The 57671-nt window shown below is 44.7% G+C and carries 61 protein-coding genes and 2 tRNA genes (1 of these 63 running past the window's edge); 17 read left to right on the forward strand and 46 right to left on the reverse strand.

Annotated features, from left to right (window positions below; genetic code table 11):
- Nucleotides 1-489, reverse strand: a 489-nt coding sequence (locus N2317_00005; GenBank protein ID MCX7815881.1) for a hypothetical protein, incomplete at its 3' end; no start/stop codon positions are given.
- Nucleotides 490-710: 221 nt separating this feature from the next.
- Here N2317_00005 and N2317_00010 point away from each other — a divergent pair.
- Entirely contained in the window at nt 711-878 is a 168-nt protein-coding gene (locus N2317_00010) for a hypothetical protein (GenBank protein MCX7815882.1), read from the forward strand.
- On the opposite strand, the gene N2317_00015 is transcribed toward N2317_00010, so the two are convergent.
- Nucleotides 857-933, reverse strand: a tRNA-Pro gene (locus N2317_00015). The genes N2317_00010 and N2317_00015 overlap by 22 nt on opposite strands.
- Nucleotides 934-1027: 94 nt before the next feature.
- On the opposite strand from N2317_00015, the gene N2317_00020 reads away from it, so the two are divergent.
- Nucleotides 1028-1669: a lytic transglycosylase domain-containing protein gene (locus N2317_00020; GenBank protein MCX7815883.1), complete on the forward strand. Its 642-nt coding sequence runs from the start codon at nt 1028-1030 to the stop codon at nt 1667-1669.
- Nucleotides 1670-1672: 3 nt separating this feature from the next.
- Here N2317_00020 and N2317_00025 read toward each other — a convergent pair whose 3' ends face one another.
- The 4 genes from N2317_00025 to guaA all read right to left on the reverse strand — a co-directional run bounded on the left by N2317_00025 (nt 1673) and on the right by guaA (nt 5709).
- Nucleotides 1673-2545 (reverse strand): amidohydrolase family protein, encoded by an 873-nt coding sequence (locus N2317_00025; GenBank protein ID MCX7815884.1) that lies wholly within the window; start codon nt 2543-2545, stop codon nt 1673-1675.
- Nucleotides 2542-3744, reverse strand: coding sequence for a DNA/RNA nuclease SfsA (sfsA, locus tag N2317_00030; protein MCX7815885.1), 1203 nt, complete (start codon nt 3742-3744; stop codon nt 2542-2544). Before sfsA ends, N2317_00025 begins: the two co-directional genes overlap by 4 nt.
- Before the next feature lie 13 nt (nt 3745-3757).
- Nucleotides 3758-4114: a hypothetical protein gene (locus tag N2317_00035; GenBank protein ID MCX7815886.1), complete on the reverse strand. Its 357-nt coding sequence runs from the start codon at nt 4112-4114 to the stop codon at nt 3758-3760.
- 65 nt (nt 4115-4179) lie between these two features.
- The gene (guaA, locus tag N2317_00040) at nt 4180-5709 is read right to left on the reverse strand and encodes a glutamine-hydrolyzing GMP synthase (GenBank protein MCX7815887.1); all 1530 of its coding nucleotides are present in this window, start codon (nt 5707-5709) and stop codon (nt 4180-4182) included.
- A gap of 104 nt (nt 5710-5813) precedes the next feature.
- Between guaA and N2317_00045 the strand changes: the two genes are divergently transcribed.
- The 3 genes from N2317_00045 to N2317_00055 are packed head-to-tail and all read left to right on the forward strand — an operon-like array spanning nt 5814 to nt 8695.
- Nucleotides 5814-6962, forward strand: a complete 1149-nt coding sequence (locus tag N2317_00045) for a hypothetical protein (protein ID MCX7815888.1) — start codon at nt 5814-5816, stop codon at nt 6960-6962.
- 2 nt (nt 6963-6964) lie between these two features.
- Nucleotides 6965-8152 (forward strand): CsgG/HfaB family protein, encoded by a 1188-nt coding sequence (locus tag N2317_00050; GenBank protein ID MCX7815889.1) that lies wholly within the window; start codon nt 6965-6967, stop codon nt 8150-8152.
- A gap of 18 nt (nt 8153-8170) precedes the next feature.
- Nucleotides 8171-8695: an NYN domain-containing protein gene (locus N2317_00055; protein ID MCX7815890.1), complete on the forward strand. Its 525-nt coding sequence runs from the start codon at nt 8171-8173 to the stop codon at nt 8693-8695.
- Here N2317_00055 and N2317_00060 read toward each other — a convergent pair.
- The 7 genes from N2317_00060 to N2317_00090 all read right to left on the reverse strand — a co-directional run bounded on the left by N2317_00060 (nt 8678) and on the right by N2317_00090 (nt 14278).
- Complete coding sequence (locus tag N2317_00060; GenBank protein ID MCX7815891.1) at nt 8678-10069, reverse strand: hypothetical protein; 1392 nt, start codon at nt 10067-10069, stop codon at nt 8678-8680. The genes N2317_00055 and N2317_00060 overlap by 18 nt on opposite strands.
- Nucleotides 10070-10080: 11 nt before the next feature.
- Entirely contained in the window at nt 10081-10731 is a 651-nt protein-coding gene (locus N2317_00065; protein MCX7815892.1) for a TIGR00730 family Rossman fold protein, read from the reverse strand.
- A gap of 57 nt (nt 10732-10788) precedes the next feature.
- Nucleotides 10789-10980, reverse strand: coding sequence for a 30S ribosomal protein S21 (gene rpsU / locus N2317_00070; protein MCX7815893.1), 192 nt, complete (start codon nt 10978-10980; stop codon nt 10789-10791).
- 113 nt (nt 10981-11093) lie between these two features.
- The gene (hisC, locus tag N2317_00075; GenBank protein ID MCX7815894.1) at nt 11094-12158 is read right to left on the reverse strand and encodes a histidinol-phosphate transaminase; all 1065 of its coding nucleotides are present in this window, start codon (nt 12156-12158) and stop codon (nt 11094-11096) included.
- A 68-nt stretch (nt 12159-12226) separates the two neighbouring features.
- Entirely contained in the window at nt 12227-12625 is a 399-nt protein-coding gene (gene gcvH, locus N2317_00080; GenBank protein ID MCX7815895.1) for a glycine cleavage system protein GcvH, read from the reverse strand.
- A gap of 19 nt (nt 12626-12644) precedes the next feature.
- Nucleotides 12645-13742, reverse strand: coding sequence for a Xaa-Pro peptidase family protein (locus N2317_00085; protein MCX7815896.1), 1098 nt, complete (start codon nt 13740-13742; stop codon nt 12645-12647).
- The gene (locus N2317_00090; protein ID MCX7815897.1) at nt 13706-14278 is read right to left on the reverse strand and encodes a hypothetical protein; all 573 of its coding nucleotides are present in this window, start codon (nt 14276-14278) and stop codon (nt 13706-13708) included. Before N2317_00090 ends, N2317_00085 begins: the two co-directional genes overlap by 37 nt.
- 233 nt (nt 14279-14511) lie before the next feature.
- On the opposite strand from N2317_00090, the gene N2317_00095 reads away from it, so the two are divergent.
- Genes N2317_00095 through N2317_00115 form a run of 5 tightly spaced genes read left to right on the forward strand, consistent with a single transcriptional unit; the run spans nt 14512 to nt 19827 of the window.
- Nucleotides 14512-14976: a GspH/FimT family pseudopilin gene (locus N2317_00095; protein ID MCX7815898.1), complete on the forward strand. Its 465-nt coding sequence runs from the start codon at nt 14512-14514 to the stop codon at nt 14974-14976.
- Nucleotides 14954-15400 (forward strand): prepilin-type N-terminal cleavage/methylation domain-containing protein, encoded by a 447-nt coding sequence (locus N2317_00100; GenBank protein MCX7815899.1) that lies wholly within the window; start codon nt 14954-14956, stop codon nt 15398-15400. Before N2317_00095 ends, N2317_00100 begins: the two co-directional genes overlap by 23 nt.
- Nucleotides 15401-15414: 14 nt before the next feature.
- Nucleotides 15415-16101: a prepilin-type N-terminal cleavage/methylation domain-containing protein gene (locus N2317_00105; GenBank protein ID MCX7815900.1), complete on the forward strand. Its 687-nt coding sequence runs from the start codon at nt 15415-15417 to the stop codon at nt 16099-16101.
- Nucleotides 16085-16555, forward strand: a complete 471-nt coding sequence (locus N2317_00110) for a hypothetical protein (GenBank protein ID MCX7815901.1) — start codon at nt 16085-16087, stop codon at nt 16553-16555. The genes N2317_00105 and N2317_00110 overlap by 17 nt, the downstream gene beginning before the upstream one ends.
- Before the next feature lie 2 nt (nt 16556-16557).
- The gene (locus N2317_00115) at nt 16558-19827 is read left to right on the forward strand and encodes a PilC/PilY family type IV pilus protein (GenBank protein MCX7815902.1); all 3270 of its coding nucleotides are present in this window, start codon (nt 16558-16560) and stop codon (nt 19825-19827) included.
- Nucleotides 19828-19836: 9 nt separating this feature from the next.
- Here N2317_00115 and N2317_00120 read toward each other — a convergent pair whose 3' ends face one another.
- From N2317_00120 to N2317_00255, 28 genes are all read right to left on the reverse strand, one after another.
- Entirely contained in the window at nt 19837-21516 is a 1680-nt protein-coding gene (locus N2317_00120; protein MCX7815903.1) for a hypothetical protein, read from the reverse strand.
- Complete coding sequence (locus N2317_00125; protein ID MCX7815904.1) at nt 21513-21983, reverse strand: pilus assembly protein PilP; 471 nt, start codon at nt 21981-21983, stop codon at nt 21513-21515. The genes N2317_00120 and N2317_00125 overlap by 4 nt, the downstream gene beginning before the upstream one ends.
- A gap of 57 nt (nt 21984-22040) precedes the next feature.
- Entirely contained in the window at nt 22041-22760 is a 720-nt protein-coding gene (locus N2317_00130) for a type 4a pilus biogenesis protein PilO (protein ID MCX7815905.1), read from the reverse strand.
- Nucleotides 22761-22765: 5 nt separating this feature from the next.
- Complete coding sequence (locus N2317_00135) at nt 22766-23314, reverse strand: PilN domain-containing protein (GenBank protein ID MCX7815906.1); 549 nt, start codon at nt 23312-23314, stop codon at nt 22766-22768.
- Nucleotides 23302-24498 carry a pilus assembly protein PilM gene (locus N2317_00140; GenBank protein MCX7815907.1) on the reverse strand — a complete coding sequence of 399 codons (1197 nt, stop codon included), beginning with the start codon at nt 24496-24498 and terminating at the stop codon, nt 23302-23304. Before N2317_00140 ends, N2317_00135 begins: the two co-directional genes overlap by 13 nt.
- A gap of 13 nt (nt 24499-24511) precedes the next feature.
- Nucleotides 24512-24778, reverse strand: coding sequence for a septum formation initiator family protein (locus N2317_00145; protein ID MCX7815908.1), 267 nt, complete (start codon nt 24776-24778; stop codon nt 24512-24514).
- 69 nt (nt 24779-24847) lie between these two features.
- Nucleotides 24848-26029: a homocysteine biosynthesis protein gene (locus N2317_00150; protein ID MCX7815909.1), complete on the reverse strand. Its 1182-nt coding sequence runs from the start codon at nt 26027-26029 to the stop codon at nt 24848-24850.
- Complete coding sequence (gene dut, locus N2317_00155) at nt 26026-26484, reverse strand: dUTP diphosphatase (GenBank protein ID MCX7815910.1); 459 nt, start codon at nt 26482-26484, stop codon at nt 26026-26028. The genes N2317_00150 and dut overlap by 4 nt, the downstream gene beginning before the upstream one ends.
- A 14-nt stretch (nt 26485-26498) precedes the next feature.
- Nucleotides 26499-27761, reverse strand: a complete 1263-nt coding sequence (locus N2317_00160; GenBank protein MCX7815911.1) for an insulinase family protein — start codon at nt 27759-27761, stop codon at nt 26499-26501.
- Entirely contained in the window at nt 27745-29868 is a 2124-nt protein-coding gene (locus tag N2317_00165) for a polyribonucleotide nucleotidyltransferase (GenBank protein ID MCX7815912.1), read from the reverse strand. The genes N2317_00160 and N2317_00165 overlap by 17 nt, the downstream gene beginning before the upstream one ends.
- Before the next feature lie 28 nt (nt 29869-29896).
- A complete protein-coding gene (rpsO, locus tag N2317_00170) occupies nt 29897-30163 on the reverse strand; it encodes a 30S ribosomal protein S15 (protein ID MCX7815913.1) in 267 nt (88 codons plus the stop codon).
- 44 nt (nt 30164-30207) lie between these two features.
- Nucleotides 30208-31119: a tRNA pseudouridine(55) synthase TruB gene (gene truB / locus N2317_00175; GenBank protein MCX7815914.1), complete on the reverse strand. Its 912-nt coding sequence runs from the start codon at nt 31117-31119 to the stop codon at nt 30208-30210.
- Nucleotides 31119-32078, reverse strand: a complete 960-nt coding sequence (locus N2317_00180; protein ID MCX7815915.1) for a bifunctional oligoribonuclease/PAP phosphatase NrnA — start codon at nt 32076-32078, stop codon at nt 31119-31121. The genes truB and N2317_00180 overlap by 1 nt, the downstream gene beginning before the upstream one ends.
- A complete protein-coding gene (gene rbfA / locus N2317_00185; GenBank protein ID MCX7815916.1) occupies nt 32059-32427 on the reverse strand; it encodes a 30S ribosome-binding factor RbfA in 369 nt (122 codons plus the stop codon). Before rbfA ends, N2317_00180 begins: the two co-directional genes overlap by 20 nt.
- A 21-nt stretch (nt 32428-32448) precedes the next feature.
- Nucleotides 32449-32799 carry a DUF503 domain-containing protein gene (locus N2317_00190; GenBank protein MCX7815917.1) on the reverse strand — a complete coding sequence of 117 codons (351 nt, stop codon included), beginning with the start codon at nt 32797-32799 and terminating at the stop codon, nt 32449-32451.
- A 35-nt stretch (nt 32800-32834) separates the two neighbouring features.
- The gene (gene infB / locus N2317_00195; GenBank protein MCX7815918.1) at nt 32835-35546 is read right to left on the reverse strand and encodes a translation initiation factor IF-2; all 2712 of its coding nucleotides are present in this window, start codon (nt 35544-35546) and stop codon (nt 32835-32837) included.
- Between the two features lie 31 nt (nt 35547-35577).
- Complete coding sequence (nusA, locus tag N2317_00200) at nt 35578-36849, reverse strand: transcription termination factor NusA (GenBank protein ID MCX7815919.1); 1272 nt, start codon at nt 36847-36849, stop codon at nt 35578-35580.
- Nucleotides 36850-36885: 36 nt separating this feature from the next.
- Nucleotides 36886-37356, reverse strand: coding sequence for a ribosome maturation factor RimP (locus tag N2317_00205; protein ID MCX7815920.1), 471 nt, complete (start codon nt 37354-37356; stop codon nt 36886-36888).
- Between the two features lie 138 nt (nt 37357-37494).
- Nucleotides 37495-37566: transfer RNA gene (locus tag N2317_00210), tRNA-Gly, on the reverse strand.
- Between the two features lie 30 nt (nt 37567-37596).
- Nucleotides 37597-38895 (reverse strand): histidinol dehydrogenase, encoded by a 1299-nt coding sequence (gene hisD / locus N2317_00215; protein MCX7815921.1) that lies wholly within the window; start codon nt 38893-38895, stop codon nt 37597-37599.
- A gap of 3 nt (nt 38896-38898) precedes the next feature.
- On the reverse strand, nt 38899-40149 hold the full coding sequence (gene murA / locus N2317_00220) for a UDP-N-acetylglucosamine 1-carboxyvinyltransferase (protein MCX7815922.1): 1251 nt from the start codon (nt 40147-40149) through the stop codon (nt 38899-38901).
- 2 nt (nt 40150-40151) lie between these two features.
- Nucleotides 40152-41012 (reverse strand): peptide chain release factor N(5)-glutamine methyltransferase, encoded by an 861-nt coding sequence (prmC, locus tag N2317_00225; GenBank protein ID MCX7815923.1) that lies wholly within the window; start codon nt 41010-41012, stop codon nt 40152-40154.
- Nucleotides 41013-41050: 38 nt separating this feature from the next.
- A complete protein-coding gene (gene prfA / locus N2317_00230) occupies nt 41051-42121 on the reverse strand; it encodes a peptide chain release factor 1 (GenBank protein ID MCX7815924.1) in 1071 nt (356 codons plus the stop codon).
- A gap of 32 nt (nt 42122-42153) precedes the next feature.
- Entirely contained in the window at nt 42154-42363 is a 210-nt protein-coding gene (gene rpmE / locus N2317_00235; GenBank protein ID MCX7815925.1) for a 50S ribosomal protein L31, read from the reverse strand.
- Nucleotides 42364-42456: 93 nt separating this feature from the next.
- Nucleotides 42457-43704 (reverse strand): transcription termination factor Rho, encoded by a 1248-nt coding sequence (gene rho / locus N2317_00240; protein ID MCX7815926.1) that lies wholly within the window; start codon nt 43702-43704, stop codon nt 42457-42459.
- Nucleotides 43705-43948: 244 nt separating this feature from the next.
- Entirely contained in the window at nt 43949-44767 is an 819-nt protein-coding gene (pgeF, locus tag N2317_00245) for a peptidoglycan editing factor PgeF (GenBank protein MCX7815927.1), read from the reverse strand.
- Nucleotides 44757-45746 carry an RluA family pseudouridine synthase gene (locus tag N2317_00250; protein MCX7815928.1) on the reverse strand — a complete coding sequence of 330 codons (990 nt, stop codon included), beginning with the start codon at nt 45744-45746 and terminating at the stop codon, nt 44757-44759. The genes pgeF and N2317_00250 overlap by 11 nt, the downstream gene beginning before the upstream one ends.
- Complete coding sequence (locus N2317_00255; GenBank protein MCX7815929.1) at nt 45743-46987, reverse strand: coproporphyrinogen III oxidase family protein; 1245 nt, start codon at nt 46985-46987, stop codon at nt 45743-45745. Before N2317_00255 ends, N2317_00250 begins: the two co-directional genes overlap by 4 nt.
- 97 nt (nt 46988-47084) lie before the next feature.
- Between N2317_00255 and def the strand changes: the two genes are divergently transcribed.
- Both def and N2317_00265 read left to right on the forward strand, forming a co-directional pair.
- Nucleotides 47085-47690, forward strand: a complete 606-nt coding sequence (gene def / locus N2317_00260; GenBank protein MCX7815930.1) for a peptide deformylase — start codon at nt 47085-47087, stop codon at nt 47688-47690.
- A 75-nt stretch (nt 47691-47765) separates the two neighbouring features.
- The gene (locus N2317_00265) at nt 47766-48803 is read left to right on the forward strand and encodes a hypothetical protein (GenBank protein MCX7815931.1); all 1038 of its coding nucleotides are present in this window, start codon (nt 47766-47768) and stop codon (nt 48801-48803) included.
- A gap of 2 nt (nt 48804-48805) precedes the next feature.
- On the opposite strand, the gene N2317_00270 is transcribed toward N2317_00265, so the two are convergent.
- The gene (locus N2317_00270; protein ID MCX7815932.1) at nt 48806-49522 is read right to left on the reverse strand and encodes a queuosine precursor transporter; all 717 of its coding nucleotides are present in this window, start codon (nt 49520-49522) and stop codon (nt 48806-48808) included.
- Between the two features lie 368 nt (nt 49523-49890).
- Between N2317_00270 and N2317_00275 the strand changes: the two genes are divergently transcribed.
- On the forward strand, nt 49891-50166 hold the full coding sequence (locus N2317_00275) for a hypothetical protein (protein ID MCX7815933.1): 276 nt from the start codon (nt 49891-49893) through the stop codon (nt 50164-50166).
- 90 nt (nt 50167-50256) lie between these two features.
- Complete coding sequence (locus N2317_00280) at nt 50257-51687, forward strand: ATP-binding protein (GenBank protein ID MCX7815934.1); 1431 nt, start codon at nt 50257-50259, stop codon at nt 51685-51687.
- A gap of 3 nt (nt 51688-51690) precedes the next feature.
- Here N2317_00280 and N2317_00285 read toward each other — a convergent pair whose 3' ends face one another.
- Genes N2317_00285 through clpS form a run of 4 tightly spaced genes read right to left on the reverse strand, consistent with a single transcriptional unit; the run spans nt 51691 to nt 56307 of the window.
- Nucleotides 51691-53037: a sigma-54 dependent transcriptional regulator gene (locus tag N2317_00285; protein ID MCX7815935.1), complete on the reverse strand. Its 1347-nt coding sequence runs from the start codon at nt 53035-53037 to the stop codon at nt 51691-51693.
- A gap of 4 nt (nt 53038-53041) precedes the next feature.
- Complete coding sequence (gene aat / locus N2317_00290; GenBank protein MCX7815936.1) at nt 53042-53713, reverse strand: leucyl/phenylalanyl-tRNA--protein transferase; 672 nt, start codon at nt 53711-53713, stop codon at nt 53042-53044.
- A gap of 13 nt (nt 53714-53726) precedes the next feature.
- The gene (clpA, locus tag N2317_00295; protein MCX7815937.1) at nt 53727-55967 is read right to left on the reverse strand and encodes an ATP-dependent Clp protease ATP-binding subunit ClpA; all 2241 of its coding nucleotides are present in this window, start codon (nt 55965-55967) and stop codon (nt 53727-53729) included.
- Nucleotides 55968-55986: 19 nt separating this feature from the next.
- Nucleotides 55987-56307 (reverse strand): ATP-dependent Clp protease adapter ClpS, encoded by a 321-nt coding sequence (gene clpS / locus N2317_00300; GenBank protein MCX7815938.1) that lies wholly within the window; start codon nt 56305-56307, stop codon nt 55987-55989.
- 146 nt (nt 56308-56453) lie between these two features.
- On the opposite strand from clpS, the gene N2317_00305 reads away from it, so the two are divergent.
- The 3 genes in view from N2317_00305 to N2317_00315 are tightly spaced (at most 11 nt apart) and all read left to right on the forward strand, a layout consistent with a single transcriptional unit that may run on beyond the window.
- Nucleotides 56454-57038 carry a flavodoxin family protein gene (locus tag N2317_00305; GenBank protein ID MCX7815939.1) on the forward strand — a complete coding sequence of 195 codons (585 nt, stop codon included), beginning with the start codon at nt 56454-56456 and terminating at the stop codon, nt 57036-57038.
- A complete protein-coding gene (locus N2317_00310; protein ID MCX7815940.1) occupies nt 57035-57454 on the forward strand; it encodes a secondary thiamine-phosphate synthase enzyme YjbQ in 420 nt (139 codons plus the stop codon). The genes N2317_00305 and N2317_00310 overlap by 4 nt, the downstream gene beginning before the upstream one ends.
- Before the next feature lie 11 nt (nt 57455-57465).
- Nucleotides 57466-57671 carry the 5' end (the start) of a hypothetical protein gene (locus N2317_00315; protein MCX7815941.1) on the forward strand. The gene runs 334 nt beyond the window's last position, so 206 of the gene's 540 nt are visible here — the first part of the coding sequence; it begins with the start codon at nt 57466-57468; the stop codon falls past the right edge of the window.

The following is a 57671-nucleotide window of genomic DNA, read 5'->3' on the forward strand; positions in this document are numbered from 1 at the left end:
CTTTAGATGACCGGGACACACGATGAGAATCCTCTTTACAAGGTGACGAAGCTTCAATTCTTTGATGATGAGCCCCGCCATGATTGTCTTACCCGCACCGGGATCATCAGCGATAAGAAAACGAATGCGAGGAAGACGCAATACATACCCATACACAGCCTCAATCTGATGAGGCAATGGATCCACCTTGGAAATATTCATGGCTAGCAAAGGATCGTACAGTGATGCGAAACGGTAGCGCAGGGTTTCCAGAGCGAGGAATACCTTTGCCGGTTCTTCCTTAAACAAACTTTCAGTCTGCAGAATGGTCACCTTCTGAAACTCTTCGAGAGGGATGATCTGATCAATATGAGCCCGATTTTTCCCTGCAGTGACGCCTATGATGCGCACGTACTCATCCAGACGTTCTATATACGTGATCTCAACGGGTTCCGGCCATTGGGGTCCCTTTATTATCGAACCGGGTTTCAAATCCATTTTCCTGTCCAAAGACCATTCCCTCAATAAACACAAAACCCCGTTACTCGTTTAGAGAAACGGGGTCCCTGGCTCCATGATTCTCCTTCTTTGTTCGTCGTAAGGATCAAACAATAAAATGACCGACTGCAAATTTTTTAAAATTTTTTAATGTTACGATGTACAAGTGTCAAGATAAAAGAAGGGACTTACATGGTCTAACTCCTCCTGACCAAAGCCTAATTCAGGCGCACATGAAGCCCAATGTTCAACCTGATAAAACAAACGGTGTTTTCGTGCCCTTAGGATATAAGATCGGAAAAAGCGGGACTATAGCGGAACAGGATGGAGAGACAATTAAAAAGGGCTGTGATGGAAACCCACAACCCCTTGATTTCACTGGTCGGGGCGAGAGGATTTGAACCTCCGACCCTCTGAACCCCATTCAGATACGCTACCAGGCTGCGCCACGCCCCGACGCTCTATTTTTTACCACCAAGTGATACGTATGTCAATACCCGCAAAAACTTATGCAAATTTCACTTGCGGTAGAAAGTAAAGCAATTTATATATGGAGCATTTGCAATTCCAGACCACACGGCGGTTTGTATTGAAGCAGATGAACCACAGGTACTCGCTGAGCTTCATTATTCTTATCCTAACAACCTTTACCCACAACCATTCCGTCATGGCAGATATCTACCGGTACGTAGATCAAAACGGCGTTGTTCATCTAACTAACGTCCCTACTGATCCTCGAATTAAATACACCCTCGTATACAGGGAAAAAAGGGTTCTTTTCGGGATCAAATCCAAAGATTTGGCCAAGTATGACCACATAATCAACAAAACGGCGGAAAAGTACAACGTAGACCCGGCCTTAATAAAAGCCATCATCAAGGCAGAATCTAATTTCCAGCCCACGGCAATCTCTCCGAAAGGTGCCCGTGGGCTGATGCAACTCATGCCCACCACAGCCTCCAACTTCCAGGTCAACGATGTGTTTCACCCGGAGAGCAACATAGAAGGGGGAACAAGGTACCTCAGGTACCTGATAAAACTCTTTCGCGGAGATCTCACCCTCGCTTTGGCAGCTTATAACGCAGGAGAAAACGCCGTGATAAGACACAACGGTATCCCCCCTTACAGAGAAACCCAAGATTATGTTCGACGCGTCCTCAATTTTCACAGAACGTACCGTTTCGGGAAGTAAAATCTAAACCTTAAGTTCCATTACCCGCAGGGCATTCTCGTAGTAAACCTTCTTCAACACATCGGGCCTATACTCCCCTGCCTCCCAATCACTGAAGAGGCGGTCGTACATAAACCAGGGATGGTCAGAACCAAACATGAAACGATCCTGAAGTCTCCCGTTAATTTCCCGATTTATCTCCGGTGGGAAGTAACGGGGTGACCATCCGTGAAGCTCATTAAACACATTCGCCTTGTGTATCATCACGGCGATCATCTCATTGTGAAACGGCCAAGCACAATGGGCAGCAATAATACGCAATTCTGGAAATAAGGCAGCAACCTGATCAACGTACGGAATGGGGTTTTCGTACTCGAGCAGAACACCGCCTCCTCCCGGTTTTCCTTGTCCCACAGCCGTCATACCCACGGATAGTTTCACAGTAGCCCTGTACTCCACACAGACTTGATAAAGTGGCCAGTACAACTTGTCGTTTACCGGTATGCCCGTAAGAATTGCCCCTGTGTAAATGCCCAGCATGCCGACCTCATTGATACACCTCTCCAGCTCCCGGGCACCCTGATAACCCAATTGGGGATCAATATCCCCCCAACAACCGAGAATAACATCGGGATACTTCTCCCTGAGGTGTCCCATGTAGTTGTGCATTTCCCTGATAAGACCCATATCCCTTGTTTTTCTGGCCCATCCCATAGGGCTCATCATAATTGCTTTGACCTCTGCCTTTCTGAGACCCTCTATGAGTTTCTCTTCCTCCATAAAGACAGATTCCCTCTTAAAAACTTTACGGGCCATCTCCTCAATCTCGTCAGGATTGGGGAAAAACTTCCTTGCTTCCTTCGTAAATGTTTGTACCTGCAAATCGATCGCTTTCATACTCTAACACCCCGCAAATTTACGTTTTTCAAAAGTTCCACTAATCTACCCATGCGGTAGAACAGCAAAAGGTGGATAAACTCCCTATTGATCAAGGGATTTTCTGGGAAATAAAAAAGGTGACTGGAACATGAACAATCGGAGGACCCGAAGCCAGAAATAGCACTTGCAGCAATACTTCCCAAATTACGGGCAATTTCACATTCCAGGTCCGATTCCGTCCGCACCGGGAGAAGAGAAGAAATCCGCCCCACAAGTCTTAGATAATCGATGTGCCAGTGAACACGTCCACCTCCTCGGAGATGCCTCCTTAAACGTTGTGAAAGAAATCTCTTCGCAGACCCCACATAAACATAGTAACCACGCTTCAATGCCAACCAGCCCAATGCACCCACTTCCACATTCGTATCTCTCTCCACCTTGATAACCACAAGATAGGCTCCACAGTCATGAAATTCACTCTCCAGAACAGACCATGGAATTTCTGCTATCCCCACGTGAGATTCGAGGCTCATATCCTCACGCCAATTCAAGGTTAAAGCCCTGTAGAAGATCTTGTCCTTAAACTTCAGAAAAAGTTCGGCAAATGCCGGGTCAGTGTGATAATCAGGTAAAAAGAAACGGACATGAGGTGAATGAATCAGGAAAAGAACGCCACACGTATACCCCCAAGATACGTATCCTGCCAGTTCTTCTAGATGCCTTTGCCCCCTTAAGGTAACAGCGTCAGGGAACATCGCAACGGGAGGATCGAACAAAGTACAAGACTTGACTTCCAAAAGAACCTCCCCGCGAGGGGATGAAAGTAGAAAATCAAACCTCCTTCTTCCAAACGTGTACTCCCGTGCCACAATTCTCGTATTTTCAAAATCGGGAATCATACCTCTCTGGATCAAAAAATGAGCAACATCATTCGTCTTTACCGTGTGCAGAAGAACATTAACGCCATTTCTCTTAACTGCTACAGCCACAAATCCTGTTTTCACATTTTGCGAAGCATTACTTACGAGCTTCAATTCGCTCCCGGGGATCAAAAGCTCGAGGAGGCGCCCAGGATTTGGTAAATGTGCCCTAACAGTTTTCCCTTCCCACTCACATTCCACGAGAAACCGATTCAGTCGGCGCAAAAAACGGGCATTGAGGAGATCCTTGAAGAGAGGCTCTTGAAAAAGATCGATGCCTTCGCTGCTTATAACCAAAAAATCAACCCACTTACGGCTGGCGGAGGGTCTTATCCTTACCAGAGGGCAATGGCAAGAGACTCAAAAAAGACTTAAACACAAATTCCAGATGGGAAAATAGGGCCTTCTGCATCTCACCGACAAACCGATGATAGACATCCCCTTCCATGACACCCACGAATTTCTCGTCTTTGAATTTTCCGTTCTGGAAACTCTTTTCCTCTATATTTATATGGGTTTTTCCGTCTCTGAGAGATACCTCTCTCTTACTGTACCAGAAACTGATAAACGGATTGAAACTCAGAAAATTTGCCGGCGCAAAAAGGTCACCCTCTTCCATCCCAGCTGGAAAAACTTTTTTCTTTTCCACAGGTTCCCTCGTGGACATAAAACCTCCTTGAATTCTATATCTTTACAACAAGTTTGAAAAATTTGCAAACCACCACAAATATTTCATTCCCACTCAATAGTACTCGGTGGTTTGGAACTCAGATCGTAAACCACCCTATTCACACCTGGAACTTCATTTATTATTCTGTTCGCAATACTCCCCAGCACCTCATAGGGTAATCTCGCCCAATCAGCAGTCATAGCATCTTCACTCGTCACTGCCCTGATGGCAATTATATTTTCATACGTTCGTCTATCACCCATAATTCCCACAGTTTTAACCGGAAGCAGCACCGCAAAGGATTGCCATAAGTTCCTGTACAATCCCGCCCTCTTTATCTCGTCCAAAAGTATTCTATCAGCCTTCCGGAGCACAGAAAGGCGCCTTTCCGTAACTTCCCCTATAATGCGAACGGCAAGACCAGGACCCGGAAACGGTTGGCGCCATATCATGTCCTCTGGTAAACCTAACTCCAAACCTAGCTGTCTAACTTCGTCTTTAAAGAGAAATCTAAGAGGCTCGATCAATCTGAGTTTCATCTTTTTGGGAAGTCCACCCACATTGTGATGAGACTTTATAACGGCACTGGGTCCCCCAAAGGCTGATCTTGACTCTATAACATCGGGATAAAGTGTACCCTGCGCGAGAAAGGCGATCCCCTTCACCTTTCTCGCCTCTTCCTCGAATATTTCCACGAACGTACTCCCAATTATCTTCCTCTTCCTTTCAGGGTCCTTAACTCCCCGGAGTCTTTTTAGAAAGACTCTACCCTTCTTTAGAAAACGTACCTTTATGTGGAGATTCCGTTGATAAATCTCCCGTATTCTCTTCATTTCCCCTTCACGCATGAGACCATTATCGATAAACACAGGTATCAGTCTATCACCAATGGCCCTGTGTATTATCACGGCAGCAACAGTCGAATCTACCCCACCACTGATACCCATGATAACCTTTCGATCTCCCACCTGTTCGCGTATATCCTTCACAGTTTGGTCAACAAATGATTTTAGCGACCATTCTCTACGGCAACCGCAAACAGAAAAAAGAAAATTCTCAATCATTTTTTTCCCATAAGCGGTATGGGCCACCTCAGGATGGAACTGCAATCCATAGAGACGCCTTTTAACGTCCGCGGCAGCCGCTATCTCTGTATTCTCTGTGGATGCGGAAATCTCAAAACCTTCTGGCAATTCTACAATCGTATCACCGTGACTCATCCAGCACTGACTTTCAGAAGGCACACCTTCGAATACACCAGCCCCATTTTTAACCCTGAGCAAGGCAAAACCATACTCTCGCTTCTTCGCTGGCACAACCTTACCCCCCAGTGAAGCAACCATGAACTGAAATCCGTAGCAGATACCCAAAACAGGTATTCCGAGTTCAAAAATCTTGGGATGAACACTCGGGCTTGAGTCTTCATAAACACTGGCCGGCCCACCAGAGAGTATAATGCCCTCCGGATTCGTCTCTTCTATCTTGCTGAGGGCAATATCAGGGGGCTCCACTGTGGAAAACACTCCCAATTCTCTCACTCTCCGCGCGATAAGTTGGTTGTACTGCGAACCGAAATCGACGATGATAATCAAAGAAAAACCTCCAGTTTACCCTTTGTTACATTACCAGAATTTAGCTTTACAAAGTCTACTAAATAACATATGTAGAGTCAAAATCATTTTTAGATGGTCTTTCCATGAAGAATCGATTTATTTTATCTATCATATTGATCGCATTCTTTTTAACCCCCTCAACAGCATTACCCCAGCTCCAGTGCGTGGATGCCAAAGGGGAAGCAACCATTAAAGACAATGATACTCCCTCCGCACGCTTAGAAGCAATTGCCCGGGCAAAATGGGACGCCATTGAGAAAACCGTTGGGGTAGACGTTAGTGCGGGAAGTTTTGTGTCGAACTTTACCCTTATTGAAGATGTGATGAAAACCCAGGTTGGGGGTGCTATTAAAAACTTCAGTGTAAAAGGGGAAAGTATCAAGGATGGAATTATAACGGTAAACATAACAGCCTGCGTTGAACCCAAAAAGGCAAAAGATGCAATTACCACTGACTTATCATTGAACAGTGGTGTTGCCGTTTTCATTCCCGCCAGAAAACCTTCTAAGGAAGGCATAAGTGATGAATACGAAGAAACTAACATTCTAACGGAATCCCTCATAGAAAAACTCACAGAACAACATTACAGAGTTATCGATGTAGCACCCACTCATGCGGCGGATGCGAGAGAAATTGAGAATGCGGTGCGCACGGGGAGAACACTTTCAGTGCGCAGTCTCATGTACAAATTCCTGTCGAACATTTTAATTATCGGAAAGACGGACTATACCGTCTCCACAAAGAAGGGAGAAGACATAGGTTATGGACTTTCCATGCCTTTTAATAACGTCACAGTCCGCCTAACCTATAGAATTGTGGCCCGGAACAACAAAACGGGTAACACAGAAATTCTAACAGCAGGCACTGAGCAGGGAAAAGGTTTGCATGCCAACCTCGAAGATGCCGCTGCCATAGCTCTTAGGGATGTGGCCGAAAAGGTAACACCAAAAATCCTCGATAAAATTGCCTCTTACCTACAGGAGAATACCAAAAGGATCAGGGTTAAAGTTGAAGGTGTAAAGGACCTTGATACAAATATGGAAGTAAAATCATTACTCCAGAATGTCGTTTGGGTTTCGGAAGTGGAAGAAACAGCCATGGGAGAGTATATCGTATCATACCCTGAAAAAACTATTTACCTCGCGAACAGTTTACAGCAGCAGGGAGACTTTAGTGTAACCCACTTCACACCCTATGCCCTGACATTGAAATACAAAAAAGGGGGAAACTGAACATGAAGGAAAAAACTTTCGTTGGCATCCTTGCCCTTTTGTTTTTGGCAGGCTGTGCCACTGCACCGAAGGTGGATCTAACTACCTTTGTTACGGATCCCACACCTAAGGTGAATATTCCATCAATATGCAAACCCCTATATGATACACCTTTGCCTCTCGTAGCCGTGGTAAACTTTACCAATAACACCACCTTTGATTACGCTAGTGTGGTTCAAAGTCAAATGCAAGGAACAAGGGACAGAACCGCTGTCGGTGGTGCTGCTGTAGGTGTGGTACCCGGGGCAGCTGGTGTCGTTTGGGGGAAAAAGGAAAAGGAGAACTACCAGGCGAGTGCTGAAACCATATCCCGGCAAGTAAACGCCAAACTGTCAGAAAGCATCGAAGATGGGGTCATGGATGAGATTGTCAATATGGGTGGTGCCAAGGTGTTCACCCGTAAGGAAATGGAGAAGATATTCTCAGAACATAAATTTCAACAGTCAGGATTGGTGGATGATTCTACGATAATTCGCCTGGGAAAACTGAAAGGCGTAAAATACATCATTACTGGCTCAGTCAATAACGTGGATATCAAATGGGTTACTCATGAATCCGCCCGACGTGGTCTTACGAAAGGAACGGGCAGTGTGGTGGTGGATCTTTTGGGCACAGCAGCTGCAGCTGCACTTGAAACCCAGGAAGGTTGGAACTTGGGCACTGAAATTACTGTAAGGATCCTCGATGTCGAAAGTGGTGAAGTGGTATTCTCCAAAAAGTTGGCAGGCAGGTACGTCATAGGGAAAACACCTACCCTTACTTTTGACGCCATCATCGGGGCCATAAAAAAGGCCGCGGGCAACAGCCTACAGAACGCCCGTCCAGAGCTTTCAAAGTACTTCCCCTTAAAGGGCTATATAACTTTGGTTAAAAGAAGCGCCGATGGGAAAGAAAAGGCAGTGAGGGTTAACATAGGCGAAAAGGCAGGACTGAAACCCGGACATGAGCTATACGTTTACAACTTCGAAGAAGTTGTAGACCCAATGTCAGGTAAAAAAGAATGCGACGTTCAGAGATTACCACTAGTCCTCCAGGTATCAGCCGATCAGTTGCAGCAGAATGCGGCATGGGCCCTCGTTAAGGCGGAAAAACCAGAACTACTAAATCTTGTGAAAGTTGGACAGCTCGTAGAAAGAAAACCTATTCGCTAGTCAAGAGTCTTTCGTCTAATGCGGATTATCATAGACGGCTACAATATGATCCGTCAGTCGATGGATCTTGCTCGTTACGAGCGATCCTCCCTCGAAGCGGGAAGAAAAGCCCTCATCAGACTTCTCAGCAACTACAGAACAGTACGTCCCCATAGGATAACCGTTGTATTTGACGGATGGGGAGGAGGAGAACCTGAGGAAATGAGAGATCTTCAGATGGGCATTGAAATAGTTTATTCCCCCTTGGGCAAAAAAGCGGATGATGTAATCAAACATCTTGTGACAAAATTGGGTGAAGAGGTTCTCGTTGTTACATCTGATAGGGAAATCGCCACATACGTGCAGAGACACGGCAAATCAGCAATTAATTCCCATCAGTTCGAAGATATCATTAGACAGCGGATAAGTAGCCGGTCCTACATATCGTTTCCAACTACCGAGGTAGATAGAGAAGACAGGCCATTAAAGGCGAAGAAAAAAGGACCATCTCACCGACTCTCCAAGAAGGAAAAAGAGTTAAGAAAGTTACTGAACCAACTTTAACTGCAAACGAGAAAAGGTCATCAGAAAGCGTTCTATTAGGAATCTTCCGTCTATCGCTGAGGTTTTTAGCTGTATATCAATGTCCATTAATCGTTCGAGAACTCCGAGTAGCTGGTACTTTGACAGTCGGGAAGCGTGCTTTAAAGAATTATAGATAGCAAAAGGGTGCTGTTTTAAAGGTTCGAAAGAACCTTCGCGTGAAAAAAAATCCTTTATCCGGGGGTAATAATTACCCTTAAATACCTCATAAGAAGTTCGGGCATCGAATCCTTCCAATACACCTGCGTCCAGAATTACGCGCGCATAAAGTATTGAGCGGACTTCCCTTATTATACCCCCTAAAATCCTGAGAATCGCCTCTCCTCTATCAAGAAGAGCGTTTAATATTATGATGGCCCTTGTCTCCTGACCATTAAGAAGGGCGACAGTAAGATTATAAATGTGATCTTCCCTCGTTGTTGTAGGAATAGCGTCAAAATCAGCGGCAGTGATCCACTTCTTATCACCCGTATATAAAATCAACTTCTCAACTTCACCCATAGCTATACCGGGATCAAAACCAGTCCGCTCCCCCAGAGCACGCCAGGCATCATCATCCATCGCTTTACCCTCTTTCCGTAGCAAACCCTCACATAAATTGCGAATAATACCCATTTTCTCGTTTTCCGACCTTCCCTTTGGAAAGGCGAGAACAACACCCAGTTCACAAAAAGCGCGGTAAAGTTTGCTAGCTGAATCTACAGAGTCGGCCGACATAACCACAACGAGTGTATATGGCGAAACCTTCCTCAACAAATCTATAAAAACTTCCATGTCGTTCCCATCATTGGATTCCCGTAAATCAACCTCATTGTACAGGGCAAGCACTTTCAATAGCCATTCCCTTTTCGTATCGTCAGACCAGTCTTTCAATTCAGACCACCAGCTCTCAGGTATAACCGTAAGACCCCTCTCCTTTAAGGCTTCTACGGTTATTCCTTTAGATGCAAGTAAACGGAGAAAAGACCTGGCAGCCCTTAAGGGCTCTTCTTTCGAATCCTCAATGATACTTTTCACTACACTTCCCGGCGATACCCTTTCTCGGAATAAAGGTCCTGCCTTCTTTATAATAACAACTTTCCGGCCGGAAATAAGGGAAGGCTGATACATCTCCGCCAATACCTGCGACATATCTAACTTTGAACCATCAAACTCAACAACATTTAAAACTCTGTCCTCAGGCATAACGAGCGATTCGGTTACTAACTTTAAAGCCCGCTGAATCAGAAATTCTTCCTCTCCCCAGAAGAGATAACAAGGCCTTACCTTTCCAGCCTTGATTTCTCTCAGAACGTGATCGAGGTTTAAACTGCTCTGGGAAAAACGCTTGGTCATCCAGGAGAAAATTAAACAATGACAAATTTCATGATGTGATGAACCACGTCATCTGGTTCATCAAACACCTGAATCAGTTCCAAATCTTCGGCGTTTATTTTGCCTTCCATAAGAACCGTGTTTTTCAACCACGAAAGAAGGCCATTCCAGTATTCTGAGCCCATGAGAATTACGGGAAAAGACTTTATTCTCTTTGTCTGTATAAGAGTTAGTGCTTCAAACAACTCATCCAGGGTACCAAAACCCCCAGGCATAATAACATACGCCACCGCATACTTCACGAACATCACCTTTCTTATGAAAAAATACTTGAAATCCAACTGGACGTTCGCATAGATGTTTGGCTTTTGCTCATAGGGCAAGCGAATATTCATACCCACAGACTTACCACCAGCAAGTGCGGCACCCTTATTAGCTGCCTCCATTATACCAGGACCGCCACCCGTAATTACACTAAATCCCTTTTCCGCCAATTTCCGGGCCAGCACTTCCGCCTTCTGATAGTACGGATCCTCCGGGCGAACCCGCGCCGATCCAAAAATTGTCACCGCTTTTCCAATAGAGGACAGGGTTTCTATACCCTCCACAAATTCCGCCATTATACGGAAGATGCGCCACGACTCCTCTATACTTAACGCATCTATCAAAAACTGCTTTTCCACTCTTGAGACTCTGCGTTATAGTAAGGTTACCCAAAGTAACGAAGAGATATTGCCTATTTAGGAAGATTTACGTCGCTGGATCTTAGCAAATCTCCTTCTTGCCTCTAGAGCTTTCCTCTTCCTCTTCACGGAGGGCTTTTCGTAGGCCCTACGAAGTTTCAGTTCTTTGAACAACCCATTTTTGGAAAGCTTGTTTTTAAGAATCTTTATGGCCTTCTCCAAATCGTTATCAACAACCTTAACTTCCAAAATTAACCCACCCTTTCTTTGCTTATTATCGAGTATAAAAAAAGGGTAATACGGCACCTTCACACTTCGTACTGCCGTTTTTACCCTCTTTGTTTCCTAAAAAATCACTCTCCTTACTCTTTTAAAGCTTCCTTTAGCGCTTTTATAAACTCCTCATTTTCTTCCGGTCTTCCCACAGTAACACGCATGCAATTGTTGAGAACACCGGGGGCACTTAGATTTTTTATAAGTATGCCTTTACTTTGAAGGTAGCTGTATACATAATTCGCATCAAAATTGCAAGAAAAAAGAATAAAATTCGCATCGGAAGGTATAGGTCTAACGCCATCGATGTTTCTTAAGGCAGCCAGCAAAACTTCGCGATTTTTTACAACCTGTTGAACGATACCCCTGAAATATGATTCTTCTTCAAGGTATAAAGTAGCCACTGCTTGCGAGAGCACATTTACATTATAGGGTAAGCGAACCTTATCAAGCTGCTCTATCAATTCCTCTCGAGCAATAAGAAAACCCAGTCGTGCCGCTGCAAGTCCCAGTTTAGACAGGGACCTCAAAACTACAAGATTCCTGTACTTAGAGAGAAGTGGAACAAAGCTTTTACCAGAGAAAGGGTAGTACGCCTCATCAACAACTACCAAACCATCTGACTCTTCCAGTATCAATCTAATCTTTTCTTCGGAAAAGGAATTGCCTGTGGGATTATTGGGGTAACTCAGAAAGATCACTGAGGGATGTTCTTTTCTAATACAGTTCAACATGCGATGTAAATCGAGGTCGTAATCTTCATTCAGAGGTACTTCCAACACACGATGACCGTTATTTCTCGCAATAAGCTTGTACATTGAAAACGTAGGTACAGGTATGAGAGTGCTGACGTTAGCTGTTGCCGTAGCAGTACTAAGTATGTAGATCAATTCATCGGAACCATTCCCAATCATCACCTGTTCAGGTAGAACTCCGAAATGATCCGCGAAGGCTGAACGCAATGCGCAACTACCCGCCTCAGGGTACCTATTAAGGGAAATTTCTCTTAACTTCTCGAGTAGACGGGATTGGATCTCAACGGTTAACCCATAGGGGCATTCATTTGCATCAAGTTTTATTGGGAACACCCCAGCCTCTGTAGAATAACCCTTCTGTTCCCGTACTTCAGCTCTTATGATCTTCTCCACATCCATTCGCCAACACTAACCTATAACAAATCGCTTATTCTCCGTAGAGGTCGAGAAAGCCTCAGTCTACCAGATTAATCACCCTCAAGTTCGTTCACAATGTAATCGTGATACTCCTGAGCATCTAGGAGATCGTCCAGTTCGTCTGGATCTCTCATCTCCACAACAATCATCCAGCCCGTATCATAAGGGTCACTGCTCACGATACCCGCGTCCTCCAGAACATCCTCATTAACACTTACCACATCACCAGTTAAAGGGCTAATCAACTCTAGGGACGCCTTGTGTGATTCTATCGTACCAAAGGGCTCATCCCTCTCCACCTCAGAATCCACCTCTGGTAATTCAATTGAAATGATCTCTCCAAGTTTCTCCTGAGCGTAATCTGTAATGCCGATCGTTGCCAAATCTCCTTCTACACGTACCCAAATGTGTTCCCGACTGTAAAGCAAATCATCCGGATATGCCTTCATAACCCTTCCCCTTTTATATTTATCCTATTTTCTTTGAAGTTTTAGTCAGCACCTTTGCACCACCTTTTTCAACCAGCACAGTATCCTCTATACGCACACCCATCTTTTCTGGAATATAAACACCTGGCTCGATGGTCAATACCATGCCTTCTTCAAGCTCTCCTTCCGCATCGGCGGCAATTCTGGGAAACTCGTGAACATCCAGCCCCACACCATGACCCGTTCCATGGGTAAAGAATTCTCCATAGCCATACTGCTCAATCACACTTCGAACAATCTTGTCAATTTCTTTGAATGGTACACCGGGTTTAACAGCCTCGATCCCTTTCAGTTGAGCTTCATAAACACAACTCCATACCCGTAGAGATTCTCCACTGTACCCATCAATAAGAAATGTACGCGTTTCGTCGCAATTATAACCTCCAAACACTGCACCAAAATCTACAACAACTGTATCACCTCGAGAAAAGCACCGCTCACCAGGGCGAGCATGAGGACGTGATGCACTGGGCCCCGAGGCAACAATTACAGGGAAAGCCAAATCCTCAGCTCCAAGTAACTTCATCTGATATTCCAATTCTATAGAAAAAGTCCGTTCCTCCACACCTGGACGCATGAGGTCCCTCACCCTTTCAAAAGCACAAGAGGCAATCTCAGCCGCCTTTTCAATAAGAACAATCTCCTCTTCATCTTTTAGTGCCCTGATTCTTAAGAGCTCTTTTCCCAGAGGTTCAAGGCGAACTTCAGAAAGACGTGCCTTCAGCAGCCCATAATTATAACAACTCAGTGCTGTCGACTCAAACCCGAGTGATTCAATCCGCTCCTCCTTAATTAGACCAGAAATCCCGTCCATCTTGTCTCGGTATTCTACAACCTCTACTGAAGTTACCTGTCCTTTCGCCTGACTCGTGTACCTTCCATCTACCAGAAGAACCTCCCTTTTGACACCAAGAAAAAAAGCACCATCACTACCCGAAAACCCCGTTAAATAACGTATATTCTTCATATCGAAGAAGACAACACCCTCTACACGCCACTTTTCAAACCTATCTTTAAGTCTTTTTCTGCGTTCGTCGTATCTCAACTCTTCCGAAGCCTCTCTAAGTTGTTCAGCCACCGTTCTAATTCACTGATAACAAACAAACGTTTATCTTCCCCTATCCCCCGAGTATTTTCATTGCCTTCTACCTTATGTAAAAGACTAAGGGCACGCTCATTCTCAGGTTCCCTTTTGGCAATAACTCTCAGTATCTCCCTCGCAAGATTTACCATACCCTGTGAAAGGTAAAGCTCCGCCATCGTTATTGTATAAAAGTCATCCCCCGGTAAACTGTCAACCCCAACTTCCAATTCCCTATGACCACGCTCCTCCCATATATCCTTGGATAGATTCAACCACTCCTCAGAAAAGTACCGTGAAGGCAAAAGGGCAAGACCTCTTTGTAAACATTCCAAAGCCTCTTCTCTCCTCCCCATCTTCAACATCCAGTGACCACGATCAAGGTAAAACCTCGCAAAACTCGCAAAGTGCTCCTTAACAAAACCATAGGTCTCCTCCGCTTCATCCCATCTATCCAGGGCCATAAGTGCCCTGCATTTAAAGATCAATGTTCCTACGTCTTCAGGAAAATCCTTCAGACGCTCCTCAGTCATTTTAAGGACCTCTTCAAACATACGGGAAGCAATCAAATCCTCCAAGTGCTCGAAAAAAGAACACCCCCTTTTTTCTATTTTTTGATTTACCATACTGAAAACCTGAAGAAACTGTAAATTACGGTAACGTGGACGCTAACACAGCGGTATATCTATGTCAAGATATAAGGATTTTGTCCCTTGCTTTTGCAACTCATAATAATTTACAATGAATATAATTTAGGTGCTCAATGTTGACCAAAAGAGCTTTCTCCCTTGTAGAGCTCATAATAGTGATTGCCATAATGGGCATTATGGGAAGCATTGCCGCATATTCTTGGCAAAGATACGTTCATAACGCTAATCTGAAAACGGCCGCTAGAGACATTACAGCTGATATAGCAAATACACGTACCAAAGCTGTCTCAGAAAGACTAACTTATAGGATTAAATTTAGTGTAGAGAACAACTACTACACAGTAGAAAAGGCAAACCAAGATGGTTCCTATACAAACATCGTTACAAAAACTCTCTCCATACATGGGAGAGGTTCGGGAATTACATTACAGAGAGTAAACTTCCCTGAGAATACCCTTTATTTTTATACCAGGGGAACTTGCAATCCTGGCTCTCTGAAAATAGTCAACAACCGCGGTTCAGAAGCCACAATAACAATTAACATAACGGGAAGAACATATGTTACCTTCTCCATGCAGTAAAGAAAGAGGATTCAGTCTCGTGGAGGTTATCATAGCTATATTCTTAACCACCATAGCAGTACTTGCCGTTTTTTCGCTTGCTCCTACAGCATGGGTAACCTCCTCACGGTCAGACTATTTGGGTCGGGCATCGGGTATACTTTATCAAAAACTTCAGGAAGAAGAAGCGCGCATCATGAATCCATGCAAAAGTGTTTCTGAAGAAACACGAGGACCAGAAACCGTATATGCGAGTGGTCAGAGTACACCGCAGCCAGGAGATGCTGCTTTCCAGGTAACAACCACAGTGAAAAACGTTGCTACAAACACATGGCTTGTAACCGTGCGGATCACATGGTCGGGCAACAACAGAGGTATTCAGGAAAGCCTGATTGTAAACCGGCAGGAAACATTTAGATATCCCGATGGATGTACAAGTTCTTGAAAGGTTGTAATGTAATGGACCAGCGAGGGGTCACCCTAGTTGAAATGCTAATAACAATTACGGTTGGTATCACATTAATTGCAGCTTTATATCTTTCGATTAACGTGATTCAAAAACACACCACAGGAATCGAAAGAAAAGTAACAGCTCAAATGGATGTAAAACCACCATTAAACGTAATGGCAATTGAGATAAGCATGGCCTCTTTCAATCCCACTTTCACAACAGATATTTGGTTGAGCCCCACCACCTGTGCCATCTCTTCCAACCAGAGGTACAGAGGTATACAGGAAGCAACAGCCAACACAATAGCCGTAGAAATGGACGCCAACGAAAATGGCAGCATTGGCGACTCCAACGAAGTTATAAGGTATGAATATTTAATTCAAAATGAATACATAACCCGATCAACCAACTGTGGTTCGCCTCAACCTTTTCTAGGTGATAATCCATCCAGTGGTCGTCCCCGGACGGTCCGGGTCATAAACAGAAGATTGGGTATCCCCGTATTTCGCTACTTTGACGGAAACGGAATAGAAATTTTTCCCTCAGAGAGTGATCAATCTATGATACCGAACATAAGAAGAATACACATAACATTGGCCGTAGAAACAGAAGAAATAGACCCTACAACAAACCGAAGAAAACAGTTAATCTATTCTACAAGTGTTCTCGTGAGGAACCATGCGATTAGTTATTGAAAAAGAAAAAGGAGTAGCTCTTCTAATGGCGATTATTGCCACTGTCATAATCATTGCATTGGTTATGCTCGTTTTTTACATATCTACCAGTGATCTAAGAACGAGCGCACAAACGGTAGGTGAAAAAAAGGCCATGAGTGCCGCTGAGGCGGGCATACATTTTCTCATTCAGAATTTTGAACCGGGCTCTCCCGAAACAGTAGCCGTCCAGAAAAGACCCGTGGATTCAAGCACCGATCCAGGATCAGTGTTTACCGTAACTACACCTGGAACCCCTTCATCTGGCCCAATGTTTCTTCCCCTTGCTGGATATTCAATTGGAGGTGGCCAATCATGGGGACAGAGGCGGTACGCTTCAAGTGTTATTGGAGAAAATACCCGGTATGAGACAAAGGTTGAGATTTCTGTGGGAATAGGTTACGGTCCTATAGAAATAACCACTATGTCGAGATGATGATGAAACTTTATAAAAAAACATTTCTGCTTGGTGTTTTACTTCTGTTCTTGCTGAGTTCACACACAGCCGATGCTACTCAACCACCTGAAGGTGAGGAGGCACTTTTCACTACATCCATCGCTCCCGACGCTCTTATCGTATTGGACCTATCGGGTAGCATGAACTGGAACCCAAAAGGGGGAAACCAGATATATGGGTCTTCGAGTTGTTCTGCTGATACGGTTAACTGCACAGGATCAGGCTGTTCAGGTGGATTCTGCGGATCTCCCAAAACAAACTGCAACACCAATTGCAGCCGACTAGCCATAGCTAAAAGGGCTATTTTCAGTCTCCTCGATGACAACAACGATGGAACCATAAACAGCGCGGATGAGACAAGCTTAAACGTGAGGGTGGGTTACATGAGATTTTACAACTGCTCGAGTGATGACACGAGCAGTAGTTATACAAGTGGTTGTATAACCCTGATCCGAGCCATAGGAACAAAGTACAGCCTGATATACTGTAGTAGCAACTCTAGCTGCAGTATAACGAGTGGCAGCAGTGCCAGTAATTGTGTAAACGGCGAATCCGCAAGTGGGGGTACACCCCTTGCATCTGCCCTAAGAAAGGCAAAGATCTACCTCAACGCTCATAAAGCTGGCGACTCTGCCAGGAATTGCAGAAAAAAATTTGTCATTCTTATTACAGATGGCGCTGATACCTATGCCTGTTCAGGCTCAGGCGATGAATGTCAGGATCACATGTACAAGCGTCGCAGAGAGGTTGTAGCCAGAGCAAAGGAACTCGCTGATGAGGGGTATAAGGTGTTTGTCATAGGCTTCGGGGCTGATATGCCCGACTATTTGGAAAACACATTGAACTGGATGGCCTATTACGGCGGAACTGATAATCCCAATCAAGCTAATTCGGGCAATACATCGGCCATCACTCCTGTAACACCGGAAACGTGCTCCAGTGATCCATCCCCAATGGCAGCAACTTGTTACGATTCAAGTCGCCCAGAAGGATTTTCCAAATCCAATTTCCGGGCTGCCTCCAACGATCCAGGTTACGCTGCACTCTCAGGCTACGCCTTTCTTGCCGCCGATGCCAATCAACTTGCTGAGGCTTTAAAAACAGCTATGACCATGATACGGCAAGCTAACTACGCCTTTTCACAGGCATCCGTTCAGTCCTCTCGCACAGCTGACGAAAACTACCTGTACGAAGGATCCTTTGAACCTGATGACAGCGATCCTTTCTGGAAAGGTCACCTAAGAAAATACCAGATCTTAAGTGATGGTTCAGTGGCGAGCTCTTACATGTACGACGGAGGAGAAGTTTTACAAATTAGAGAGTCCCGCAAGAGAAACATCTTCACTTTCAAAGGAGGAAATCTCATCCATTTCACACGTTGTATCCCGATTGTTAGTGATTGCACACAATCACCGTATTGCGACGACTACGATAATACCCTCATGATGGCAACATGCGTGAACAACATTACTACTAATGACCTCGGTGTCACGGACGAAACAGAAAAAAACAACATAATTGGTTACATCAGAGGCCATCCAACATACAATCCAGAAAAATCGGGAAGCAGTATAAATACGTGGAAGTTAGGTGATGTCTTCCGATCGTCACCCATTACCATCGGGACACCTTCTATTTACTACGAAGATATAAGGGATAAAAGCTCTCATTCTGTGACTTGTCAGGAAGGAGGTGACTGTTCCACCAGTACAGCAAGGACGGTGAACGCCTTCGGTTATCACCGTTGCACTCGTTGCCGATCCTCCGCAAACGGAAAACGGGTAATTGTTGCTGGTGCTAACGACGGTCAGTTACACGCCTTTAGAACCTCTGATATGACAGAAGTTTGGAGTTTTATTCCTCCCAATCTCCTTACCAAACTCAAAAACATGACGCACACGAACCATCCTACTTCAAAAACTCATCAGTACTTTGTTGATGGACCAGTGACCGTCGCAGATGTCTGGTTGGGAAGTGGAACGGGTGAAACAAAAGATCCCAGTTCCTGGAAAACCATCTTGATATTCGGACTAGGAAGAGGATCAACCAGTTACTCTTGGAGTTCATCTCCCCATTGTGACTCAGGAATAAGTGGTACATATTCCGAATCATATCCCCATTACTGTGGATACCATGCACTTGATGTGAGCAATTCTCTCGCCCCCCAATACATGTGGCATATAAAATTCGCAGATTCAACAACCAGAGCATCTCAGGCGCCATACCTCGGTGATTCCTGGAGCAAAATGATGATTGGTCGAGTTGCCCTCAATGAAGGGGGTTCGGTGATCGAGAAGTGGGTGGGCTTTATTGGCGCGGGATACAATGCAGGCGACTGTGCAGGTGGAAGAGGATGTGACCCAAGAGGGAAGGGATTTTTCGTCATTGACCTGAGGAATGGGCAAATCTTATGGAGTTATACCAGAGAAAACAACAGCTCCATGAATTACAGCATTGCCGCCACGCCTGCTATTGTGGACACAGACAACGATGGTTTCATAGATACGGTATACGTGGGTGATTTGGGAGGAAACATGTGGCGTTTCAAACTCTGTCGTCGGATAGATCTTCCGGATTGTGGTCTGCCTGGTTCTGGAGCGACAAAAATCTGGACAGGGGGCAAATTCTTTGCTTCTGCTTCGGGACAAATAAGGCCCATATTTACAAGTGCCGCCGTTGCGAGGGATAGCGTAGGCAATATCTGGGTCTACTGGGGTACAGGTGACAAAACTGACCCCACAGCCGCTAATGCCCAAGAGAGATTCTTCGGTGTTAAGGACGATCTTATTTCCACATTTACTTTTAGCGACCTTCAGAACTTAACATCTCCGACTCAAACCTATAATCCATCTTCAGGTAAGGTGGGATTCGCCCTAAACCTAGCAGGTAACGGGGAAAAGATGCTTGCTGATCCCACTGTTTTCGGTGGTGTTGTTTATTTCACCACTTATGTCCCTGCGGGCGGGGGAAATCCCTGTGAACAGGGTGGTGATGCTTATCTCTACGCTCTGAAATACACCACAGGAGGAGGTGCTCTATCCGGGGGCGAAAGACGCATGTGGGTAGGCACGGGGATAGCTTCTGCTCCTATCCTCTCACTGCCCCCTGGAAGTGGGGGAACTCCTGATCTCTACGTGACGACTAGTGGTGGCGGAGGAGTTTCTGCAAGCACAAAGCGTGTAAACATCACACCGCCTGGGGTGTCTTGCAGAACCAACCTCTTATATTGGAAAGATAAACGCATTGAATAAAAAGGATCACTAACCCTTTTGCCCAATCTGGAGTTCATCTTTAACTATCCGGGGAGTAACAAAGATGAGCATCTCTCTACGGGTCTTGGTCACACTTTCATCCTTAAAAAGCCAGCCAAGAACTGGTATCCTATGTAACCAGGGAACTCCATGGACACCTTTTGAATCTTCAGTTTTCATAATCCCACCGATCACCACGGTATCCCCATCCTTAACAGCAACCTTAGAATCCACTTTGTTTGTATAAATGGGCATGTTACCCGTACTAGGATCTTTCTCAGCCTTATTTGGTCGGTCATTTTTGGCCTGGATAGTCAAGAGAATCCTGTCACCTGGTATAATTGTCGGCAACACTTCCAACCGCAGAACAGCTGGGCGGTACGATGTCGTAGGAGGATTTGTGCTTGTACCGGGCGTTACAACAGGAACTTCCTCGCCTTGTTCTATAACCGCCTTCTCACCGTTGGTAGTGAGAACCCTTGGCGAGGAAATAACCTTACCCTCACCCGTTGTTTCAAGGGCTGAAATTCTGGCACTGAGGATTTTGTTGTGCCCACCTACAATAATACCTAACGTGGGCGAAATTGCCGCCGTGACCGTGGGAAAATTAACCGCTAAATACTCACTACTAAGGGATAGTGCACCCGTTAGCTTATTTAAAGGAGCGGGCGCCGTCGAAACCAAGGGGATCCCCGTTCCACCAATAACCCTAACATCACCTGATGAGATCCCACCGCCCCAGTAAACACCCAGATCTCGGACAAAGGTATCACTCACCTCCAGGATTTTGGCTTCTATCATGAGTTGCTTGGCCACACCTTTTTCAGCTTCCTCCTTTTTCCTCTTTTCGTTTAACGCTTCTTCTGCCTTTCTCCTGCTTTCTTCAGCTGCCTGCTTTTCCGATTCGATCTGCCGATGCCTGGCAAGAGTCATTACCGTTATTATGCCGGGCAGATCCTTTCTGACCAAACCGTTCGTCTCAATAATCGTATCTAACACCTGCTCCCATGATACATTTTTCATAGAAAGGGTAACGTTTCCTTTTACCTCTGGACTAACAACAATATTCTGTCCGCTGTGCTCTGCAATTAACCTTAAAGCTGCCCGAATGTCAGCATCCTGCAAATCAACACTCAACCTTCGTTCTTTGATCCCCTTCTTAATCTCCTGGTCTCTCTTTCCTTCGACCTTGGGTAGTGAAGGTTGAGTCTTCGCTATCTCATCACTTTTCTTGTTTTTAAGGCTTCCCACATTGAAATCTATCATTAGTTCTTTTTCTCTCTGCAATACGCTAAAAGGCACAGGTGCTTTCACCAGTATGTAAATCAGTGCGCGGGGTGAATCCTTAACCCCCTCTTCCTGGACGGAAACAACCTTAACCACATTGTCAAGTATCCCCTCGCCCCACGTTTTCTTTTTCCCATCAGGTATAAGAACGTTGTCCAACTTGACAACAACCTCACCCTTAGCCTTCTGTTCGACCTGAACCCCACTCAAACGGGTTGCCTGAACGACAACTCTTTCCCGGCCATCCATTAGAGAGAGAGAAACATTCTCCAGCACACCAGGCTCAGCAATGGCCGCTGAGGATAAGGAAGCAGTCTGCTCAAGTACCGCGTTGGTTCCTCCCAAAAGAAAAACCACCACCACAAATGAATATATAAAATGACGGCGCAACTTAATCTTCACGGTTCCACCTCTTCCTTCTTTAACTTAATGGTCACACGTTTGAATGTTGGTTTTCCCCTTTTCCTAATACCCGTGGACTCTTCCACCACCACTCGGTCCTCTCTTATATCAACCACCCGTCCCCTGTTTGAACCTATCAGCATTCCTATAGAAAGTGGATAAAATTTACCTTCATTATCTTGCACCACAGCCACTCTCTTCACATCATCCACTGCAACTCCCACGAGCCGATAATGGTTAAGGGGATACCTCAAAAGCGGGGATACTGGTTTCGACTTTAACCTAAGTTCCTGCCTCTTCCTTAGAGCTAATTCCTCATCTACAAAGGGCCTGAAAGGATCAGGCTTTCCCCGAGGATCGTAGTTAAAAACCAGAGGAGATCGCGAAACCTGAGTAACTGTACTTCCCCCCTTTCCAGGGACATCCACTGGCGACTGTCTCTCCCCAGCCGCGTAAAGAGGACTCACTCTTCCTGAAAGGCATGTAATAAAAAAAACAAGGACAAAAATTATATTTCTTCGCACTTACCTTACTTTTCCTTCTGTCCCTTTTTTTTCCATAAACATGTATGTTTTAATGGTACAGGATGTATTAACAGTCTTCGTTTGCCCACCCCCTTTTACTCCTTCCACAATAACGTCCTCCACATTCATAATTCGGGGAAGGCTAGCAACTCTACCAAAAAACGAAACCGTATTGGGGAAAGTTCCGTTTACCGATACCTTAACAGGTATCTCCTCGTAGAATCGTTCCTGAGGTTTTTGCTTCTGATCCTGAGCCTTCGGCGGTGCTGATTTTTTCTCATCTTGCTGTTTCTCCTGTGCCCTTTGATCAGAAGGTTTTAGAGCACTCCTTACTTCTGTCCCTTTATCAGGTGGGGGCGGTGCTGGCCTTTGCGGTTCAAAAACTACAAACTCCAGACCAGTTTCTCGGCCTGCCATAGATACAGAGAGAAGAAGTCCGGGAATCTCTTTTTCGTCAGGTAACTTCACCAGAGCCTCGCGAAAGGCTGCCTTCAACGCTTCCACCTCTTTGAGGTACTTATCCCTCTGCTGAGCAATCCTTTCCTTTTCTTTTATAACCTTATCCAATTCTCCAAGTTTGGTTTTTAACTCTGCCCTTTTCTCAACCACAGGTTTTAGCAAAAACAACCAGTAAACAACAGCAACCAGCAAAATGAAAACCACAAAAAAAAGTATTTTGACCCTGGGATTTAACTTCTTAAACTCATCAGCAAAACCCATAAACTTTAAACCCCTTTACGCAATAAACAAGTAAGGGAGAACTCCTGCAATTTCATACCCGAAACTTCCCTTTGTTTGGAAAACAAAAGTTCCACCGAAGAGATCAAAGCCGATGATTCAAGCCCCCTTATAAAACGAACTAGTGTGAAAGTATCTCGGGCCACTCCACTGATATTTAACTGATTACCTTTTTGCTCCATCTTTTCCAACCACATGTCCCTAACTGGCACGCGTGAAGCTACATCCGCGAAAAGCTGAACAGGGTAAAAACGGTTTTTTTCTAGTTCAGCAATAACTGCTAATTTCTTTTCAAGCACCTGCTTTTCTTTTTTGAAAGTATCGATTTCACCCACAATTTTGTTTAGCTCTGCCAAGCGCTTCTCCTGATTCTTTACAGCCTTATCGAGAGCCATGTTTTCCCAATGAAAATAGACATAAAAGCCAGACAGAAATAGAACAAATAGAAAACCTAACCCTCCGTGAAGAATAAATGTGGGAGCCTTAACTTCTTTTTTCTTGATTTCTTTGTACGGAAGTAAATTTATGCGGACCATTTATCTCCTGGTCTCCTAAATGCAAGCCCAATGGCTACAGCCGCACAAGTCACGTTGCGCTGGACATATTCCTGAGTAATCACCCTATCATTATACACCAGCTTGCGCAAAGGATTCACCAATTCTGTTTGGATTCGAAGTCTTTCCTCCAGGTACTCCGGTAGACGGGGAATCATAGCGCCACCACCAGCGAGCAAGACACGTCTGATATCCTCTCCACCATGAAGGGAATGAAAATAATCTAGAGATCGCTCAATTTCAGAGCAAATTAGATCGGCATACGACAAAAGATTCTCCCTAACTGACTCATCATCCTTAAAACCGTCAATTTTGATACGTTCCGCTTCCTCGAAGGTAACACCGTACTCACGTTCTATGCTTTCCGTTATACTATTACCTCCTAAACTTATATCCCTGGTAAACATGGAGGTTGCGTTCTTCAAAATATTTATATTCGTAAAGCTTGCCCCTATATTCACTATGGCGACAACCTCATCCTCATCGTAATCGTAATTTTTCTCATACATTGTCTCTAAAGCAAAAGTATCCACGTCAAGTACGACGGGTGTAAGTCCCGCAATACGGATTGCTTCCAAATAAGCGTCCACAACCTCGTCCTTTGCAGCCACGATAATTACATCCGACAGGTTGGAATTATAGGGGTTTTCACCCAACACCTGGAAATCGAAATAAACCCCTTCCATAGACTCAAAGGGCAGATATTTTATTGACTCTTCCTTTATGATCTTTCGTAGTTCATCGTCCGTTAGATGAGGAAAGGAAACTTTTTTAATAATCACCGAACGGCCAGGAATAGCTGTAGACACTGTTTTCCTTCTACAACCTGAATCTCTGAAAAGTACCTTTATTTTTTCGGCAAGCTTTTCAATATCGGCAACAACACCATCAACGATGATGCCCCGTTCAATAGGTATCTGATAATACCGGTGGAGAACAATCCTCGATTTTCGCTCCGAAATCTCTGCCAATTTGACGGAACTGGACCCGATATCAAGCCCAACAGGTTCCTGTTTACCGAAGATCAGCTCACCAAAATCGAATAAAGAGCCTACCTTTTGCATAAAACCCGACGTGGGCTTGCGAGACAATCTATCTTTCTCGGCAGCAGAAAGCTCTTTGGGGGAAGAACCCTTCTTCCTTCGTAATATATCCCAAAGTTTCATAAAAATATCTCATTCAACGTAAAAATCGATAAACAACTTCTCCTTTCTTAACAAAACCCAGCTCATATCGCGCCACCATCTCAATAGTGGAGAGATCATCTCTTAAAAGTTCAACGTATCTCTGAAGTTCAACATTTTCCTTTCTAATTGTATCATTAGTCGTTTGAATCTCTTGGAGTTTTTTGTGCATCGCGTAATTGTCAATTAGTCCCCTTTCACCGAAAACGATAAAAAGAAGGATAACGATGATAATCAAAATCACATACCTGCCTATTTTCATAACCCCCCCTTGACGGCAGGCATAATTTGTTTCTTAGTAACACAATTTGAAACGTAGGTTAAACATTTTTTAGAGAAATTGTGGCCCTGGCAAAGTCATCTGAGGCTCACTTAGTAAGAACTTACCCTCTTCAATCCACTCTTTCAGAATCCATGTTATCTCTCTCGCCTTATAGTAGCTTGAAAGAGGTGTAGTGGGTACTTTTTTCCCATTAAGCACAATTGTACCGCTACGCAGCTCCTTGTAATTTACCTCCCCAATGCTCCTCAGAGGACCACCCTTAGGATAATCCATGCCGTAATCATACACTTGGGTATAGATATCCTCATCTTTAACCGCGGTAAAACGGGCCATCTCCTCATCCAAAATAGGAATCGGAATCCCAATGCCTACGTAAAGCGATACTCCGTAGCCAAGGATGCTTGCCCCAACGAGCCACTGGGGTGACATCTCTTTAAGGTTGCCGATAACTGCAATTGTCCCCGCTCCTTCACGAGGCACACCATTTTTTCCTCTTTTCACGTTTGGGTTATGCTGTGTTCCAGACCAAACAACAAAACCCTGAGCCCCACCAAGAAAAATGCGCGTTCCAACACCAATGGTTCTGTAATAAGGATCGTTAAACAGAGGGCTCAGTTGTCCCGAAGTAGCGTAATTTGCGTTCCCCATCCTTGGTCTTAGCATACCCATGTATGTATAGATAGTCCGGTCGGAGAGATTCACCGCACAACTGTAATTCTGATACGCATTACGGGGATTGAAGAGAATAGCATCTCTAAAATCAAACAACGTAAGATTACGTTCATGCTTTCTTGAGGGATAGCAGTCCGTTCCATACCCTTCTGCACGCAACCGAATGACGTTACCCGCAACTAAATCTTCTATTACATGTCCACCACCGTAGTTAAACTCACCAGGGTAAACGCTATTTAGAGGATCCCCCTCAACTACTTCAGTGGCTCCTATGTAACAATCAACCGCGGCGAGTCCTGCGTAGGCAGGTACATCATTCAACCAAACCTTTGAAGCCTTAATCCTAGGTGATGTGTGACCAAAGTTCAGAAAAGCACCGGAAGAACACATTGGACTGAAAGTTCCCGTCGTCACCACATCCACTCTTCTTGCTGCCTCCACATCACCATGTCTCTCCACAATATCGATCATCTCCTCGGCAGTAACCACAACGGCCTTTCCCTGACGAATTTTTTCATTAATCTCAGCGTATGTCTTCTTTACCTTGTATTTTTTCATCTCCCATATCCCGTTGATCCGAATCCTCCTGACCCCCTATGGGAAGGTTCATGATCCCCATCCAGTTCCCAATAGACGCGACATACCTTTTGAACCACCATCTGGGCTACGCGATCCCCCCTACGAACGATAAACGGTTCTCTTCCAAAATTTATGAGGATAACCTTTATTTCTCCCCGATAATCTGCATCCACGGTTCCAGGGGCATTCACCAAACCCACACCATACCGTAGAGCCAAACCGCTACGAGGTCTTATTTGAGCTTCGTAACCATCAGGAAGGGCTACTGCGATTCCCGTCGGAATTTCTCTCCATTCCCCCGGAGGAATAACTGTATCAGCTTGTACGGCAGCACGAATATCCATGCCCGCCGCCTGAGGGGTCATGTACTGCGGAATATCCAAATCCTCACATCCGGGCAGTTTTCTGATGGGCACCTTAACAAATTCCTGCATAAATAACCTCAAAATCAAACCTTATACATATGAAGAACAATATCCTTTTCAGAAATAGGACCTATAGCTGCAACCCCTATATTGCTTGGATTCATTATCTCTCTTGCTAAAGCCCGAATATCCTCCCCGCTCAGTGCGTCTATCCGCTCGAGCACTTCCTCCATAGGGATGTCTCTGCCAAAACATATCTCATTCTTTGCCAAACGTGTCATCCGGTTGTCTGTGCTCTCCATACTCAGAATGAAATTTCCCTTTACAAGCTCTTTGGCACTCTCAAGTTCCTTCTCCGTAATGCACTCTTCAGTTAATTTTGTAAGTTCCTCCATAATTAAATCGAGAATCATCGCTACCTCTTTCCTACCTGACCCCACATAAATGCCTAGAATTCCAGTATCCGTGTAAGGTACAAGATAGGAATGGACAGCATATGCCAACCCTCTTTTTTCCCTTATCTCTTGAAATAGTCGGGAACTCATGCCACCACCAAGGACAGCATTCAGTATAAATCCAGCGAACCGTTTCTCACTCACCAGTGACGGCGCCAGAGTTCCCACCATAAGATGAACCTGCTCAAGATCCTTCTCAATGACAGCTATTTGAGGTGATGCATGAGGTCTTGAACTTTCAACAGTTTCTCCAACAAAATCTTTATCTCCAAAAATAGGGCCAGCAATATCGACAAGCTGATGGTGATTCACCTTTCCCGCTGCAGAAATAACCACATTTTTACCCCCATAACGGGTTTCAAAAAAAACTCTAAGTAGCGTTTGATTCAATTGTTCCACACTTTTATTTGTACCTAAAACTGGACGGCCTAAACTGTGACCATTCCAGAAGTTCATCTCCAGAAGTTCATGAACATAGTCGTCTGGAGAGTCTTCAAGCATCTTGATTTCTTGAAGAATCACGGATTTTTCCTTCTCAACCTCTTTCTCATCAAAAAGGGAATTTCTGAAAATATCACCCAGAAGATCAACAGCGAGATGCAAATGATAATCAGGAACTTTTATGTAAAGGGCTGTGAATTCCTTACTGGTAAAGGCATTCATCACACCGCCCACTGAATCAATAGTTGAGGCGATGTCTAATGCCGTTCTTTTTTTCGTTCCCTTAAAGAGCATATGCTCGACAAAATGAGCAATACCATGCTGCGACTCATCTTCATGGCGCGAGCCACAGGTAACCCAAATCCCAAAGGAGACAGATCTTACGTGGTTAATCTCCTCAGAAATAACTTTAGTGCCATTGTCCAGAACTGTTCTACTTATTCTTCCCATCAGCTCCAAGCGCTTCCTTTCGACTCAAACGTATCTTCCCCTGTTTGTCGATATCCACAACTTTAACCATGATCTCATCTCCCTCTTTAAGCACATCCGTCACCTTACTCACCCTGTGCTTGGACAGTTGGGATATGTGAACGAGTCCTTCTGTACCTGGCAGTATTTCTACAAATGCCCCAAAATCAACAACTCTTTTTACTACACCTTTGTAAATCTTACCAACCTCCGCCTCTTCAGTTAACCACCTAACCATTGCTACTGCCCTTGCTGCCGCTTCTGCATCCGTGGAAGCAATCTTCACTGTACCGTCGTCCTCAATATCAATAGTCACTCCCGTCTCATTAATAATCTGCCGGATATTTTTACCGCCTGCTCCTATTACATCACGGATCTTCTCAGGTTTCACCTTTATAGTGGTAATCCGCGGCGCATACACGGAAATATTAGGTCTGGGTTTGCTGATTATCTGCTGGAGACGATCGATTATGCTCATTCGACCATCCCTCGCCTTGTCTAGAGACATTTTCAAAATCTCGGAAGTAAGTCCCTCGATCTTAATGTCCATCTGCATGGCGGTGATACCCTTCTTTGTACCACATACTTTAAAATCCATATCCCCGGCATGGTCCTCATCACCCAAAATATCAGAAAGTATAACCACCTCATCCCCTTCTTTCAGAAGTCCCATAGCAATTCCTGCCACCATATCTTTAATGGGTACACCTCCATCCATCAGGGAAAGAGTTCCCCCACAAACAGTAGCCATAGATGATGAACCATTTGAAGACAAAATCTCCGACACAATGCGAATAGTGTAAGGAAACTCCTCTTGAGACGGCAAAATGGGCAGAAGAGCCCTACGAGCCAAATTTCCGTGGCCTATTTCCCTTCTACTTGGTCCTCGAAGCGGACGTGTCTCTCCAACGCAGTAGGGTGGAAAATTGTAATGAAGTATGAAGGTCCGCATCTCCTCCCCAGTTATGAAATCTATCCGTTGTTCATCCGTAGATGTACCAAGTGTTAAAGTTACCATCGCTTGAGTCTCCCCCCGACTGAACAATGCCGACCCATGAGCCCTTGGCAAAAGCCCTACCTCAGCACTTAAGGGTCGCAAATCGTTAGGTCCTCTCCCATCTATCCTCCTTTTTTCTTTTAAGATCATACTCCTGAGAACATTCCTTTCCAGTTCATCCAAAGCTGCAGTAACTGCCATCCGCAGCTTATGGTCATCACCCGCGATTTTTTGAACAGTAGATGTGCGTACTTCCTCAAGAGCAGCACGTCTCTCAAGCTTCCTAGGAAAGGAATATGCCTCCTTTATTCTGGCAAGGGCTTCCCCACGGACCACATCCATGACCCAATCTTCAATCTCTATCTTCTGGAATGTCCGTTTAGGTTTACCCTCCTGTTGCCTCATTCTCTCCTGCAATTCTAATATGGGTCGTAAGCTTTCCAAACCTATCTCAATAGCCCTGACTATATCGTCCTCCTGTGCTTCCTTTGCCTCACCTTCCACCATTACCAAGTTCACATCACTCCTCCCCTCCCCTTCTCTTGATACTTTTTTACCCGAAAGGAAAAGATTGATACTACTTGCATCTTGCTCCTCAAGGGAGGGATTGCATACAAATCTCCCATCCACGCGCACAACTCTTACGCCTGCCACAGGTCCGTTGAAAGGTATATCAGAAATTTCCAGTGCCGCAGAGGCTCCTAACATTGCCGCCACAGCGGGATCATTCTCATTATCAGCCGAAAGAACAGTAGCTATCAACTGTGTTTCAAAATTATACCCCTTTGGTATAAGGGGGCGAATAGAACGATCGATAAGACGTGAGGTAAGTATCTCTCTTTCATTGGGTCGACCTTCCCTCTTAAAGAAACCTCCGGGAATTTTTCCCGCAGCAAAAGTCATCTCCAGATAATCAACAGTAAGGGGCAAAAAGTCGACCCCTTCTTTAGCAACTTTTGACGAAACTACAGTTACCAAAACAACAGTATCACCATAGGTAACAAGTACAGCCCCGTCAGCTTGAGCTGCAACATAAGAGGTCTTCAATGATATAGGCCTACCGCCAAAATCACAGGTATACACGTTACTCATCGATACCTTTACCTCACCAATTTCGATACTATTTTCTTAATCCCAAACGGGAAATCAACGATCTGTACCGTTCGATATCCTTCCTCCTTAAATAATCCAAAAGACGCCTCCTCTGACCAACAAGTTTCAAAAGCCCACGCCGTGAATGATGATCTTTCTTATGTGCCTTGAAATGTTCGGTAAGATAATCAATCCTAGCACTCAACAACGCTATTTGTACCTCAGGCGATCCTGTGTCTTTTTCGTGAAGCTGAAAATTGGCGATAATCTCTTTTCTCTTCTCTTGACTCAGCACCTTTTCCTCCTGTTTCTTTCAAAATATGTGATAATAAAAATTGTTCAACTGTCGTGAAACACTCGTAATATCTTAAAGTAACCCCCTCCGAGTGGCTGCCTCTCACCCTGAGGAAGAATGTACCGGACAACCGCCACTAATTTGTTACTATAATTTATAAATTTTAACACATCTCCCGCTTTTATGAAAGAAATATCACAATAGCACAATTTGTCAAAAGGCAGTTCAACACCGTTTCTCACCACCCACACATCTTCCTCGCCAAGTTTCACCGATCTTAAATGGTACAAAGCATCAGAAAGGGACACCACATTCTCAACTAAAGCATTCCGATCATCCGGGGGGACAGCCATGGAATCTATAAAATTCCCGCTACGTAATCTTCTGAGGTTGTATAGACAACCTCCACATCCCAGAGCACGACCTATGTCAAAACTTAAAGTACGAAGGTATGTTCCTGATGAGCACGTCACTGTTATTGTTACATACGGTAAATTTACCTCATCTAGTTTGATTTCTTTAATCGTTACCCAACGAGGAGGCACCTCCACTCTGATACCCCGCCTCGCCCATCTGTAAAGAGCTTTTCCCCTGAACTTAACTGCAGAAAATGCTGGTGGTTTTTGCTGAACCCTACCCACAAAACGCATCAAAACATCCAGAATTTCCTCCTCCGAAACATGAGGGTTTTTCCGCTCCAATACTTTACCTTCAATATCCCAGCTATCCGTTTCTACACCAAGGAGGACCGTTGCTCTGTAAACCTTCTCCTGATCCATAAGAAAAGGAGTCAATTTTGTCCCCTCGTTCAGACCAACCACAAGAACACCCGTCGCCAGAGGATCCAATGTTCCCATATGACCCGCCTTTTTCACACCGAGAATTCTCCTCACAAGCTGAACGGTGTCATGGGACGTTTTCCCCTCTGGTTTGTCAACGACAACTACACCATTCATTACTGTGTAATGATACCTGTTAGGTGTTTTAGGAGTTCCCCTCGAACATATTCATAGGATCCCACTATCCTGCACGCTGCAGCATTCAAATGTCCTCCCCCACCGAATATCCGGGCCACACTTTCAACATCATACATGTCTTTCGAACGCAAACTTACTTTAAACTCATTTACGGATAACTCTGTGAAGAGCACCGAGACTACAACACTATCTACAGTTCTCGGGAGATCCACAAAACCCTCTGTAAGTTCAGGTAAAGCTCCCGTTTCTTCAAAATCCTTTTGTCTCACCAACATCATTCCTACTTTTCCATTCAGGGCAAACTCAAGTGTCTGAACCACCTTAGCCAATAAAAGTAGTTTCTCCAAGGGATGACTCTCATAAACACGCTGTGCTATAAATTGAGGGTTAGCTCCCTTTTCAACTAAGAAACTCACCGCTTTAAAAACTTCACTTGTGGTATTTCCGTAGCGAAATCCTCCTGTATCTGTCAGAATCGCTGTATAAATATTTGTGGCAATCTCTTCAGTAACAGTACCACCCATCCCCATGATAAGTTTCAAAATTAACTCTCCTGTTGAACTCGCTGAAGGATCCACCCATGAAATTTGACAGAAACCACCGTTGGACACATGGTGATCGATGTTTACAATAGTGATATCATTTCCTATTTTTTTCGCTAATCGACCCACTCTTCTGAGATCACCACAGTCGAGGACAAACAAAACATCAAACCCATCCACACCTTCAATCTCATTTACGATCACTTCCGAGCCAGGAAGAAATCGATAATTAGCCGGGGTGGGATCCTCATTGAAAACAACTACCTGCTTGCCCTTTCGTTTAAGAAAATGGTAAAGGGCTAGCTCCGAACCCAAAGCATCACCATCAAGTCTTACATGGGAAGTAATAAGAAATCTGGTACCTTGGTGAATACACTCAGCTATCTTCTGAATCATGACCACTTTTGTGGATCTCTCTTATGAGATACTCAATCCGGCTCCCACAGATAAACGATTTGTCTACTTCAAAAATGAGTTCAGGCACATATCTTAACTGCAAACGTTTTCCCAGCTGCCTCCTCAAAAAACCTGTGGCTCTTCTCATTGCTTCCTGAGTTTCCGGGCGGCATACATCCTGACCTAGTTCAACATAGAACACCCTCGCATGACGGAGATCACTGCTCACCTTGGCCCCGGTAATGGTGACCATCGCTACTCGTGGATCTCCCACTTCACGTTGTAGTATTTCCGATAGCTCTTCGCATATGCGATCCGCTACACGCTCTGCTCTTCTAAAAGTACCCAATAACAACACCCCCTACAAATTTTAATCACCATAGGGTGGCTCATATTTATCCAACACTTCCACCGAAGGTAAATCCACTTTCTTGGAAATGTTCATTATCTCCAAATCTGAAAATAAAATCTCCGCTAAATCCATCGATTCAATGAATCTGAGTACATGATCTGCCTTTGCATCAACTAACCGCCTATCATTTCCCACAAGAGAAAACCCAATCTGCGCCCTTCCCCACATATCTTGATCGCCTATTTCGGCAATGGAAATATTGAATTCGTTTTGCGTTCTTTTAAGTATTTTCTTTAAAATTGCTCTCTTCTCCTTAAGAGACCTTGCCTGAGTAATTCTCAGGACTATAATCCCGGTGCCCACAACCATTGGGACCAACCTCCAAATCCTTCACAAATAAATCCTCAAAGCTTGCGTTCTACCCGTTCCTTCGTGTAAACCTCTATTATGTCACCCACTTTGAGATCCTGAAAATTCTCAATACTGACCCCACATTCAAAACCTGCCAATACCTCCCGAACATCATCCTTCAACCTCTTCAAAGAACCAATACGTCCATCGTAAATGACCACCCCATCCCTTATTAAACGCACATTTGCGCTTCGCACAATCTTCCCCTCAGAAACATAACATCCAGCTACGGTACCTACCTTTGAAATACGAAAAAGCTGACGGACCTCAGCCCTACCCAGAACCACATCCTGATAGATTGGTTCAAGTAAACCTTCCATCGCTGCCTTAACGTCAGAAATTAGGTTATAGATTACATCGTACAGCTTTATCTCCACACCCTCCTGCTCCGCCAATTCCATTACCCTACTGTCTGGCCGCACATTAAAACCGATGATTATGGCATTGGCTGCGGATGCTAGCATAACATCCGTTTCCGTAACTGTCCCTGTGGAACTGTGGATGATCTTTATCTTCACATCAGAGGTACTCAATCTGTTCAAAGCCTCTGTAATAGCCTCAACGGAACCCTGAACATCACCCTTAACGATAACATTGAAATCTTTTACCCCTTCTTTTATCTTCTGATAGAGTTGCTCCAGAGTTATCTTTGAAGTGGCATACAACTCCTTTTCCCTTTCCTTACGCATCCAGTATTCCGCAATCTGCTTGGCCTTCTTATCATCCTCAACACAGAGAAACTCCGCACCAACGGGAGGCACACGAGAAAAACCAATAACCTCCACCGGCATTGAAGGGCCTGCCTCTTTTACTCTCCTGCCCTGATCGTTTATCATAGCCCTGACACGACCGTATTCTGTTTTACAAACGAAATTGTCTCCTTCCCTCAACGTGCCTTCCTGAATGAGCACAGTCGCAACAGGTCCGCGTCCTTTATCCAGCTTGGACTCTATTACAACACCCCGGGCAGAGCGGTCAGGATCGGCTTTCAGCTCCATTATATCGGCCTGTAGGAGAATCAATTCCAGTAGCTCCTCGATGTTGACACGGTATTTCGCTGAAACTTCGCAATAGATCGTATCACCACCCCACTCCTCAGGCACAAGATTATACTCCGTCAATGCCTGTTTAATCTTCTCCGGATTGGCATTCGGTTTGTCAATCTTGTTTATTGCCACAATTATAGGGACACCTGCGGCCTTCGCATGATTGATAGCCTCTACCGTTTGTTCCATTACTCCATCATCTGCTGCAACAACAAGTACAACTATATCGGTGACCTGGGCACCTCGGGCTCTCATGGCCGTGAATGCCTCATGCCCAGGGGTATCGAGAAATACAATTTCTCTGTCTTTCACCTTAACGTGATAGGCACCAATAGCCTGTGTAATTCCTCCCGCTTCACCTTCAATGACATTTGTCTGTCTGATTGCATCAAGTAGCGAGGTCTTACCATGGTCTACATGGCCCATTATGGTCACCACAGGTGCTCTTGGTTTTAGATTTCTAGGCTCTGTATCCCTCTGGAGCAACGTTTCTTCCAGTTCGGATTCAGCGGATTCCACCTGGTAACCAAATTCAGAGGCTATAAGAGAAGCAGTATCGAAATCCACCACCTGGTTTATCGTTATCATCAGTCCGAGATTCATCAGCTTCCCTATTACCTCACTGGCTTTAACACCCATTTTCTTTGCAAGATCGCCGACAGTTATTGTCTCACCCATCTTAAAACGTCGCTTAATGGGTTTGGGAACGGTAATCAACGGTTTTTGGACTTTTGTAATCTCTTTTTTAGCTTCCTTCCATTTTATAGGCCTTTCCTCATAATCCACCAAATCTTCGAAGCGTTCCCTACGGTCAAAAACCTTCTTTACCAATAACTTTTTCTTCGGCGGCGGTTCAGATATTATTATCTCTATTGGCTTTTTTCCTTTCTTTTTCTCCTTTTCCAACTCCACCTTTGGGAGTTTTTTCTCTGCTACTGAAGATCCCTCCTTAACCAGCTTCAAACCTGCTACTCTATCTTCCTTCACGGGAGATGTTATTTCTTCAACTTCTTCTGCTTCCTTTAACTTAACGGGCTTCTCCTCAATTTCTGTTTCTTGAATAACTGCCGCTGAAATTTGTTCCGATTCTTCTTCTCCGATAACAAAATCCTTCGCACTAACCTCTGTGAGCTGTTCCTCTGGAGAAAGCGAGACAAAACTCTCCTCGTTCACTATATGCACTGGCACTTCGGGAACCGCAGATTCTTCATGCTTTGTAGATTCCGGTGGCGTAACCTTTCTCAATGAAGGCTCTACTTGTTTCTGAGGTTCTACATGCTTTAGTGCTTCCAAAACCTCCTCTTGTTCTTCCTTCACGGCTACGCGGACCTGCTGTATTGACTCTTTTTTAGGAGCAGCCACCACCTCCATCTTTTCTTCTCTCTTTTCTTCTCCAGTAAACGATACAGGTTGCTCTCGGACTTCCTCAACTGCCGCTTTAACGAACCTTCTTCTTATCACAGTAGATTTTATACGCTCTTCCACAACCTCACCTGGTCCACCTTTTGCGAACTCCCGTTTAATCCTTTCCACCTCACTATCCTCAAGGGTACTGGAGTGTGACCTCACAATCATCCCCAGTTTCTCCATCCGAGCGATGAGTTCCTTACTATCTATTCCCAGTTCTTTTGCCAGTTCGTAAACTCTTTTTCTGGACATATTCTAAACTCCTCGTCCCCACGGACACGGTTTAGGTGATCCGCTCCTTGACCTTTTTTGAACCTTGCTGTCCCTCAATTATTTTCCACGCTCCTTCTATCCATCTTCCAGCTCTTTCCTCATCAACTCCTGTAATCGAAGTTAACATATCAATGTCAGATGTTGCAACCATAGCCACGCTTTTCACACCTGCTTCAATGAGACATTCTGCCATTTCTTCGTCCATTTCGGGGATCTTCAACAAAGCCGTCATACTATCTTCCTTTTCTCCTGCCATGGATTCGCTTTTCACATCTATCTTCCAACCCGTAAGCTTGACAGCTAGACGGACATTCTGTCCATTTTTTCCTATAGCAAGAGAAAGCTGATCATCGGGAACTATAACCTCCATTGCCTTACTCTCATTATCTATCAATACTCTACTCACTCTAGCAGGAGAGAGAGCGGCACACACGTATTTTGCAGGATCAATACTGTAAGGCACTATATCTATCTTCTCACCCCGAAGTTCCTGCACAATATTTTGAACGCGTGTCCCCCTCATTCCAACACAGGCACCCACAGGATCTACATCCTTATCCTTACTCCTTACTGCCACTTTGGCCCTTCTTCCAGGTTCTCTAGCTACGCTTACAATTTCTATCAGACCCTCCGCTATCTCAGGTACCTCAAGTTCAAAAAGGGCTTTCAGGAAACCGGGGTGCGTTCGGGAAAGTAGAATTTGAGGACCTTTTGCCGTCTTATCCTTAACGTCAAATACATATGCCCTTATTCTTTCGCCTCTTCTATACGTTTCCCGATAAATCTGCTCCGACACAGGAATTACCCCTTCGGCCCTACCGATGTTCACCACTATATTCCCTCCCTCAAATCGCTGCACGAAACCACTAACCAGGGTACCCTTCCTATCCTTAAACTCCTCGTAAATGCTCTCCTTCTCTGCATCTTTCACTTTCTGAATGATTATCTGCTTAGCCACCTGCGCGGCGATCCTCCCAAATGTTCCCGCATCCAACTTTATACCAAGGCTGTCTCCTGGCATAGCTCCTTCGTCAAGTGTTCGAGCTTCTTCCAGTGAAATCTGGCGATCAGGATCCGTTACCTTCTCCTCCACCGTTTTAAAGAGAAAAACTTCTATCTCACCTAACTCCTCATTGTAATGAGCCTCTACGTCCGCCTTTGGTCCTAGTTTCTGCTTGGCTGCTTTAACCATAGCAACTTCAAGAGCCTCAATAATAACGGATTTTTCCAAACCACGATCCTTACTCATCTGGTCAATCAAACGCTTTAACTCGGGAAACATTCACAATCCTCCCCTGCTTACATCCTTATTCTAAAATCAAACCACTACTTCCAAATGGGCCTTTACGACTAACGACCTAGGTATACGATACGCGCGATCCTTAACCTGTACCAGTAGAATCTTCCCCTCAGGTTCATCAAGATACGCCACAAGTTCCCCGTGAAAATTTCTTATTCCCTCTACTGGAACATGAGTCTGCACGTGAACTCTTTGTCCTTGATAACGGACAAAATCCTTATCGCGCACAAGAGGTCTGTTAACCCCTGGAGAAGAAACCTCCAAGATGTACGATCCAGGGGGTATATCGTGCACATCGAGGATATCTCCCACAAGATCACTTATCCTGGCACAATCATCAACACTCACAGAACCGTTTTCTTTATCAAGATAAAGTCGCACAAGCCAGCGGGATTTCATCCTCAAACATTCAACCTGAATTATCTCCATCCCCTGGGCTTCTACAACGGGTTCAATAATCTCCTGTATTTTCACACTGTAGTTATCCATTAACACCACTCCTTTGAAAAAAAAAGTGGGCTTTGCCCACTTCCACGAAAAATTAACTTCCGAAAATTTTTTATATGTTACCACACAAAAAATGCTAACGCAAGCAAAAAAGCGGGAAACAATCCAATGAAACATTTAAGCGGGCGATGGGAATCGAACCCACGACGTCCAGCTTGGGAAGCTGGCATTCTTCCGCTGAATTACGCCCGCACTTTCAAACCGGATATTAACCAATCCCTCTCATTTGTCAAGGTTTTTCCCACAAAGTCTCACCTTAGCAGCCCCTGCATGACCACTCAAACCTTCAATTTTCGCAAATCTCTCCGCTTTCGGTCCGTACATACGAAAAGCGTTTTCCGAAAAGGAAAGAACACTTATACGTTTGACAAAATCGTAAACTCCGAGTGGTGAAGAAAAACGAGCACTACCTGCCGTTGGTAAAATGTGATTCGGACCGGCCAGATAATCCCCCAAAACTTCGGGCGTCCACGAACCTAGAAACACAGCCCCGGCACTTCTCACACAAGAAAGCAATTCCTCGGGATGGTCCACAAGTAACTCAAGATGCTCTGGTGCGAAATCGTTAGCAAGTGCCATTGCTTCAGTTAGATCCCTAGTAACTATCAATGCCCCGTACCTCTCTAGGGATCGTCGCGCCACATCACATTTCAAACTTTCCAGCTGTCTTTTTACCTCCTTCAACACATCCATCGCATATGCTTCAGAAGGGGTTAGCAGAACAGCACATGCCCTTTCGTCATGTTCCGCCTGTGCAATAAGATCAGCAGCGGCATAAGACGGTGGTGATGTACCGTCTCCAATGATCAAAACCTCACTAGGCCCAGCAATAGAATCGATGTCTACAGCCCCAAAGACCACCTTTTTTGCCGCCGCTACATATACATTTCCCGGACCTACAATCTTGTCAACCCTTGGGATCGACTCCGTACCGAAAGCCATAGCAGCAACAGCCTGAGCACCACCTACCTTGAAGAACGCATCCACCTCCACAAGCAGAGCGGCATAAGCTACATAAGGATCAACCTCTTCCCCACGCACAGGTGAACATACGATTATTTCATTCACACCCGCTACACGTGCAGGTATTGCCGCCATTAGGAGTGTCGATGGGTAAGACGCAAGCCCCCCGGGTACATAAATCCCTACCCTGTTAAGGGGAACAATTCTCTGACCTAAAAGGATTCCATCATCTTCGTAAACCCAGTTTTTCTCAACCTGATGGCAGTGATACTTTCTTATCCTACTTGCTGCCAGCTCCAAAATCTCTCTGTCTTCCGTTGACAGCCGGGACGCCAAGTAGTTGAGTTCCTCCTTGGAGCAAAGAACACTACGGGAATCAATATAGTGCCCCTCGAACCTCAAGGTGTAATCAAATAGCGCAGCATCACCTTTGACCGCCACCTCCCTTACGATTTCTTCAACCTGGGACAAAACATCACCGAAGATTATATCGCGTCTTTCCACTAAAGCCCTGAAGAAAACCCCGAAGTCCGAACTATCAGTTTTTATAAGTTTCACGATCTATTCCTTGACCCGCTCGATATTTGCTCCGAGCGAACGAAATTTTATCTCAAGTGCCTCATAGCCCCTATCAAGATGATAAATTCGAGAAACTGTGGTAGTCCCTTCCGCAGCTAGCCCTGCAAGGACCAAACACGCGGAAGCCCTCAGATCTGTCGCCATAACTGGTGCCCCTTTCAATCGATTGACTCCTCGAACAATCGCATTGTTACCTTGGATTACTATGTCAGCTCCCATTCTCATCAGCTCACATACGTGCATAAAACGGTTCTCAAAGACCGTCTCCGTTATCACACTCAAACCGGAACCCACACACATGAGCGCCATAAACTGTGCCTGCAGATCAGTGGGAAAGCCAGGGTAAGGTAACGTTTTTATGTCAACACTGTATATGTCTCCACCCACTGCCCGTACCGTTTTATCCCATACCTCGATCTTCACTCCGGCATCCCGAAGCTTTGCAAATAGGGCAGAATGGTGACTTGGCTCACAATCCCTTATAACTATATCACCACGAGTTATACCGGCTGCAATCATAAACGTTCCCGCTTCGATACGATCCGGAATCACTTCTCCTTCAACGGGATGAAGGGAACGCACTCCATCAATCCTTATAACATCTGTACCCTCACCAAAGATCCTCGCACCCATACCTTTGAGAATTTGGGCGAGATTTACTACCTCTGGTTCCTTTGCAGCATTTTTTATTATAGTTGTACCATCCGCAAGGCAAGCAGCCATCATGATATTCTCCGTCCCCGTCACCGTCGGTATATCAAAGTAAATATTAGCACCTTTTAAACGACTAGCCTTAGCCTCCACATACCCATCATTGAGGGAAACTTCCGCCCCCATCTCCTGAAGGGCCTTTATATGTAAATTCACAGGTCTCGCACCTATAGCGCACCCTCCCGGAAGGGAAACCCTTGCCTCCCCCATTCGAGCAACTAGGGGACCTAGTACCAGTATAGATGCCCGCATGGTACGCACAAGATCGTAAGAAGCTTCCACAGAAATAATATCTTCACTATTCACTCTGAGCGTCCCACCACAATCTTCAAATTTCACTCCCAAAGTGGAGAGGAGTTTTTTAATGGTACGTATATCCCCAAGGTCAGGTATCCGGTGAAAAATATGCCAACCTTGCGCTAGCAAAGAGGAAACTACTATGGGTAACGCTGCATTCTTTGCGCCACTGTTGTAAACTTCCCCTTTAAGTGGGGTACCTCCGTGTATAACAATCTTCTCCATAACTACCTTCCCTTTCTTGCAATAATCACCCTGTCGAATCCACTATAGTCCTTTCTTATCTCAATATCGGTGTAGTTTTCCACTATTAACATCTCCCGTATTCGATCTCCCTGGTCATAATTGATTTCCATCAAAACCCATCCCCCCTCCTTAAGACACAAGTTAGCCTCCTTTACAATCCTCCTATAATAAAACAAACCATCCGTCCCACCCTTGAAGGCTATCGGCGGTTCATACACCGTAATGCTAGGAGACAGATTATCATATACCTCATCGGGAATGTAAGGGGGATTGGAAACCAAAATATCGAAAAGCTTGCGAAAAGGCTGTGTCAAATCTCCCACTACGAAGTAAACTTTGCTGGAGAGACCAAGTTCTCGAGCGTTATCATTTGCAACGTGAATTGCCTCTTGCGATATATCCACACCGTATACACGAACAGGGGCATCTTTCAATTCCCAAGCTATAGCCAGAGCTATAGCCCCACTTCCCGTGCCAATGTCGAGTATGCGTAGAAATCCATTCCAACTTCCCGAAACAACACGCAATACTTCACCGACCAGATGTTCCGTCTCCGGCCGGGGAATCATTACATGCCTGTTAACTCGTAGGTTCAAAGTCCAGAACTCCTTCCTCCCCACAATATAGGCGACAGGTTCCCAAGCGAGACGCCTCTCTAAAAGACTTTTGTATATATTCCACTGCTCCTCTGGAAGCACATCCCCAATGTGAGAGTAAAGGTAGGTTCTGTCTTTGTTTATCACGTGGGAGAGAAGAACTTCAGCATCCAGGCGGGGTGAAGGAATCCCATTGCCTTGAAGCAATATGGTTCCTTTTCTTAGCGCCTCCCGGAAGGTAACCATGAATGTTTCCGGTCACAAGTGGAGCAAAACACATACCCTCATGCTGCCGCAGACCGTAACGCCTCGGCCTGAAAATGTGTGATGAGGGCATCAATCATAGGTTGAATCTCTCCGTCCAAAAAAGATTCAAGGTTGTAAAGTGTAAGTCCTATACGGTGATCGGTTACTCTCCCCTGGGGAAAATTATAAGTCCTTATCCTCTCGCTTCTATCCCCACTTCCAATCTGACTTCTCCTAGCCTGGGAGATCTCTTCCTGCTGCTTCTTTACCATTCTATCGAGAAGTCGCGCTCTCAACACCTTCATTGCCTTAGCCTTATTTTTGAGCTGTGACTTCTCATCCTGGCATGTCACAACTATCCCCGTCGGTATGTGAGTAATCCTCACTGCAGAATCCGTCGTATTAACACTCTGACCACCGTGACCGCTGGAGTGGAATACATCTATCCTTAAATCGTCCGGATCTATTGTAATCTCTATTTCCTCAGCCTCAGGGAGTATTGCAACCGTTACTGTGGAGGTATGTATCCTGCCTTGGGTCTCCGTAATAGGTATCCTCTGCACCCGATGGACCCCACTTTCGTACTTAAGTCGACTGTACGCCCCTCTACCTTCAATAGATGCTATTATTTCTTTGAAACCACCCAATCCACCAGAAGGAGAACTGCTTATAACCTCTACCCTCCAGCCAACAGACTCTGCATAACGGGCATACATCCGGAAAAGATCACCTGCAAAAAGCGCTGCTTCCTCCCCTCCAGTACCCGCCCTTATTTCCAGAATCACGTTTTTCTCGTCGTTGGGATCCTTAGGCAAAAGAAGCAGTTTCAAACGCTCTTCCAACTCAGAAAGACGGAACTTAAGGAGGGGGAGTTCTTCTTTGACAATCTCTTTTAATTCCGGGTCATTTTCTCTAAGAATCCTCTGGTACTCTCCAATTTGATTCGTTACCCCAACGTACTCTCTCCAGGTGCTAACTAGATCGGTAAGATCCGCATGTTCCTTTGCGTACTTTTGATACAGTGAAGGCTTGGCGATCACCTCAGGATCACTGAGCAGTGTCTCAAGCTTTAAATAGTAAACTTCGATTTCCCGCAACTTCTCAAACATAGAAACAGACTTTCCGTTCAATTAAAATTACCTCAATCATTCTGAGTCTGTCCGTATTTTTTCCTGAAACGCTCCACTCTTCCAGCTGTATCCACAATCTTCTGTTTTCCCGTCATGAAGGGGTGGCACCGCGAGCATATCTCTACCTTTATATCCTTTTTTGTGGATCGTGTTTCAATTACATTTCCACAAACACACGTTATTGTTGTCTTTTCGTACTTGGGATGAATATCTTTTTTCATGACCCTAAAATCCTCCGTATAATATTCTGACAGTTAGACTTGCCTTGATATTTTATACGAAAACAGTTTGCAAGGAAAAATTTATATGAAGTTCTATTGATTCATGGAGTCTAAAAATTTTTGGTTCGTTTCCGTCTTACGGATCTTCTCGATTATAAACTCCATCGCCTCTATGGGGTTCATCTCCTGTAACAACCTCCGGAGAATCCAAATACGATTCAGATTCTGCTTCGGAATAAGGAGCTCTTCCTTCCTAGTTCCTGACCTTATCAGATCAAAAGCAGGGAATATACGCCTATCAGCAATACGTCTATCAAGGTGAAGCTCCATATTACCCGTACCCTTGAATTCCTCAAAGATAACCTCATCCATTCTGCTACCGGTGTCAATAAGAGCTGTGGCAATTATTGTAAGGGAACCTCCATTCTCTATATTACGGGCAGCACCAAAGAATCGTTTCGGTTTGTGAAGCGCATTGGAATCAACCCCACCAGAAAGAACCTTACCGCTCGGAGGAACCACCGCATTGTAAGCTCTAGCCAAACGGGTAATGCTATCCAGAAGGATAACCACATCTCTCTTATGCTCCACAAGCCTCTTTGCCTTTTCAATAACCATTTCCGCTACCTGGACGTGCCGTGTCGCCGGCTCGTCAAACGTGGAAGAAATTACCTCCCCTTTTACACTACGCTGCATATCCGTCACTTCTTCCGGCCTCTCATCTATAAGGAGCACAATGAGTACGATCTCTGGATGATTGATAGAAATACTTTGGGCAATCTCTTGTAAGAGCATGGTCTTACCCGCACGTGGTGGGGAAACGATGAGTGCACGCTGTCCCTTCCCGATAGGAGTGAAAAGATCCATAATCCTTGTAGATATATTTTCTGGATTGGCCTCAAGATTTATCCTCTCCATCGGATATAGAGGAGTGAGATTATCGAAGAGAATCTTATCCCGCGCCACCTCCGGTGGCTCAAAATTCACCGTGTCTACCTTTAGAAGAGCAAAATACTTCTCCCCTTCCTTCGGTGGTCTTACCTCTCCGGAGATAGTGTCACCCGTACGTAAGTTGAAGCGTCTTATCTGAGATGGAGAAACGTAAATATCATCAGGACTCGGAAGATAATTGTAATCTACAGCTCTCAAAAAACCAAAACCATCAGGCAGAATTTCCAACACCCCCGTGGCTGAAATTACACCGTTTTTCTCTGCCTGCGCCTGAAGAATGGAAAATATCAAGTCCTGACGACGCATACCACTGGCATTTGGGACATTTAGATCCCTTGCAAGATTTGCCAGTTCACTTATGGGCAACCTCTTTATGTCCTCGATGTTTATATGGAGTTTCTCTTTAGGCTGAGGTGCCGCAATAGCCGCCTCTGATTGCGGTTGTACCTGTGTTGTTTCTGCTACCGGAGGAGCAGCAACCGCTGCTTCAACATTCTTCTTTCTCATGACTATAACTCAAATCGTTTAAGTTTCGGGATTATGCCTGGATAGTTTCACTTTGATTTGAACTGCCAAAAGGGAGGAAAACCGCCTTTTGAAGTCGCGATTTATATAAAACATCAAACCTCTCCTGTCAAGTGTTTTTTAACAATATAAAGCTTGTTTGACGTCCAGTGCGCGCTCCGTCCCGCCGATAAGAAAAAAAATGATCACTATTACAAAACGTACAAATTTTTATCGCATCGATGTTACACTCGAGAACTCCTTTCGCGATGAGCTGTACTCTATTGACACCTTGAAGGTCAACATACCAGTGTCCCGGGCGGAATGACGGCACTATATACTCCTCCTTCAACCATGGAAGAAGTTTTTCGTGCACATAACCATCGATCTCATAACAGCACAACCCAATGGAAGGTCCCATCGTTACAATAACATTTGCCGGATCTGTTCCAAAATGGTTTCTCATCACATCCACAACTTTCCCAGAAATGTTCAGCGCTGTCCCTCGCCAGCCTGCATGTACAACGGCTATCACTCTCTCTACTGAATCTACGAAAAGTAGGGGAATACAATCAGCGGTATCGACACACAGGGCTACCCCTCCGCATCGTGTAACGATGGCATCACCTTCAAGTTCATGGTTATCTTTCATTTTACTATCCCAAATGATAATACCATCGCCGTGCACCTGCACAGGTTTTAAAAACTGTTCCCTCCTTAATCCAAATGCTTCGGCAATTGCAGACCAGTTTCCTACAACAAATTTTTCATTATCACACGTTCTAGTACTTGAATTTAAGAAATCTTCGGGACCAACATTCATTTCAGCACCACGCCCACAAAAAGCGTGCTCCACGAAACCCAATGTTAAAATCCTCAAAGAACGGATGAAGAATCCGCCCCCTCTAATTATTACCTCCCAGTTTACACCATTCCCATCAAGACACATCGCTTAAAGAATCCTTTTTCATCCTTAAGAAAACCAATAAGTCTCCCATATCATCAGGTAACGGTGCTACAAAATCCATTGTGTGTTTACTAATAGGGTGCACAATAGAAATCATGGAAGCGTGAAGGGCCTGTCTCTTCATCTTAAGTAAATGTTCCTGTGTAACCCTATCTCCATAAAAAACAACCTTCCTCCTACTACCGTATACCTGATCACCTACAATAGGATGACCTATAGCTTTCAGATGCACTCTAATCTGATGTGTTCTTCCAGTCAGGGTCTCCACGCTAAGCAGCGTACAACACCCAAATCTCTCAATCACTTTCCACCTTGTAATCGCCTCCTTGCCATGACTAATTCTTACGGACATGAACCTCCTTTTCACAGGATGCCTACCGATGGGAAGATCAACAAGACCTTCGTCTTTCTCCATGTCTCCGTATACTAGGGCGTAGTAAACCTTTTTAACTCGCCTGTCCCTGAACTGTTTCGCCAGACCTTCATGGGCTTCATCGGTCTTAGCTACAACAAGCACCCCTGATGTATCCTTGTCCAGCCTATGGACTATACCTGGTCTGAGGACACCTCCAATACCCGAAAGATCCCGGCAATGATAAAGCAACGCATTCACCAAGGTGCCGCTCGAATTTCCTGCTCCGGGATGAACAACCATTCCCGGAGGCTTATTTACCACCATCATGTAAGGATCTTCATAAAGGATCTTAATGGGAATGTTCTCGGGCACTAATTCGCACGGCCGAACTTCCAGCGGCATTACAAAAACCGCCTCTCCCGCTTTCAGACGCCTCGAAGGTTTCACAACTCTCCCATCTATTGAAACTTTACCCTCTCTGATAGCCCTGATAATAGCTGCGCGGGACAACGTTTTTGCCTTACGACTGAGGAAAATATCCACCCTAGTTCCCGCATCACAATCCGTGACTGTAAAGACTTTACCTTCTCCTGGCGTCAAATTCATCTCTGTCTCCGACAGAAATCGCGGAAGTTGTTCACCGCTGTGAAAAATTCCCTCATTAAAACGACCCAGATGTAACGACCCCTTTCTGTAAGCACAATAGCTCCATTTTTAAATCTTATACATCCCGCAAGAGCAAAAGCTACTAACTCCCACAAAAGATTGAACCAGGGAAAACTCCCGTATTTTTCAACAAAAAATCCAATTGGTACAGACGTACTAAACAGTCTCATGAGGAAATCATAACGCACCCTATCCCTGATGCCAAAAACACGTCTGGCAAAAATCGGCAAGCGATTTTCTTCGACTATACTTATGTAGAGTGGAATGTTAAAGTTATTGGCGTAACACACACCCTCCAGGTATCCGATAGAACCACTACCAACTCCAGCATACTCATCGTAATCCACAATATACTCGTCCACCATCGATGACCCCTTCGTAAAACACCAAGCGGTCGAAAATGTGTAACGATCCAAAAGGATCCCTGTGATCCTTTTGTAAAACGACTCCTCCTTATCGTAGCGCACCCTACCCCAAGCTCTCTCCACCTGCTCTTTTGTGGAATCACTAACCATCAGAGGATAATACGTAATCTGATCCAAACCTAGAGAAAGAAGAACATTTAAGTCATTATTGAGCATTTCCGTTGTCTGTGAAGGAAAATTAAACATCATATCTGCGTTGATAGTGGGAAAGCTACCAACTACACTCCCAACCCTGTGGGCTATTTCAGCACCACTTCCGTAATTATCAAAACGGCCCATTTCCCTTAATAGTTTGTCATTAAAACTCTGGACACCCACAGACAAACGATCCACACCGGCTTCTTTAAGAATCTTTATGTGGCGATCATTTAAATGATTGGGGTTGGTCTCTACAGAAACCTCCCGTATCGGGAAAAAACGCCTAACAACCGACAGTGTCTCTGCGAGTTCCTCCACCATAATAGTAGGAGTACCACCACCCACATACACACCGTGGAACAGGTACCCTCTTTCCCTATATAAACTTATCTCCTTCCTGAGAGCTGAAAAGTATAGCCGGCACAGTTCCCGGTTAAAAGGAACTCTATGAAAAGAACAGTAAGGACAGAGGCTTTCACAAAAGGGTACATGAATATAAATCAAACGCTTTCTTGCCGTACTTGCATCTGGAAGGACACCACACTCTTCATTGAAACGCAGGGCCCTCTTAAAAATCCTCTTGGCCTCAAAAGTTACTAGGCTATTCAACAGTGACATCAATTTAGAATATCAGATTAAATATCAATGAACAAGATTCTTCAATCCTCGTATTTATCTTGAAAGGTAGCAATGCGTATGATAAAAAGTTTATACTATGAAGAACGTGCGGATATACACACTTTGGGGTGATAATGGACTTAATAAAGAAGACACTAGGATCCTTCGGCTAAAATGTGAAGAAGTCCCTATCCCACTTGATAAAGAAACAAAAGAAGACATAAGGATCCTTAGAGAATACTTTCTCAACCGCGCAGATGCCGCTGGCTTAGCAGCCCCTCAAATCGGCATTCCAAAAAGAATCATTATATTTCGTAATCGTGGTTTCCACAAAAATGGAACCGATGATGGAACCTGGACGAAAAGGGACGTTGATATTCTTGTAAATCCCCGAATAACCCAAACGAGAGGCGAACCTGTAGTGCTATCGGAGGGATGCCTTTCATGCCCAGGTGTAAAAATCGAAATTGCCCGTTTTCCGGAAATAAAGATTCGGGCCTTCGATATGTTCGGTCAGAAGATAAACCGGAGATATTTTGACTATATAGCACGGATCGTCCAGCATGAGATAGACCATCTCGACGGGAAACTAATAGTTGATTATCTCGATGATTTTACCGCGCCTATACAGAAAAGAGAACTTGCAACCGACGGGGAAGCACATAAATACAAAAGCAAACTGTCTAACACTACCCATCCCTGAGACTGTAGAGAAACTTCTTCCTTCTCGCCTTCAAACCAACGGCGCACTTTAAACGCATAACGTTTGGAGAAAAAAATGAACAGCATAGAGTTAGAGACCTGGAGCGAACTTTACAAACAGGCCGTAATCTTCAGGGATGCCCGTCCGTGGAGCTGGATGACCGATACCGAACCATTTGGTGTTGGGGACCCCTATTCTGGAGAAATAGGCTACTGTTACATACTCGGTCGTTTGGGTGAAGTCCACGCATTGGTCGTCGCTATGGGCACAGAGGGCCTTTTAGGCTTCTTGATGGTTAAGCATGCCGAAACCAATCACATTGAGGACTATCTATTCCGACAGAAGTGCCTTATAGCCTCTTTTGAAAATAGAGATCAGCTGTTAGAAGAGGATCTCAAAATCATCAAACAACTAGGTCTAAAATTCCGTGGCAAAAGAGCGTGGCCAATGTTCCGCAATTACAAACCCGGTTATTACCCATGGTTTCTCGAAGAGAGTGACGTAAGGTTCTTAACCGTGGCCCTGGAACAATCGTTGAATGTGGCACTCCGTTACAAAAAAGATAGAAACCTTCTTCGAACAAGTGCTGTTGATCTTTTTTTCGTCCGGAAACCTAGAAAAATCAACGACACCTTTATATGGGAAGACTCCTACCAGACACCCCGCCCCTTAAGGTCCTTTTTGCCAGAGAATCTGCCCTTTGATGAGTCCTCCATTGCCTCACTACTGTTGAAAAAAGGGACACGTGGAAGTGGTGCGTGGGAATTGGACATGTTTCATTACCCCCAAGCGATGCAGGAAAAGGGGAAAAGACCTTTTTTTCCTTTTGTTATCGCGGTTCTAGAACACGATTCAGGACAGGCCCTGTTTGTGGATATGATTCCGGTAGAAAGATTCGTAGAAAGGAGCAGGGAAATCTTGGTGGAGTTTCTCGAGAATTGCCCTATCTTACCGGAATCTATCTACGTAAGGACAAACATGGTACTCGAAGTTATAAGACCCATCACTCATCCTCTAGGCATCAGAGTGATACTTATCGAAGATCTCTACTACATGAATATGTTTAGACGGGGTTTATATAAATCGGTAAAGGAGGAAAACGAGAACTTATAGCGTCATCTAATCTTGAAAGGGTTGAAATCAGTTCCATAGTCATAGAAATCCATATTCTCCGCTGACTTCAGAAATGCAACGATAACATACGTACAAGGAGTCATTACAACCTCCACTCCTACCTTAAAAATGTAATTAGTCAGGGTCAAGGTTACCCACAGCGACTCCGGAAAAACACCAAATAACGTAGCCACAGAAACAAATACGAGAGTATCTATACCTTCACCCACCAGAGTGCTACCTATGGTTCGTGACCACAACCACCGCCCCTTCGTCACAATTTTCATCTTCGCCAGTACATACGCATTGGAAAACTCCCCTGACCAGTACCCTAGCACACTGGCCAATACAATACCTCCAGAAATCATACCAGAAAGAACAGCTTCATAAGCCGCCTGTCCAGCAGTTTTCTCCCATAAAGCTTCACCTGGCATAAGCTTGACAGCAAAGAAGAACAAACTTGAGAAAACGAGACAAATAAAACCTATCCAAATAACACGCCGCGAACGGTGGTAACCATAAACTTCCGTCAATATGTCTCCAAATATGTAACTCACTGGAAACAGAATGGTCCCAGCGTCGAAGGCAAGGGGGATACCTGCTACACTTATCCCCCAGTCTATAATCTTAGCAGACGAGAGGACGTTGCTCACCAAAAGAACAGTAACAAAAAAAGCTACTATAATATCATAATACTTCAGCGATCCCTCTTTAGTCATACCGTGCATCCTGCTAACACAGAAAAAACCCATATGTCAATAAAGGAGGAAGTACTTTTTGGAGAATTATTCCTCATCACATGGGAATTAATTCCCGATTTTTTAAAAACGAAACAAACACAACTCTTGAACAGTGCTATGTTTCCTTATAACTTCACAACGTGTACAAAGTGGATGTAAAATCATACATGGCACATAAATTGCGAAATACACAAACGAAAATTTCAGAAAAAAATATTGTCAAGATGAAACGGATCATTCACAGCTTGATAACCTTTGTTTTTATATTTTCGCCTTGCATTACTACAGCGCAGGATCATACATCCGGGGTACCCTCTCCTTTAAAGTCTCCCCTTCCGAAGCAGACAGTGAAAAAACAACCGCCTCGGGAAACACGCATGAGGGCAAGTGGAACGGTTTTAGAACTCACGTCCGACAGTATTACTATCCAACGGACTATTACTTCGGAAACCATGGTTTTCAATCTTGAAAAACCACTATACGGGATAAACGTAGGTGAAAAAGTGACGATCAGTTACATTAAAGTTGGGGAAAAAAACATTGCCAAAAAGGTAAGCAGAATTAGAGAACATGTTAAATTTCCCCAGTATCCCACAAAACAGTCAAGCAATACGATGAAATAAATATCTTCAAACATACATATGAGCGTACGGACACGCCTACTCAGTGTTACCCTTATAGGATTAATCACCTCAATTGCCATTTGGGGATGGATGCAAATAAAAGTGCTCGATGAACTTTTGATCCAGCATCATCAATTGAGATTAGAGGAAATTGCTGACTCTGTTAATAACTTTTACGAACATTTCCCCACACGTAAGGGTCTTTCTGCCCTTGATCTAACTTTAAAGGAGCAAATCCAGTTGGATGAACGTCTCGCCAGGATAGATGTCCTTACAAAACATAGGGGGGGCATAGAATACGTCGCCGGTGCGGGACGTGTTGCTTACGACTGGCCGGAAGAAACAATTGTAAGTGTAGTGGAAAAAATGAAACCTCAGTTCTTCAAGATAGATACAGAAGCAGGAGCAGCGTTGGGGATTCTTTCCCCCACCTTATCTCCCAAAGACAACAGTATCCATATAGTGGGTGTGGTGTCCTTCTCACAATGGAGAAAGGACCTGCTGGCCCAAACACGTAAATACCTCATCATAAGTAGCTCAATTCTCCTACTGGTCGTTGTAACGCTTATTATACTTACCTTCGATTGGTTGATAGGCAAGCCTTTGAAAAGCATAATCAACGTTATCGACGAATTTCAGAAAGGAAATTACAACCCCCGCATAGACTCTTTGAGAAAAGATGAAATAGGTCTTGTGGCGGAACATTTTAATATTATGGCTGAGGAGATCAATCGCGTTATTTCCAGAAACGAAGAACTGACAAAACACTTACGTAACAGAGTCCAGGAAGAAACCTTCAAGGTAGCCCAACTTCAGCAAGAGGTAAGTCAACTTCAACAGCTGGCAGCCATGGGACACCTCGTCGCCAACCTAACCCACGACATAGGTACCCCTATTCATTCCATTAGAGGTTTCGCTCAACTCCTGTTGGAGAAGGGGGAATGGTCTCCTGACGTTAAAAGAAAATTGGAACTCATAGAGCAGCAGGCAGAAAGAATCCACCTTACAGTTCAGAACATAAAAAAAATGACCCGCGTTCCTGAACCTCATTTTGAAACAACGACGGTTGAAAATCTACTGCACGATACCCTCCCACTAGTGGAACCTCATATCCAAAAAGCGGGTATAAAACTCACAGTTAATTTCGAAGAGGGCATGCCTCCACTCCTTCTGGATAGATACCGTATCCAGACGGCAATACTTAATCTCATTCAGAATGCTGTGGAGGCCCTAAAAACGGGGGGAGAGATTAAAATATCCGCTCAGAAAGATGAATACCAAAAAGCTGTTGTATTCAAAGTCCAGGACAACGGTCCGGGTATAGAACCTCACCTACTGGAGAAAGTCAGCGAACCTTTTTTCAGTACACACAAGGACGAAGGCGTTCGAGGGTTAGGACTTGCCATAGTCAATGACATTATGAAATCACACGGTGGTAAAATGCACATCCAAAGCAAACCTGGGGAAGGTACTGAGGTTTCTCTAATACTTCCAATTGCTGACTCTCAAAAACTCACTTGATCATCAAATATTTACTTCATCTTTACTCAAGGCGTAACGGTTTATCTTCGTTCGGAGGGTTTTACGATCAATACCAAGGTATTGGGCTGTTTTGGAAAGATTCCAAGACATTGCCCGCAATGCGCTCAAAATTCTCTCTCGTTCTGCTTCCTCTAACGGCATTAAAAAAGAACGCTTCTCATCTGATGTTTTCTCTCTCCTGCGGAATCTTTCGGGGAGATGCTCAGGCAGAATAACGTTGAATGGCGAAAGGAGTAACGTCTGCCTTAACACATTCTGCAGCTCCCTTACATTACCCGGCCAATCATAGTTCATAAACAATTCCATCACTTCATCAGAGATACGAACCGAAGGATAACCAAACTTTTTCAACAATGACTCTACAATCTGGGGAATATCATCCTTATGTTCTCTCAGCGGAGGGATATGTAATCGTATGACAAATCTATAGAGCAAATCGGCACGGAAATTCCCTTTCTTCACCTCCTCATCGATGTTTCGATTCGCCGCAGCAACTACCCTGACGGCAACACGACGAACCTGGTGTCCCCCTAAACGCCTTACCTCTCCGTTCTGCATGAAACGCAACAGTTTGCCCTGAAGTCCCGGGGACATCTCCGTAATCTCATCAAGGAATATTGTTCCTCCTTGCGCCGACTCCAACAAACCCTGATGGGTAGCATTAGCCCCCGTAAAAGCACCCCTCTCATAACCGAACAGTTCCGACTCGAGTAGTGTTTCCGGAATAGCTCCACAGTGCACCACTACAAAAGGTTTATCTCGTCTGAAACTGAGTTTATGCAATGAACGAGCTGCCAATTCTTTTCCCGTTCCACTCTCACCTTCTATTAGTACACTCGCATCCGAATCAGCAACGCGGGCTAATCGCTTATAAAATTCAACCATCGTTGAGGAAGAACCAATAAACTGGTTATCCTCACCCTCCTCTTGATGATATCTCTCCTTCTGTCTTCTCAGATCACGAACATCGAGAACCTTCTTTACAAGTTTTCTGATCGCCTCAGGAGAAAAGGGTTTGCTTATATAATCCCACGCTCCATGACGGAGGGCTTCCATAGTTGTCTCCAGTGAACCATACGCTGTTATAAGTACCACCGGCAAAAAAGGCCATTTCTCCCTGACCCTCTTTAAAAACTGTAAACCATCAAGCCCGGGCATTCTGATATCCGATAGAATCAAATCAAATTGGCCTAGATTTTCCTGCAATGCCTCCTGTGCAGAAGTTAATGAGTGAACGTGATATCCCTCTTTGACGAGCACTTCCTGGAGAAATTCACAGGCCACAGCGTCATCATCTATAACGAGAATACGAGTCTTGTCTACCCCCATAGTCTCAACCCCATAGAAAAGATCTTGAATCTACACAACGCCTCAAGATCTCCAAAAAATCTTTTCGGGCTATAAACCGTGCTCCCATGCGCCGCATATGGTCCGTATATACCTGACAGTCTATTATAGCGAAATTTTGCTCCTCCAATCTCTTCACCAATGCATAAAGTGCGGTCTTCGATGCATTACTTTTCTCACTAAACATAGACTCACCGAAAAAACACCGCCCAAGTGCAACCCCATAAAGTCCACCCACTAGAAGCCCCTCGTGCCACACCTCCACAGAATGGGCAACACCTAATTCATGCAACCGGCAGTATGCAGATACCATTTCTTCGCTTATCCATGTTCCTTCTCCCTTTCTCCTACGAACATCTCTGCACATCTCTATAACAGATCGAAAATCCCGGTCAAAGGTTACAGTAAAAAACCCTTTCTTCAAAAACTGCCTCATGCTGCGGGATAACCTAAACTCACGTGGGAACAGCACAAATCGAGGATCGGGCGACCACCACAAAATGGGATCTCCCTCACCATACCATGGAAATATGCCCATACGGTAAGCTGCTATGAGTCTTTCAGTCGATAGATCACCGCCCACTGCAAGCAAACCATTACTTTCAGCAAAAATGGGGTTGGGGAATATTGGCTCGTTACCGAGAACAAAAACGGGCATCTTTGAAATCAAATTATGAAAGAACTGTAAGCTTTATATCGCCGTCTTCCACGTACACTTTTACCACGCCACCGTTCACCAATCTACCGAAAAGCACCTCATTCACGAAGAAATTCTTTATCTTATCCTGTATTAACCTAGCAACATAGCGAGCGCCAAACTCCACAGAGTAACCGTTCTCGCCCAACCAGGCAACGGCCTCTTCAGTAACCTCCAAAGTAACTCCCTTTTCCTCGAGGCGTCTCTGAAATTCTTTTATCTCCTTCAAAACTATATCGCGAACAGCCTCTTTTGTAAGGTGATTAAATGTTACCACAGCATCCAGCCTATTACGAAACTCAGGGGAAAAGATCTTTTTTATCGCGTCCGTAACTGCCTCCCTGTTTATTTTCCTATCCCCAAAACCAATTTCACTCTTCCCAATGTTGCGAGCACCAGCATTCGAGGTCATTATAAGTATGACGTTTCGGAAATCAGCTTTTCTGCCGTTGTTATCCGTTAATGTGGCGTAGTCCATTATCTGGAGCAACGTGTTGTAAATATCCGGATGGGCCTTTTCTATCTCATCAAGAAGAAGAACTGAGTGTGGTTTTTTTCTTATAGCCTCTGTTAGAAGACCACCCTCTTCAAATCCCACGTACCCCGGTGGTGCTCCCACAAGACGAGAAACAGAGTGCTTTTCCTGATACTCTGACATATCAAAGCGGTGGAACGCTATACCCATTATCGCAGCGAGCTGTCTCGCCAGCTCTGTTTTACCCACACCAGTAGGTCCTGCAAAAAGCAAGGATGCAACAGGTTTGTTGGGATCTCCAAAACCTGCTCGAGATCTCCTTATTGCCTGAACCACAACCTCAATCGCTTCATCCTGACCGAAAATCCTCGATTTTAGCTCACACTCCAGATTTCTAAGGCGAACACTCTCCGATGCAGAAACCGACTTCTCAGGTATACGCGCCATGCGAGCAACGGTACGCTCTATATCCTCCACCGTAACCGTTATAATCTCATGCGCATCATTACCGTACATTCTGCACCGTGCCCCTGCTTCATCGAGAACATCTATGGCCTTATCGGGAAGGTATCTATCATTGATGTGTCTGTGCGCCAGCTCAGCTGCCGCCCTTATGGATTGATCAGTATAGAAAACCCTGTGGAATGACTCGTACCGTTCCTTAATCCCTTTCAAAATTTCATACGTCTCCTCCACAGTAGGCTCTGCCACATCTATAGGCTGGAAACGCCTTGACAAAGCTCGATCTTTATCGAAAAACTTTCTGTACTCATCGTAGGTTGTTGTCCCTATACACCTGATCTTGCCAGAGGTTAGGACAGGTTTCAGTATGTTTGCAGCGTCAAGGGAACCTCCAGAAGCGGAACCAGCTCCCACCACGGTGTGTATCTCATCAATAAAGAGTATAACATTTCTCATCCTCTGGAGTTCAGCGATTACTTTTTTCAGACGCTCCTCAAAGTCCCCCCTGAATCTGGTCCCTGCCAAAAGAGCACCCATATCTAAAGCGTATATCCTAGCACCCAAGAGCGGAGGGGGCACTTTCCCCATCGCTATGAGTTGGGCCAACCCTTCAGTTATGGCTGTTTTACCAACTCCGGCCTCTCCAACATGAACGGGATTGTTCTTATAACGACGACAGAGCACCTGAATCGTTCTTTCAATAACATCCTCTCTACCAATAAGAGGATCTAGTTCTCCAGCTCTAGCTTTCTCTACCAGCTCGGTGGCATACGCAGAAAGTATTTTGGATTCTCTGTAATACTGCTGTTCCCTCTTTTCCCTCTCGAGAGTTTGCGGTTTCTCCCTTGGTGGGGCAGTAATACCATGAGATATGTAATTCAGTAGATCAAGCCGGGTAATACCTTCTCGCTGGAGGAAAAAAGCGGCATAAGATTCCCTTTCATCGTATATGGATATGATAATATCACCGATATCCAATTCATCCTTTTGGGCATTAGTTGTGTGCCAAACGGCTCTTTCGATAACATTCTGGAAGCTGGCGCTTTGGATAGGTTCCGTGTTTCTCTTTGCCTTTGGAACCTTGGTAGCGAAAAACTCCTCAAGCCTGTTCTGCAGATTTTTTACATCCCCTCCGCAAGCCCTGATGATCTCACTCGACGAGTCAAAGAAAAGGATAGCAAAGAGTATATGCTCCGGGGTTAGATACTCATGCCCCCGCAACTTGGCTTCAGCATAAGCAGCTCGAAATATATTATCAAGTTCACTGCTAATCCTCATAATTCATCCCCACACAGTACTACACCCGTTCGAGACTACAACGCAAGGGAAACCCACGCCTTCTTGCCATGGTATGAACCTGGTTAACCTTTGTAACAGCTATATCATAAACATATATACCACACTCACCGGTACCACGTCTATGAACCTCTAACATGATCTTAGTGGCCTCTGCAGCAGATTTAGAAAACACTTTCATTAATACCTCCACCACAAAATCCATTGTGGTATAGTGATCATTATGAAGGATAACTCGATATAAACTGGGCTCTCCAACCTCTGTTTCCTCTTCAACCTTCTTATCAAGGTCAACAAAACCTTCGTGATCCATCCCTGGCATATTATACCTCCAGATAGATCGTAGAAATATTTTATTTAAAGAATAAATATTTGCAAGTATTTCGTTATCGACCTTAAGGGGTAGATACTTAAGCAATTGCGCGAACTCAACAACTGTGTTAAAAATTTTAAAAAGGAGGATAATAAATGAACGTAGTATGTATTCTCGGAAGTCCCCGGCCTAAAGGTAACAGCACTCTACTTGCCAAGAGTTTCTGCAATGCTGCGAGAAACAAAGGTGCCAGAGTAAAGATCTTCCAATTAAATAAGCTTAACTTTCGTGGTTGTCAGGCCTGCATGGCTTGTAAAACTAAATCAGAACACTGCATACAGAAGGACGACCTAGAAAAGGTGCTGAAAGCCGTGGAAGGTTGTGATGTTCTCGTTCTTGCTTCTCCTATATATTACGGTGATGTTTCCAGCCAGCTAAAGGCTTTTATCGACAGGACCTACTCTTTTCTTAAGAGTGATTATACAACAAACCCTGAACCCAGTCGTCTTTCACCAGGTAAAAAACTCGTTTTCATTCTCACCCAGGGTCAACCAGACAAGACACAGTTTGCCGATGTGTTCCCCCGCTACGAATCCTTTTTCAAGTGGTACGGTTTTACCGAAAGCGAGCTAATCCGTGTTTGCGGTGTAATGGAACCAGCAGAGGTGGAGAAACACGAAGAAGCCATTAAGATAACGGTGGAAACAGCAGAAAAAATCTGCAACAGAGGAAACCGATGAATATCAAAAACTTTACCCTTAACTACAAAACAACCGCCGCTGTTGATGTGCTAGATATTACAAAGGATGTAGCATCCTGTCTGAGCAAAGCGGAAATAAAGAAAGGGCATGTGATAGTTTTTGTGCCCGGTTCAACAGCTGCCATAACCACCATTGAATACGAATCGGGTGTTATTAAAGACCTCATAGACGCCATTGAACGCATGGCCCCGAGGGATATTTCTTACCGTCATGACGCACGTTGGGGAGATGGAAACGGATATGCTCACGTACGTGCTGCGCTACTAGGACCATCGGTAAACATTCCTGTTGATGGGGGACGTATGCTTCTCGGAACATGGCAGCAGATAGTCCTTGTTGACTCTGATAACCGACCCCGGACAAGACAGGTTATTGTGCAGGTCTGTGGGATTTGAAAGGAAAGATAATGAAAAAATTAGTGCTTCTCATAATACTTGTTGCTTCCATTATCCCTATCCCAAGTTATGGTCAAACGGCAATAGAGGCCATTAAGGCCCTCAAAAAGCTGGAAGGTCGGGTTGCAATTGGTCTAAACTACAAAGAGTACGCCCTGGCCCTCGCAGACGCCAAGGTTGATGTGGAACTGTACTTGGAAACCACGTCGGCGAAAAG

This window comes from Syntrophales bacterium (assembly GCA_026417625.1).
Lineage (GTDB): Bacteria > Desulfobacterota > Syntrophia > Syntrophales > UBA8958 > JAOACW01.

What these genes read in the sequence shown, in the direction of transcription:
- nusA (MCX7815919.1), bottom strand. Translation starts at nt 36,849, where the DNA reads ATGTTTCCCGAGTTAAAGCGTTTGATTGACCAGATGAGTAAGGATCGT.
- prfA (MCX7815924.1), bottom strand. Translation starts at nt 42,121, where the DNA reads ATGTTTGAGAAGTTGCGGGAAATCGAAGTTTACTATTTAAAGCTTGAG.
- dut (MCX7815910.1), bottom strand. Translation starts at nt 26,484, where the DNA reads ATGCAGGAATTTGTTAAGGTGCCCATCAGAAAACTGCCCGGATGTGAG.
- infB (MCX7815918.1), bottom strand. Translation starts at nt 35,546, where the DNA reads ATGTCCAGAAAAAGAGTTTACGAACTGGCAAAAGAACTGGGAATAGAT.
- murA (MCX7815922.1), bottom strand. Translation starts at nt 40,149, where the DNA reads ATGGAGAAGATTGTTATACACGGAGGTACCCCACTTAAAGGGGAAGTT.
- N2317_00020 (MCX7815883.1), top strand. Translation starts at nt 1,028, where the DNA reads ATGGAGCATTTGCAATTCCAGACCACACGGCGGTTTGTATTGAAGCAG.
- N2317_00100 (MCX7815899.1), top strand. Translation starts at nt 14,954, where the DNA reads ATGTTACCTTCTCCATGCAGTAAAGAAAGAGGATTCAGTCTCGTGGAG.
- clpS (MCX7815938.1), bottom strand. Translation starts at nt 56,307, where the DNA reads ATGCCAGGGATGGATCACGAAGGTTTTGTTGACCTTGATAAGAAGGTT.
- N2317_00250 (MCX7815928.1), bottom strand. Translation starts at nt 45,746, where the DNA reads ATGAATTTGACGCCAGGAGAAGGTAAAGTCTTTACAGTCACGGATTGT.
- N2317_00060 (MCX7815891.1), bottom strand. Translation starts at nt 10,069, where the DNA reads ATGACCAAGCGTTTTTCCCAGAGCAGTTTAAACCTCGATCACGTTCTG.
- def (MCX7815930.1), top strand. Translation starts at nt 47,085, where the DNA reads ATGAAGAACGTGCGGATATACACACTTTGGGGTGATAATGGACTTAAT.
- aat (MCX7815936.1), bottom strand. Translation starts at nt 53,713, where the DNA reads ATGCCCGTTTTTGTTCTCGGTAACGAGCCAATATTCCCCAACCCCATT.
- gcvH (MCX7815895.1), bottom strand. Translation starts at nt 12,625, where the DNA reads ATGAAGGCATATCCGGATGATTTGCTTTACAGTCGGGAACACATTTGG.
- N2317_00110 (MCX7815901.1), top strand. Translation starts at nt 16,085, where the DNA reads ATGCGATTAGTTATTGAAAAAGAAAAAGGAGTAGCTCTTCTAATGGCG.
- N2317_00190 (MCX7815917.1), bottom strand. Translation starts at nt 32,799, where the DNA reads ATGGTTGTGGGCACCGGGATTATAGTCCTGAGAATTACTCAGGCAAGG.
- N2317_00055 (MCX7815890.1), top strand. Translation starts at nt 8,171, where the DNA reads ATGCGGATTATCATAGACGGCTACAATATGATCCGTCAGTCGATGGAT.
- hisC (MCX7815894.1), bottom strand. Translation starts at nt 12,158, where the DNA reads ATGGATGTGGAGAAGATCATAAGAGCTGAAGTACGGGAACAGAAGGGT.
- prmC (MCX7815923.1), bottom strand. Translation starts at nt 41,012, where the DNA reads ATGGTTACCTTCCGGGAGGCGCTAAGAAAAGGAACCATATTGCTTCAA.
- N2317_00180 (MCX7815915.1), bottom strand. Translation starts at nt 32,078, where the DNA reads ATGATTCAGAAGATAGCTGAGTGTATTCACCAAGGTACCAGATTTCTT.
- N2317_00135 (MCX7815906.1), bottom strand. Translation starts at nt 23,314, where the DNA reads ATGGTCCGCATAAATTTACTTCCGTACAAAGAAATCAAGAAAAAAGAA.
- truB (MCX7815914.1), bottom strand. Translation starts at nt 31,119, where the DNA reads ATGAATGGTGTAGTTGTCGTTGACAAACCAGAGGGGAAAACGTCCCAT.
- N2317_00105 (MCX7815900.1), top strand. Translation starts at nt 15,415, where the DNA reads ATGGACCAGCGAGGGGTCACCCTAGTTGAAATGCTAATAACAATTACG.
- N2317_00165 (MCX7815912.1), bottom strand. Translation starts at nt 29,868, where the DNA reads ATGAGTAACGTGTATACCTGTGATTTTGGCGGTAGGCCTATATCATTG.
- N2317_00090 (MCX7815897.1), bottom strand. Translation starts at nt 14,278, where the DNA reads ATGACTGAGGAGCGTCTGAAGGATTTTCCTGAAGACGTAGGAACATTG.
- N2317_00255 (MCX7815929.1), bottom strand. Translation starts at nt 46,987, where the DNA reads ATGTCACTGTTGAATAGCCTAGTAACTTTTGAGGCCAAGAGGATTTTT.
- N2317_00010 (MCX7815882.1), top strand. Translation starts at nt 711, where the DNA reads ATGAAGCCCAATGTTCAACCTGATAAAACAAACGGTGTTTTCGTGCCC.
- N2317_00150 (MCX7815909.1), bottom strand. Translation starts at nt 26,029, where the DNA reads ATGAAAAAATACAAGGTAAAGAAGACATACGCTGAGATTAATGAAAAA.
- N2317_00025 (MCX7815884.1), bottom strand. Translation starts at nt 2,545, where the DNA reads ATGAAAGCGATCGATTTGCAGGTACAAACATTTACGAAGGAAGCAAGG.
- pgeF (MCX7815927.1), bottom strand. Translation starts at nt 44,767, where the DNA reads ATGTGTCTTGATGGGAATGGTGTAAACTGGGAGGTAATAATTAGAGGG.
- N2317_00130 (MCX7815905.1), bottom strand. Translation starts at nt 22,760, where the DNA reads ATGGGTTTTGCTGATGAGTTTAAGAAGTTAAATCCCAGGGTCAAAATA.
- N2317_00050 (MCX7815889.1), top strand. Translation starts at nt 6,965, where the DNA reads ATGAAGGAAAAAACTTTCGTTGGCATCCTTGCCCTTTTGTTTTTGGCA.
- N2317_00160 (MCX7815911.1), bottom strand. Translation starts at nt 27,761, where the DNA reads ATGGGAAGAATAAGTAGAACAGTTCTGGACAATGGCACTAAAGTTATT.
- N2317_00285 (MCX7815935.1), bottom strand. Translation starts at nt 53,037, where the DNA reads ATGGGGGTAGACAAGACTCGTATTCTCGTTATAGATGATGACGCTGTG.
- N2317_00280 (MCX7815934.1), top strand. Translation starts at nt 50,257, where the DNA reads ATGCAAATAAAAGTGCTCGATGAACTTTTGATCCAGCATCATCAATTG.
- N2317_00140 (MCX7815907.1), bottom strand. Translation starts at nt 24,498, where the DNA reads ATGAAACTTTGGGATATATTACGAAGGAAGAAGGGTTCTTCCCCCAAA.
- N2317_00205 (MCX7815920.1), bottom strand. Translation starts at nt 37,356, where the DNA reads ATGGATAACTACAGTGTGAAAATACAGGAGATTATTGAACCCGTTGTA.
- N2317_00305 (MCX7815939.1), top strand. Translation starts at nt 56,454, where the DNA reads ATGAACGTAGTATGTATTCTCGGAAGTCCCCGGCCTAAAGGTAACAGC.
- N2317_00115 (MCX7815902.1), top strand. Translation starts at nt 16,558, where the DNA reads ATGAAACTTTATAAAAAAACATTTCTGCTTGGTGTTTTACTTCTGTTC.
- rpmE (MCX7815925.1), bottom strand. Translation starts at nt 42,363, where the DNA reads ATGAAAAAAGATATTCATCCCAAGTACGAAAAGACAACAATAACGTGT.
- N2317_00145 (MCX7815908.1), bottom strand. Translation starts at nt 24,778, where the DNA reads ATGAAAATAGGCAGGTATGTGATTTTGATTATCATCGTTATCCTTCTT.
- N2317_00265 (MCX7815931.1), top strand. Translation starts at nt 47,766, where the DNA reads ATGAACAGCATAGAGTTAGAGACCTGGAGCGAACTTTACAAACAGGCC.
- N2317_00045 (MCX7815888.1), top strand. Translation starts at nt 5,814, where the DNA reads ATGAAGAATCGATTTATTTTATCTATCATATTGATCGCATTCTTTTTA.
- N2317_00310 (MCX7815940.1), top strand. Translation starts at nt 57,035, where the DNA reads ATGAATATCAAAAACTTTACCCTTAACTACAAAACAACCGCCGCTGTT.
- N2317_00270 (MCX7815932.1), bottom strand. Translation starts at nt 49,522, where the DNA reads ATGACTAAAGAGGGATCGCTGAAGTATTATGATATTATAGTAGCTTTT.
- clpA (MCX7815937.1), bottom strand. Translation starts at nt 55,967, where the DNA reads ATGAGGATTAGCAGTGAACTTGATAATATATTTCGAGCTGCTTATGCT.
- N2317_00035 (MCX7815886.1), bottom strand. Translation starts at nt 4,114, where the DNA reads ATGTCCACGAGGGAACCTGTGGAAAAGAAAAAAGTTTTTCCAGCTGGG.